The 57,143-nt window shown below is 62.1% G+C and carries 50 protein-coding genes and 2 tRNA genes (1 of these 52 running past the window's edge); 29 read left to right on the forward strand and 23 right to left on the reverse strand.

Annotated elements, in window-relative coordinates; translation table 11 throughout:
- The first annotated feature begins 60 nt into the window (after positions 1 to 60).
- The 5 genes from PAQ31011_RS25660 (at position 61) to PAQ31011_RS25680 (ending at position 5,715) form a co-directional block, all read left to right on the forward strand.
- A complete protein-coding gene (locus PAQ31011_RS25660; protein ID WP_150578456.1) occupies positions 61 to 2,517 on the forward strand; it encodes a DUF637 domain-containing protein in 2,457 nt (818 codons plus the stop codon).
- Positions 2,518 to 2,540: 23 nt separating this feature from the next.
- Entirely contained in the window at positions 2,541 to 3,317 is a 777-nt protein-coding gene (locus PAQ31011_RS25665; protein WP_150578457.1) for a hypothetical protein, read from the forward strand.
- 237 nt (positions 3,318 to 3,554) lie between these two features.
- Complete coding sequence (locus PAQ31011_RS25670) at positions 3,555 to 4,586, forward strand: hypothetical protein (protein WP_150578458.1); 1,032 nt, start codon at positions 3,555 to 3,557, stop codon at positions 4,584 to 4,586.
- An 11-nt stretch (positions 4,587 to 4,597) separates the two neighbouring features.
- The gene (locus PAQ31011_RS25675; protein ID WP_343031686.1) at positions 4,598 to 5,215 is read left to right on the forward strand and encodes an Imm52 family immunity protein; all 618 of its coding nucleotides are present in this window, start codon (positions 4,598 to 4,600) and stop codon (positions 5,213 to 5,215) included.
- Positions 5,216 to 5,280: 65 nt separating this feature from the next.
- Positions 5,281 to 5,715, forward strand: a complete 435-nt coding sequence (locus tag PAQ31011_RS25680) for a hypothetical protein (RefSeq protein WP_150578460.1) — start codon at positions 5,281 to 5,283, stop codon at positions 5,713 to 5,715.
- A 374-nt stretch (positions 5,716 to 6,089) separates the two neighbouring features.
- On the opposite strand, the gene PAQ31011_RS25685 is transcribed toward PAQ31011_RS25680, so the two are convergent.
- Both PAQ31011_RS25685 and PAQ31011_RS25690 read right to left on the reverse strand, forming a co-directional pair.
- On the reverse strand, positions 6,090 to 6,530 hold the full coding sequence (locus PAQ31011_RS25685) for a hypothetical protein (RefSeq protein ID WP_150578461.1): 441 nt from the start codon (positions 6,528 to 6,530) through the stop codon (positions 6,090 to 6,092).
- A 123-nt stretch (positions 6,531 to 6,653) separates the two neighbouring features.
- Complete coding sequence (locus PAQ31011_RS25690; RefSeq protein ID WP_150578462.1) at positions 6,654 to 7,526, reverse strand: LysR family transcriptional regulator; 873 nt, start codon at positions 7,524 to 7,526, stop codon at positions 6,654 to 6,656.
- 200 nt (positions 7,527 to 7,726) lie between these two features.
- Here PAQ31011_RS25690 and PAQ31011_RS25695 point away from each other — a divergent pair, with 200 nt between their 5' ends.
- The 9 genes from PAQ31011_RS25695 to PAQ31011_RS25735 all read left to right on the forward strand — a co-directional run bounded on the left by PAQ31011_RS25695 (position 7,727) and on the right by PAQ31011_RS25735 (position 17,718).
- Positions 7,727 to 9,061, forward strand: a complete 1,335-nt coding sequence (locus PAQ31011_RS25695; protein WP_150578463.1) for an MFS transporter — start codon at positions 7,727 to 7,729, stop codon at positions 9,059 to 9,061.
- 155 nt (positions 9,062 to 9,216) lie between these two features.
- On the forward strand, positions 9,217 to 10,407 hold the full coding sequence (locus PAQ31011_RS25700) for a M20 aminoacylase family protein (RefSeq protein WP_150578464.1): 1,191 nt from the start codon (positions 9,217 to 9,219) through the stop codon (positions 10,405 to 10,407).
- A 6-nt stretch (positions 10,408 to 10,413) separates the two neighbouring features.
- Positions 10,414 to 11,508 carry a M14 family metallopeptidase gene (locus tag PAQ31011_RS25705; protein WP_150578465.1) on the forward strand — a complete coding sequence of 365 codons (1,095 nt, stop codon included), beginning with the start codon at positions 10,414 to 10,416 and terminating at the stop codon, positions 11,506 to 11,508.
- A 274-nt stretch (positions 11,509 to 11,782) separates the two neighbouring features.
- Positions 11,783 to 12,121: a hypothetical protein gene (locus tag PAQ31011_RS25710; RefSeq protein WP_150578466.1), complete on the forward strand. Its 339-nt coding sequence runs from the start codon at positions 11,783 to 11,785 to the stop codon at positions 12,119 to 12,121.
- Positions 12,122 to 12,234: 113 nt separating this feature from the next.
- A complete protein-coding gene (locus PAQ31011_RS25715) occupies positions 12,235 to 13,077 on the forward strand; it encodes a MurR/RpiR family transcriptional regulator (RefSeq protein WP_246179791.1) in 843 nt (280 codons plus the stop codon).
- Positions 13,078 to 13,293: 216 nt separating this feature from the next.
- Positions 13,294 to 14,769, forward strand: a complete 1,476-nt coding sequence (locus PAQ31011_RS25720; RefSeq protein WP_150578468.1) for an MFS transporter — start codon at positions 13,294 to 13,296, stop codon at positions 14,767 to 14,769.
- A gap of 23 nt (positions 14,770 to 14,792) precedes the next feature.
- Entirely contained in the window at positions 14,793 to 15,470 is a 678-nt protein-coding gene (locus PAQ31011_RS25725; RefSeq protein ID WP_150578469.1) for an aspartate/glutamate racemase family protein, read from the forward strand.
- Positions 15,471 to 15,538: 68 nt separating this feature from the next.
- Positions 15,539 to 16,897, forward strand: coding sequence for an MFS transporter (locus PAQ31011_RS25730; RefSeq protein WP_150578470.1), 1,359 nt, complete (start codon positions 15,539 to 15,541; stop codon positions 16,895 to 16,897).
- 281 nt (positions 16,898 to 17,178) lie between these two features.
- The gene (locus tag PAQ31011_RS25735; protein WP_150578471.1) at positions 17,179 to 17,718 is read left to right on the forward strand and encodes a hypothetical protein; all 540 of its coding nucleotides are present in this window, start codon (positions 17,179 to 17,181) and stop codon (positions 17,716 to 17,718) included.
- Positions 17,719 to 17,820: 102 nt separating this feature from the next.
- On the opposite strand, the gene yiaY is transcribed toward PAQ31011_RS25735, so the two are convergent.
- Positions 17,821 to 18,969 (reverse strand): L-threonine dehydrogenase, encoded by a 1,149-nt coding sequence (gene yiaY, locus PAQ31011_RS25740; RefSeq protein ID WP_150578472.1) that lies wholly within the window; start codon positions 18,967 to 18,969, stop codon positions 17,821 to 17,823.
- Between the two features lie 160 nt (positions 18,970 to 19,129).
- On the reverse strand, positions 19,130 to 20,650 hold the full coding sequence (exaC, locus tag PAQ31011_RS25745; RefSeq protein WP_150578473.1) for an acetaldehyde dehydrogenase ExaC: 1,521 nt from the start codon (positions 20,648 to 20,650) through the stop codon (positions 19,130 to 19,132).
- Positions 20,651 to 20,975: 325 nt separating this feature from the next.
- Here exaC and PAQ31011_RS25750 point away from each other — a divergent pair, with 325 nt between their 5' ends.
- Complete coding sequence (locus PAQ31011_RS25750) at positions 20,976 to 22,922, forward strand: sigma-54-dependent Fis family transcriptional regulator (protein WP_150578474.1); 1,947 nt, start codon at positions 20,976 to 20,978, stop codon at positions 22,920 to 22,922.
- Between the two features lie 50 nt (positions 22,923 to 22,972).
- Here PAQ31011_RS25750 and PAQ31011_RS25755 read toward each other — a convergent pair whose 3' ends face one another.
- From PAQ31011_RS25755 to PAQ31011_RS25775, 5 genes are all read right to left on the reverse strand, one after another.
- Positions 22,973 to 23,437, reverse strand: a complete 465-nt coding sequence (locus PAQ31011_RS25755) for a CreA family protein (protein ID WP_150578475.1) — start codon at positions 23,435 to 23,437, stop codon at positions 22,973 to 22,975.
- A gap of 173 nt (positions 23,438 to 23,610) precedes the next feature.
- Positions 23,611 to 25,008, reverse strand: a complete 1,398-nt coding sequence (locus tag PAQ31011_RS25760; RefSeq protein WP_246179793.1) for a CsgG/HfaB family protein — start codon at positions 25,006 to 25,008, stop codon at positions 23,611 to 23,613.
- 63 nt (positions 25,009 to 25,071) lie between these two features.
- Positions 25,072 to 25,722 (reverse strand): hypothetical protein, encoded by a 651-nt coding sequence (locus PAQ31011_RS25765; protein WP_150578477.1) that lies wholly within the window; start codon positions 25,720 to 25,722, stop codon positions 25,072 to 25,074.
- Between the two features lie 115 nt (positions 25,723 to 25,837).
- Positions 25,838 to 26,968, reverse strand: coding sequence for a hypothetical protein (locus PAQ31011_RS25770; RefSeq protein WP_246179795.1), 1,131 nt, complete (start codon positions 26,966 to 26,968; stop codon positions 25,838 to 25,840).
- On the reverse strand, positions 26,968 to 28,161 hold the full coding sequence (locus PAQ31011_RS25775; RefSeq protein WP_150578479.1) for a hypothetical protein: 1,194 nt from the start codon (positions 28,159 to 28,161) through the stop codon (positions 26,968 to 26,970). The genes PAQ31011_RS25770 and PAQ31011_RS25775 overlap by 1 nt, the downstream gene beginning before the upstream one ends.
- Before the next feature lie 223 nt (positions 28,162 to 28,384).
- Here PAQ31011_RS25775 and PAQ31011_RS25780 point away from each other — a divergent pair.
- From PAQ31011_RS25780 to PAQ31011_RS25790, 3 genes are all read left to right on the forward strand, one after another.
- Positions 28,385 to 28,460 (forward strand) — tRNA-Ala (locus PAQ31011_RS25780).
- 17 nt (positions 28,461 to 28,477) lie between these two features.
- Positions 28,478 to 28,553: transfer RNA gene (locus tag PAQ31011_RS25785), tRNA-Glu, on the forward strand.
- A gap of 132 nt (positions 28,554 to 28,685) precedes the next feature.
- Positions 28,686 to 28,910: a hypothetical protein gene (locus tag PAQ31011_RS25790; RefSeq protein WP_039393487.1), complete on the forward strand. Its 225-nt coding sequence runs from the start codon at positions 28,686 to 28,688 to the stop codon at positions 28,908 to 28,910.
- Positions 28,911 to 28,929: 19 nt separating this feature from the next.
- Here PAQ31011_RS25790 and PAQ31011_RS25795 read toward each other — a convergent pair whose 3' ends face one another.
- From PAQ31011_RS25795 to PAQ31011_RS25805, 3 genes are read right to left on the reverse strand one after another with little or no spacing between them, the layout of a single operon-like run.
- The gene (locus PAQ31011_RS25795; protein ID WP_150578480.1) at positions 28,930 to 30,120 is read right to left on the reverse strand and encodes an acyltransferase family protein; all 1,191 of its coding nucleotides are present in this window, start codon (positions 30,118 to 30,120) and stop codon (positions 28,930 to 28,932) included.
- Positions 30,121 to 30,133: 13 nt separating this feature from the next.
- Complete coding sequence (locus PAQ31011_RS25800; RefSeq protein WP_150578481.1) at positions 30,134 to 31,123, reverse strand: DUF6492 family protein; 990 nt, start codon at positions 31,121 to 31,123, stop codon at positions 30,134 to 30,136.
- 18 nt (positions 31,124 to 31,141) lie between these two features.
- A complete protein-coding gene (locus PAQ31011_RS25805; RefSeq protein ID WP_174990269.1) occupies positions 31,142 to 33,253 on the reverse strand; it encodes a GumC family protein in 2,112 nt (703 codons plus the stop codon).
- 256 nt (positions 33,254 to 33,509) lie between these two features.
- On the opposite strand from PAQ31011_RS25805, the gene PAQ31011_RS25810 reads away from it, so the two are divergent.
- The 4 genes from PAQ31011_RS25810 (at position 33,510) to PAQ31011_RS25825 (ending at position 38,677) form a co-directional block, all read left to right on the forward strand.
- Positions 33,510 to 34,226, forward strand: a complete 717-nt coding sequence (locus PAQ31011_RS25810) for a polysaccharide biosynthesis/export family protein (RefSeq protein WP_150578483.1) — start codon at positions 33,510 to 33,512, stop codon at positions 34,224 to 34,226.
- 125 nt (positions 34,227 to 34,351) lie between these two features.
- Positions 34,352 to 35,641: a hypothetical protein gene (locus PAQ31011_RS25815; protein WP_150578484.1), complete on the forward strand. Its 1,290-nt coding sequence runs from the start codon at positions 34,352 to 34,354 to the stop codon at positions 35,639 to 35,641.
- Positions 35,619 to 37,313 (forward strand): glycoside hydrolase family 44 protein, encoded by a 1,695-nt coding sequence (locus PAQ31011_RS25820; protein ID WP_246179796.1) that lies wholly within the window; start codon positions 35,619 to 35,621, stop codon positions 37,311 to 37,313. Before PAQ31011_RS25815 ends, PAQ31011_RS25820 begins: the two co-directional genes overlap by 23 nt.
- Positions 37,314 to 37,378: 65 nt before the next feature.
- Complete coding sequence (locus PAQ31011_RS25825) at positions 37,379 to 38,677, forward strand: lipopolysaccharide biosynthesis protein (protein WP_150578485.1); 1,299 nt, start codon at positions 37,379 to 37,381, stop codon at positions 38,675 to 38,677.
- 66 nt (positions 38,678 to 38,743) lie between these two features.
- Here the strand turns inward: PAQ31011_RS25825 and PAQ31011_RS25830 are convergent, their stop codons facing one another.
- Together PAQ31011_RS25830 and PAQ31011_RS25835 are read right to left on the reverse strand one after the other, a co-directional pair.
- The gene (locus PAQ31011_RS25830) at positions 38,744 to 39,676 is read right to left on the reverse strand and encodes an NAD-dependent epimerase/dehydratase family protein (RefSeq protein WP_150578486.1); all 933 of its coding nucleotides are present in this window, start codon (positions 39,674 to 39,676) and stop codon (positions 38,744 to 38,746) included.
- Positions 39,677 to 39,689: 13 nt separating this feature from the next.
- Complete coding sequence (locus tag PAQ31011_RS25835) at positions 39,690 to 41,411, reverse strand: FAD-dependent oxidoreductase (protein WP_150578487.1); 1,722 nt, start codon at positions 41,409 to 41,411, stop codon at positions 39,690 to 39,692.
- 138 nt (positions 41,412 to 41,549) lie between these two features.
- Here PAQ31011_RS25835 and PAQ31011_RS25840 point away from each other — a divergent pair, with 138 nt between their 5' ends.
- Positions 41,550 to 42,365, forward strand: a complete 816-nt coding sequence (locus PAQ31011_RS25840; RefSeq protein WP_150578488.1) for a WecB/TagA/CpsF family glycosyltransferase — start codon at positions 41,550 to 41,552, stop codon at positions 42,363 to 42,365.
- Positions 42,366 to 42,393: 28 nt separating this feature from the next.
- Here PAQ31011_RS25840 and PAQ31011_RS25845 read toward each other — a convergent pair whose 3' ends face one another.
- Together PAQ31011_RS25845 and PAQ31011_RS25850 are read right to left on the reverse strand one after the other, a co-directional pair.
- The gene (locus PAQ31011_RS25845) at positions 42,394 to 43,809 is read right to left on the reverse strand and encodes an undecaprenyl-phosphate glucose phosphotransferase (RefSeq protein WP_246179797.1); all 1,416 of its coding nucleotides are present in this window, start codon (positions 43,807 to 43,809) and stop codon (positions 42,394 to 42,396) included.
- 276 nt (positions 43,810 to 44,085) lie between these two features.
- Positions 44,086 to 44,601, reverse strand: a complete 516-nt coding sequence (locus PAQ31011_RS25850) for a glycine zipper 2TM domain-containing protein (RefSeq protein WP_150578489.1) — start codon at positions 44,599 to 44,601, stop codon at positions 44,086 to 44,088.
- Between the two features lie 466 nt (positions 44,602 to 45,067).
- Between PAQ31011_RS25850 and PAQ31011_RS25855 the strand changes: the two genes are divergently transcribed.
- The gene (locus PAQ31011_RS25855; RefSeq protein ID WP_150578490.1) at positions 45,068 to 46,546 is read left to right on the forward strand and encodes an MFS transporter; all 1,479 of its coding nucleotides are present in this window, start codon (positions 45,068 to 45,070) and stop codon (positions 46,544 to 46,546) included.
- A 196-nt stretch (positions 46,547 to 46,742) separates the two neighbouring features.
- Here the strand turns inward: PAQ31011_RS25855 and PAQ31011_RS25860 are convergent, their stop codons facing one another.
- Positions 46,743 to 47,219: a CBS domain-containing protein gene (locus PAQ31011_RS25860; protein WP_150578491.1), complete on the reverse strand. Its 477-nt coding sequence runs from the start codon at positions 47,217 to 47,219 to the stop codon at positions 46,743 to 46,745.
- A gap of 566 nt (positions 47,220 to 47,785) precedes the next feature.
- On the opposite strand from PAQ31011_RS25860, the gene infA reads away from it, so the two are divergent.
- The gene (gene infA, locus PAQ31011_RS25865; protein WP_039393473.1) at positions 47,786 to 48,007 is read left to right on the forward strand and encodes a translation initiation factor IF-1; all 222 of its coding nucleotides are present in this window, start codon (positions 47,786 to 47,788) and stop codon (positions 48,005 to 48,007) included.
- Here infA and PAQ31011_RS25870 read toward each other — a convergent pair.
- The 4 genes from PAQ31011_RS25870 to PAQ31011_RS25885 all read right to left on the reverse strand — a co-directional run bounded on the left by PAQ31011_RS25870 (position 48,004) and on the right by PAQ31011_RS25885 (position 50,566).
- Positions 48,004 to 48,456, reverse strand: a complete 453-nt coding sequence (locus PAQ31011_RS25870; protein WP_150578492.1) for a GNAT family N-acetyltransferase — start codon at positions 48,454 to 48,456, stop codon at positions 48,004 to 48,006. The genes infA and PAQ31011_RS25870 overlap by 4 nt on opposite strands.
- A gap of 52 nt (positions 48,457 to 48,508) precedes the next feature.
- The gene (locus PAQ31011_RS25875; protein WP_150578493.1) at positions 48,509 to 48,808 is read right to left on the reverse strand and encodes an acylphosphatase; all 300 of its coding nucleotides are present in this window, start codon (positions 48,806 to 48,808) and stop codon (positions 48,509 to 48,511) included.
- A gap of 14 nt (positions 48,809 to 48,822) precedes the next feature.
- Positions 48,823 to 49,935 carry a metallophosphoesterase gene (locus PAQ31011_RS25880; RefSeq protein WP_150578511.1) on the reverse strand — a complete coding sequence of 371 codons (1,113 nt, stop codon included), beginning with the start codon at positions 49,933 to 49,935 and terminating at the stop codon, positions 48,823 to 48,825.
- Between the two features lie 235 nt (positions 49,936 to 50,170).
- Positions 50,171 to 50,566 carry a nucleotide pyrophosphohydrolase gene (locus PAQ31011_RS25885; protein WP_150578494.1) on the reverse strand — a complete coding sequence of 132 codons (396 nt, stop codon included), beginning with the start codon at positions 50,564 to 50,566 and terminating at the stop codon, positions 50,171 to 50,173.
- Between the two features lie 112 nt (positions 50,567 to 50,678).
- Between PAQ31011_RS25885 and PAQ31011_RS25890 the strand changes: the two genes are divergently transcribed.
- The 4 genes from PAQ31011_RS25890 (at position 50,679) to PAQ31011_RS25905 (ending at position 55,048) form a co-directional block, all read left to right on the forward strand.
- Positions 50,679 to 51,086, forward strand: a complete 408-nt coding sequence (locus PAQ31011_RS25890) for a 2Fe-2S iron-sulfur cluster-binding protein (protein WP_343031687.1) — start codon at positions 50,679 to 50,681, stop codon at positions 51,084 to 51,086.
- A 66-nt stretch (positions 51,087 to 51,152) separates the two neighbouring features.
- Positions 51,153 to 52,820, forward strand: a complete 1,668-nt coding sequence (gene ettA / locus PAQ31011_RS25895; RefSeq protein ID WP_039393466.1) for an energy-dependent translational throttle protein EttA — start codon at positions 51,153 to 51,155, stop codon at positions 52,818 to 52,820.
- A 177-nt stretch (positions 52,821 to 52,997) separates the two neighbouring features.
- A complete protein-coding gene (locus PAQ31011_RS25900) occupies positions 52,998 to 53,783 on the forward strand; it encodes a 3-hydroxybutyrate dehydrogenase (RefSeq protein ID WP_150578513.1) in 786 nt (261 codons plus the stop codon).
- Positions 53,784 to 53,866: 83 nt separating this feature from the next.
- Complete coding sequence (locus PAQ31011_RS25905; RefSeq protein WP_150578495.1) at positions 53,867 to 55,048, forward strand: DUF3734 domain-containing protein; 1,182 nt, start codon at positions 53,867 to 53,869, stop codon at positions 55,046 to 55,048.
- Positions 55,049 to 55,190: 142 nt separating this feature from the next.
- Here PAQ31011_RS25905 and PAQ31011_RS25910 read toward each other — a convergent pair whose 3' ends face one another.
- Together PAQ31011_RS25910 and PAQ31011_RS25915 are read right to left on the reverse strand one after the other, a co-directional pair.
- The gene (locus PAQ31011_RS25910) at positions 55,191 to 57,107 is read right to left on the reverse strand and encodes a chemotaxis protein CheW (RefSeq protein ID WP_150578496.1); all 1,917 of its coding nucleotides are present in this window, start codon (positions 57,105 to 57,107) and stop codon (positions 55,191 to 55,193) included.
- Positions 57,104 to 57,143, reverse strand: the 3' end of a protein-coding gene (locus PAQ31011_RS25915) for a chemotaxis protein CheD (protein WP_150578497.1). It continues 488 nt past the right edge of the window; only the last 40 of its 528 coding nucleotides appear in the window; its start codon lies beyond the right edge, outside the window — the gene reads right to left on this strand; the stop codon is at positions 57,104 to 57,106. The genes PAQ31011_RS25910 and PAQ31011_RS25915 overlap by 4 nt, the downstream gene beginning before the upstream one ends.

Consider the following 57,143-nt stretch of genomic DNA (forward strand, 5'->3'; position numbering starts at 1 on the left):
ACGACGACGTTCTACTTCTCGCCGCAACAAGAGTCCATTCAGCTTCAGCAAGCCGCCCTGATGCAAACGGGCAAGGCGAGCTTCATCAATGGGTTGTCGACGGACAGCACGTCGCAGTTGAGCGTCAACGACCAACAGAAGCTGGTGCTGTACGGCAACGCCGTCGAGTACGCGAAGACGAACAACATCCAGTTGGGTCAGGCCCTGACACCTGAGCAGATCGCAGGGTTGTCGCAACCGATGCTGTGGTACGTCGAGCAGACGGTGCCTGAGCCGGGATGCTCGGCAACGGGCAATGCGAAATGCCCGACCGTGACCGCGCTGATGCCGCAGGTCTATCTGCCGGAGAACTTCACAGCGCTGTCCGCAGGCGGCCAGATTCTGGCGAGCAATGACCTGTCGTTGAACTTCGGCAGCACGGCGACGGGCGGCAGCATCCTCAACACAGGCTCAATCACCTCAGGCGGGACGCTGACGGTGAACACAGGCACGCTGACAAACCGCGCAAACGTGGTGGACGTCGGTGAAATCTGGAGCTACATCAAGGACGCGGGCTACCTGAAGACCACCGGCACGATGGTGCAGCCGGGCGGCTTCATGAGCGCAGCAGCGGGCGGCCTGACGCTCAACGTCGACCAGTTCAACCAGATCGGCGGCGCGCTTCAACTTCTAGACCCGAACGGCCAGGTGGATCAAGCCGCAACGCAAGCGTTCATTGCGGGCGTCGCGGCACAACTGGGCGACAACTTCGTCCAGCAGACGCTGCAAAACGACCTGCACACGGACTTTGTGAAGCAGGGCGGGAATTTCGGGATTCAGCAGGTTGGGATGATCGTCGCGGCGGTGGCGATGTCGGCTGTGTTGGGACCGATGTTCTCGGCGATGGTGGGTAACTTCGCGGGCGCGACGGCGGGCACGGCGACGATGATGGCCGCAGCGGGCACGACGGCCGAGGGCATAGCGATTGGCGCAGGGCTGGGCAATATTGCGCTGAGCGCAGGCCTTACCGCGATGACGAGTTCGGCGTTCACGCAGTTGGCGACGACGGGATCGATCAACTTCGGTTCGGTGGTAACAAGCGGACTCGCGAGTGCGATTACGGCGGGGTTGCTCAACGGCATTACGTACTCGGGTGACGGACTAGGTTTCACCACGCTGGGCGGATCAAGCAACAGTCTGAGCAGCCTGGCGGGTGTGAATCCGAGCTACGTCGGTGGGACGGCAGCCAATGCCGCAGCAACGACGGCAGAGAAGTTGCTGACGCAAGGGGCGGCGATTCTCGGTCAGTCAGTCATTCAAGCTGGCGTGCAGTCGGCAATTCAAGGAGGGAGTTTCCTTGAGGCGCTGAAGAACAGCGGGATCAATAATCTCGGGGCTGCACTGGCGTTCCAGATTGGCGAGTTGAACGGGGCAGGAAAATTCGGTGAGGGGTTGCCTGGTGATCTCGCATACGTGGCGACGCACGCCGCTCTCGGGTGCGCGGGGGCGGCGGCATCGGGAAGCGATTGTGCGGGGGGCGCGATTGGCGCGAGTATCAGTGCGGCATTGGTGCCGGATCTGGTAAATGCACTGGGGAGCGGCCAGCCGTTGGATGCAGCTCAACGTGCCGCACTGACTACGCTTGCTGGCCTCGCTGGTGCACTCGGGGCCGGTATGGCTGGCGCAGATGCAAATGCTGGGGCTTTCTGGGCTCAGAACGAAGCGACGAACAATGCTGAAAAGCATCCTGGCGCGGGCGGACTTGCTTCAAAGCTCCTAGGCGTTTTCGCGTCTCTATCGAATGCCCGTTCTGAACTTCGCGATTTGTTGGCGCGCCAGTTCCTGCTCGCACAGCGGCAGCAATCGGGCGAGAAGCCACCAGCAGATGCTAACCCGCTTGCGCAGGAAAACGATCGTACTCCCCCGGCGGCGGGGGGAAGAGCGGTGACTCCACCGCCGGCTGTATGTGTTCCTGCTCCAGGAGGTGGGGCGTGCGTTATCGCACCTCCGACTGTCGCCGGAGGTGCGCCGCCAAGCAACTGGACGTTATCAAGCGGCAACGGAGGAGATGAATCGACCGGTGGGCGTGAAGTGCCGGCATCGGGAAAAGGCGGAGCTAGCAACGGTACTACCGGAACGACGTCGGGCGATACAGGTGGGGCTGGAGGTACGTGGGGGCGAGAGCCTACTGAGCGAGGTGTTTATATCGAACGGCAGCTTTCGAAGACCGAATACAGTGAATCAGGTGGGTGGTTCCACGTTGGTGAGACCAATAACGGGTATTTTCCGCTCGTAGACTTCCAAAACGGAAATACGTTAGTAAGCTTGAAGTCGGTCGACACTAGGGGGAGCGGGTGGTTAAATCGAATGCAAGACGTCATTGACTCGCTAGGTTCGAGTGGCGCTACCGTCAATAACATTCCTGCGAACATGGTGCTCGACCTTCGGGTACAGCCAGACGGCGCGTCAGCCGCGCAATCGTTAGTCGCCTATGGTCAAAGCCGTGGGGTCGCAGTGATTATTAAGGTGTTTCAATAATGATTCGGTTGAGATCTCAAGTTATGAAGATCATCTTTTCTCTAACGGAGAAGGATGAGTTGCGTGGTAGCCATGAGCCACATGGGATTAGTTTTGTGCCACGGGAAGGACTCATGTCTCCGGGGCTTGCCATCAGCAAGTTGCAGGGCCCGGCAGACAAATTTGGGATGTCGAGGGTAGTCAAAACGTCGGATGATTCGGCTCCCGCATCGGTGGTTCTTCGACGCGCTGCCAATTCACGTCCATGGGGTGAATTGATTTCGCAGCAGCTTATATTCCAATATGGTGTTGCAGCATCGTTTGAACACTGTTTTGTTCAAATCGAGGAGAGGTACCCTGCGGCGGCTGGAGTATGGGAGGACTGGATTAATCCGTTCGTTTTAGAAGCAGGTTTTGTGCAAGGGTGGGTGTCCGATGTTGAATACACCCGATGGCAAAACGCTACCGATCCATTCGAGTATCAACTCGCTGGACGTGATTGCTCTCAACTCCCGAAAAAGTCGAACGGCTTACCCCCGCCTCTCTCGAAGGAAATTGTTGATATCTCTGTGAATCCTGGACGCTGGGTGCTTCGTGATGGCTACGTCGAAGCCGTTGCACCTAGAATGTGGTTAAGTGAGCTGTTCTGGATGAGGGTAGGCTTAGAGAAGAAAAAGCACTTCCAGCAGGAATATGCGGAATCCATCGAAGCACTGGAGGGCGGAATTTTGAAGTTGGTGTTACAGGATATTGATTTCGATTCCGAGGTGACTGCTGAAGAGCAGGGGCGCCTCCGGAGTGCCCTGTACGGTAATGTGTGACAGTCTTCCATTAATGCTCATAGCGACTCGCGTTGGCTAGATTTTCCGAGAGGTCACGCGCTAGGCTGGCTTGGGCGGTGTGAGTTCATGGCGCAGTGTCGAGGGTTGGGTAATCTCTCCGTCGAATGAATTGGTTTCGTGCGCCAACCGAGTCGAACAACTTGTCGGTTATCCCGCAAGGAGTTGCCTGAATGCCACCTTGAGGGCTCGGATTCGTCGGGGCAGTCCGATCGCTGAGTGATCAACCCGCCGACGCCAGTGGGCAACATCGCGGCGACGATTCAGGCCCCGAATCTGACGGTGACGTCGGGCGGTCAGATCGTCAACGTTGGTAACGTGGTTGGGCAGTCGGTGTCGCTTACGGGCACGAGTCTCGTGAACGGCATCACGACGGCGAACACGTACACCCCGCAAGTCGGCAACGCGCCGCGAGTGATCAGTCTGGCTCCGGCAAACGGCGGCTTGAATCTGACGATCCCGGCGAGCTTGGGCGGCGCGGGTTCGTCGATCCTGACGGGAGCCACCGGCCAGCAGAACGGCCCGAGCTACGTCGTCGGTGGACTGGGCGCAACGCTTGATCCAATCTCCCCGCAAGTGCTGATTTCCAACTTGCCTGCGTCGCTGCAACCGAGCACGACGACGTTCTACTTCTCACCGCAACAAGAGTCTATTCAGCTTCAGCAAGCCGCCCTGATGCAAACGGGCAAGGCGAGCTTCATCAATGGGTTGTCGACGGACAGCACGTCGCAGTTGAGCGTCAACGACCAACAGAAGCTGGTGCTGTACGGCAACGCCGTCGAGTACGCGAAGACGAACAACATCCAGTTAGGTCAGGCACTGACACCTGAGCAGATCGCAGGGTTGTCACAACCGATGCTGTGGTACGTGGAGCAGACGGTGCCGGAGCCGGGGTGCACAGCAACGGGCAATGCGAAATGCCCGACCGTGACCGCGCTGATGCCGCAGGTCTATCTGTCGGAGAACTTCACTGCGCTATCCGCAGGCGGACAGATTCTGGCGAGCAATGACCTGTCGCTGAGCTTCGGCAGCACGGCATATGAGCAGTTTGTCGCGAAGAATGGTCAGTTTCAACCGTGGTTTGAAGGGCAATATAGCCTGATTGATCAAGCGGAACGACAAGTCGTGGCCGCGAATGGTAGATCAGTCCAATGGAGCGTTGCTGAGCCAGCCGCTGCGAGAGCAATACAAGCGCTGCTAAGCGACCAAGGCATAAAGGGTATCTCCGTAATCTATGTAGCACCGAAATAAAGGATCAAGTCGTGGAGACAATATTGGCAGCGGCCTACTGGGGGCCACGAATGGAGTCGGCGGTAGAGTGCGCTAGCCGGGCTTCGGCATTTGTGAAAAACCTCTCGGACGTATCGGAGTTTTTCAGAGGGTGGCGATTGCCGGGGCACAGTCGAGCAGAAGCAACACGTAACCAACCCTTTTCGAGTGATGTGAGCAGCCTTGAAGCACTGTTCATCAAAGGGATGAATCGGAGGGATATTGACGACGAATTGATAGATGAGTTGGGTTTTCGCATTTCGGCATGGAATGGGATGGCCGGAGAGGAAACGTCATCGTTGACGATGAAGTGTGGAATGTATTCAAACGTCGCTGGCCTGTCGAATGCAGTAGTTCTAAAGATTCCTCCAAAATTCGATGTGAACTCGGTCGGAACGGTGGAGCAGCTTATTGACCTTTTGGTCCGAGCATGGAGTCCGGATTGGGCGGTAGTGGCTTCCCAATCCAGCATGATGGAGCGCGCGGATCAGGAAGGACCGTTCTTGGACAGAGCGCTGTACTTGTCATCGTCGTTTAAGCGCATAGACCCCCTGTTCGCGGGGGCGAAACAGAGCCCGCTGAACGATGGGGTTATTCTTGTTCCGCAGTGATGCGGGTTATCAAGCCTTCAGTCGAAAGCACTCAGATTTCATCCATAATTCGTAGAGGCAGCGAAGTGAAGTCTGCATATGCATTACTCAGAAAAGGGAAGATTTTTATCCAAGCCTACTCAAAGGCATCTACCGGCCTATGGATTGCCTCTGGGCCCGTCTACGTAGCCGAGGAAGGGGGGCTGGAGGAGGATCTCGGCCAGAAGGTTCGCGATGCGTTGGATGGTTCGATCGAAGGTGTGAGGCACCCCAGTCAAGACGAGTGGAAAGAAATTCAAGCGCCCATGCTTGAAGCGGCGGGTGTAAAGAGTTGGAAGACTCTCGGGAAAGGTGCTAAATCCGTAGGCTTGGAGAGCAACGGTGTCACCGTGAAAATGGTGCCGTCGTTCAATTATGAAAATGGTGGGGGTACGCCTTTAATAGAGAAGGCGATCGAACATGAAGTGATGAATTCCCATCTCGGAGTCGAGCTGATGCGTGCCTTTGCCTCGTGCACTTAGAGGTTGCAGTTCGAATAGCGAACCGCTGATGCCGCGAGAACGAAGTAAAGATGTAAAGAGCGGAAGGATGAAAGGCGAACTGACGTGAGCGGATCGCCGCCGACCTCTCTCACCTCCGCGCCGACCTGCCGCGCGATCGCTGCCACAATCCCGGCTTGTGCTGGCTTTGAGCTACGTCGTCGATGGACTGGGCGCGACGCGCGATCCCATCTCCCCGCAAGTTCTGATCTCGAACTTGCCCGCGTCGCTGCAACCGAGCACGACGACGTTCACCCTCTCGCTGAACCAAAAAACATAGGGTTACGTGCTCTCACGTAACCCTTTGTGCTTTCTGCCAGATGCACTACGAGATCCCGACCTAATCCCCCCGCACCTTATCGCTTATCCGCGTAGCACCTTGCTCGCAAATCGCTGTTATTGATGCTTCCGCAAGTGCCATTACCCTGCTTCGCGTAGCAGTAGGCGCGTTGATCGCTGTCGTTGATACTTCCGCAGGTGCCATTGCCCTTCTCTGCATAACACTGAGCTCGCAAGTCGCTGTTGTTGATACTTCCGCAGGTGCCATTGCCCTGCTTCGCGTAGCAGTAAGCGCGTTGATCGCTGTCGTTGATGCTTCCGCAGGTGCCATTGCCCTTCTCGACGTAACACTGTGCTCGCAAATCGCTGTTATTGATGCTCCCGCAAGTGCCATTGCCCTGCCTCGCGTAGCAGTACGCGCGCTGATCGCTATCGTTGATGCTTCCACAGGACTGCGCAAAGGCCGAACTCGATGCCCCAGTCATCAGCATCGCCAGACAGATCAGCAATTTCTTCATCGTCTTCATCCCAATTTGGATTGTTCAGTCGTTTTGTAAGCGTGACGCCCGGCGAAAATTCTATCAGTAGCGTGGAATCCTAAATATAAACGTATTCGGAGCATATTTGGTTGACGACACCACTCACCCCTGCGCCATCACCTGCTGCGCAATCGCCGCCGTAATCCCTGCCTTATCGTGACGCGTCCGTTCCAGTAGCCCGATGCTCCGTTGCTCCGTGACTCCGGGTAGAGGAATCACACGCAACGCATCTTCATGCGCCCAGCTCGCGCTTCTGAGCATCGGCACCACCGCCACACCGACCCGCTGACGCACCAGCGCCACGATCCCTTCGATGGACGACAGCTCCAAAAAATCACTGACCTTCACGTGCTGACGTCTTACAGCGCGATCAATCAACGCCCCTGTCCGCTGCGTCCGGTCAAACCGTAGAAACCGCTCCGTCTCCAGCAGCTTCGCCACAGACGACGACTTCAACGCCGATGACGCCAGCAGTACCAACGGCTCCCGATACAGCGGCGTCCACCGCACCCCTGCAGGACGTCTCCCTGACGGTTCCACCAGCACTGCGCAATCGATCTCCCCGGCGTCGAGCTTCGCGGTCAACTCAATCGACCGTGCCGTCTGAATCGATATCTCCAGATGCGGCTGCGCGTGCTTGATCTGCGACACAGCCCTCGCCAGCGCACTCACCGCCGACTCCACCGCACCAATCGTCACCGGTCCAGCCGTCGATTCGATGCCGGCGGCCAGTGTGCGCATCGTTTGGTACTGCGCCAGCAACTGCTCAGCGTGCGGCAGCAAAAGCCGTCCCATCGCGTTAAGCGCCACGGAGCGCCCCACGCGATCAAACAGCGGATGGTCGAATTCCTCCTCCAGCGCGCGCATCTGCATGCTGACCGCCGATTGGGTCATGGCGAGATGTTCGGCTGCCGAAGCGAACGAGCCGTATCTCGCGACCGCCGCAAACGTCCGCATAAATCGCAGGTTGCTCATGGATGACTCACGCTAAACATATGAATATTCGAAAGAAAGCCCCGAAGGGGTTCGCCAAAAACCACCATCAATTCATCAAAAAACTTGCGATGACGAATCACAAATTCTAGCTTTTATTGGTTTTTTGGCACAAGCAGAATGGGGCGAAGCGAGTGCGGTCGGCTTGCCACGAAAACACTTCATAGAAGAGGAGTATCCCCATGGAAGTTTCGGTCGGGCGCGACGGCGCCTCGAATACCGCGAATACTGCGCAATCCGAGCGATCGAGCAAACGTATCGACGTCAAGGTCATTGCGGTGTCCACCGTCGGCAATGCGCTCGAATGGTTCGACTTCACCGTCTTTACCTTCTTCGCCGCGAACATCGCGCGTCAGTTCTTCCCCAGCGATAACCCCACCGCCGCACTGCTCGCGGCATGGACGACGTTCGGCGTCGGCTTCCTGACGCGTCCGCTCGGTGGCATCGTGCTCGGCGCCTACGCCGACAAACACGGACGAAAGGCCGCGCTGCTCCTGACGATTACCGTCATGGCACTCGGTGTCGCCGTCATCGCCTTCGCACCGACGTACGCGCAGATCGGCATGGCCGCACCGGTACTCATGCTCATCGGCCGCTTCCTTCAGGGCTTCTCCGCAGGCGGCGAAGTGGGGAGTGCCACGGCATTCCTCGTCGAGCACGCACCGGTCGAGCGTCGTGGCGTGTACGGCAGCTTCCAGATGATTGCGCAGGCGTGCAGCATGCTGCTCGGTGCCATCGTGTCCGTCGGCATTACGCAAACCCTCACGCCGGAACAGATCGACGCGTTCGGCTGGCGCATTCCGTTCGTCATCGGTCTGCTCATCGTGCCGGTCGGTCTCTATGTGCGCTCGCGTCTGGATGAATCGCCCGTCTTCAAGGACGCCCGCAAGCAAGACGCCGAAAAGCGCTCGCCGTTCATCGAGTCGGTCACGCAGCACTGGCGTCAGGTGTTGGCGGGCTTCGGCCTCACGGTGTACGGCACGATCGGCACCTACATCTTCTACTACTACATGCCGAGCTACGCGACGAAGTCGCTGGGCATCCCGTTCAAGAGCAGCGTGATCGCGTCGTTGTGCGCGGCCGTCGCCTACATCGTGGGGACGTTTGCCTCGGGCCGCATCTCGGACGCCATCGGCCGCAAGAAGCCGATGACGGCCTCCGCACTCATCAGCCTGATCATCGCGTATCCGCTGTTCCTCGCCGTCAGCCACGTGCCGACGCTGCCGATGCTGATCTTCGTGCAATGCTGCCTGATGCTCTCGCTCGGGCTGTTCCAGGGATCGTATTGCGCCTTCGTGTGCGAACTGTTCCCGTCGCGCGTGCGTGCTACGTCGATGGCCATCGGCTACAACTTCGCCGTGATGATCTTCGGCGGCTTTGCCGGTGCCATCGCAACGTTGCTCATCGGCTGGACGGGCGACAAGCTCGCCGTCGTCTACTACGGTCTGTTCGGCGCCGCCGTGGGCCTCGTCACGATCCTGATGCTCAAGGACCGCTCGCGGCAACCTCTGCTCTAAGACACCAACGATCACGGTGCCCGGCGGCCATCTCGATGGCTCGCCGGCGCGCCACCGCACTGCCTCCCCAAACCTGCCCCTGTCCAATGCGCGCGACCTGCTGACATCGTCGGCGAGCGTCGCGCCTTTCGGGGCACTCTCAAGAGACGACTCCTATGTCCATCATTCCGGAAATCGCCGAACGCTCGGACGAACTGCAAGCTATCCGACGCGACATCCATGCCCACCCCGAACTGCGCTACGAAGAGGCGCGCACGTCGGACATCGTGGCGAAGCTGCTCGAATCGTGGGGTATCGAAGTCACGCGCGGGCTGGGTAAGACGGGCGTCGTCGGTGTGCTACGCAATGGCACAGGCAAGAAGGTCATCGGTCTGCGCGCGGACATGGATGCGCTGCCGATTCAGGAACTCAACACGTTCGAACACGCGTCGCAGTACGCGGGCAAGATGCACGCCTGCGGTCACGACGGCCACACCGCCATGCTGCTCGGCGCAGCGCAGCATCTGGCCGCACATCGCAATTTCGACGGCACCATCGTCTTCATCTTCCAACCGGCGGAAGAGGGCGGCGGTGGCGCGAAGGCGATGCTCGAAGACGGTCTGTTCGAGAAGTTTCCGGTCGACGCGGTTTTCGCGCTGCACAACTGGCCGGGACTCGCGGCGGGCAGCTTTGGCGCGCGCGTGGGTGCGACGCAGGCGTCGAGCAACGAATTCCGCATCATCGTCAAAGGGACGGGCGCGCACGCCGCCATGCCGCATGACGGTATCGATCCCGTCCTCACGGCCATGCAGATCGGCACCGGCCTGCAAAGCATCATGACGCGCAACAAGCGCCCCATCGACGCCGCCGTGCTCTCCATCACGCAGATGCAGGCAGGTGAGGCGATCAACGTCATTCCGAATACCGCGACGCTCGCGGGCACGGTGCGCACCTTCTCGCTCGAAGTGCTCGATCTGGTCGAAAAACGCATGCGCGAGTTCTGCGAATCGACGGCCGCCGCCTACGGCTGTACGGTCGAGTTCTCGTTCATCCGCAATTACCCGCCGACGGTCAACACCGCCGCTGAGACGCAGTTCGCACTCAATGTGATGAAGGAGATCGTGGGACGCGATCACGTCGTTGATCCCATCGATCCGACGATGGGGGCCGAAGACTTTTCGTTTTTCCTGTTGGAGCGCCCGGGCTGCTACGCCTATATCGGCAACGGCACCGGCGACCATCGTGCGCATGGTCACGGTCTCGGTCCGTGCATGCTGCACAACACGAGCTACGACTTCAACGACGATGTCCTCACGCTCGGCTCGACCTATTGGGTGCGCCTGACCGAAGCCTTCCTGGCGGAGTAAGACGCGATGACCACGAGTCCGTTTTCCGCCAGCTATCTTCAGGCGCGCGAGCGTTTCGCGACAGCGGCCGGGCAGGCCGGTGTCGAGGTGACGAGCTATGTCATTCCCGACATCGTCGGCCGTCAGGGTGAGACGCTTGCGACGGACGTCGTGCGTCTCGGCGCGCCCGATGCGCGACGCTTGCTCATCCTCACCTCCGGTACGCATGGCGTTGAGGGGTTCTGCGGCAGCGCCGCGCAGATCGCGCTGCTGGGCGACGAAGGACTGAAGTCGCGCCTCGCGGCGGCGGACGTCGCTATTCTCGTCGTCCACGCGATCAATCCGTATGGCTTCTCGTGGCTGTCCCGCACCAACGAGGACAACGTCGATCTGAATCGAAACAGCATCGACTTCACGCAGCCGCTGCCCGTCAACGCGGCTTACGCCGATCTGCATGATTTGCTCGTACCGCCCGAGTGGCCGCCGTCCAACGATAACGTGCGGGCCATCGCCGACTACATCGCGACGCACGGCGAAGCGGCGTATCAGCGCGCGCTGACGATCGGACAGTACGCGTTCGCCGACGGCCTGTTCTACGGCGGACGCGAACCGGTGTGGAGCACACGGCTGATGCGCACGCTGATCGAGACGCACGGCTCGCGTTGCGAGGCCATCGGTTGGATCGACTTCCATACCGGTCTCGGTCCGCCGGGTCATGGCGAGAAGATCTGCGTAGGCGGCCTCGACGCCGCAGAGTTAGCGCGCGCCCGCGCGTGGTGGGGTGCCGATCTGGCAAGCCCCATCGACGGAACGACGGTGGCGTCGAACGTCGGTGGTCCGTTGCTCGACACGCTGCGCAACACGGCGAAGCACGCGCAGGTGACCGCCATCGCCATCGAATACGGGACGGTGCCGCTCATCGACATGCTGCACATGCTGCGGGCGGATTCGTGGCTGAGACGTCACCCCGAAGCGACGGATGCGCAAGCGTCGGCCATCCGCGCCGCGGTGCAAGCGGCTTTCTGCTTCGAGGACGGCGTATGGCATGGCCAGATTCTCGGGCAGGCACGCGTGGCCATCTTGCAGGCGATAACGGGGTTGGGGCGGGGCGGAACGACGTAAGAGACGCCGCGCGCCTGGCCTTGGCAAGTCATAGCCGATAACTGATAGCTGTGAGCGCACTTTCGTCAATAAGATCGACGGTCTAACGGATTTGGCAGCCGACTACACGTAGCTGGCTGTCTTCCGTAACTGCCGTCCCGGTCGATTGATCGAAGAGCGTTAAATCATAGAGTGATCGGTTAGTAATGCTATTTACAGGGTCAGTCCCCGACTTCTACGGACGCTACCAGATCGAATTCAGAGGTGTTCAGCCAATCAGAGGATTGGGGCAACGATGAAAGCATCCCAAAAACGTAATCCATGGTGGCGTCTGTTGAAGCTGCTTGTCATCACTTGTGTCTTGTTGCTGGTCACGATCTGGTGCATAGCCGTCTACATTCGTTATCCCGGTAAAAGTGGATCGTGTCCTGATCTGACAGCCTCCGAATTGAATGTATTTCTAACGCGCTACTTCAACAGGAAACGCGATACATCGTTCACGGTACTTCCGGGAGCGTTCGAAAGCGGCAGCGTTGACGATAGGATCTGGATGGTGCCGGTTGTGCACGAAGGTAAGGACTATTTCGCGATGGTCGACTGCCACGGAGGCATCGAACTTTCCGGGCGTCGATAGCACGCTCTCGGTGCGCAATTTCCCGATTCCCCCAATTCGAGCGACAATAGCCGACCGCAATCGCCTGCCTCAACCAAGCAAACGCACTGCTCAAAACGTCCATGGCATCCCACGTGAAAAAGTCTTTCGTCGGCCGGATTCGCGATCAGCTCGATCAGCTCTCGCCATCAGAGCGGCGTCTGGCCGAATTCGCGCTCGATCTGCCGGGCGATCTCGCGGGGTATTCGGCGTCCGAGCTGGCCACCCTGGCTCAGGTGTCGAACGCCACCGTTACGCGCTTCGTGCGACGTTTGGGCTACGAGTCGTTCGACGACGCACGCAAACACGTCCGTTCAGAGCAACGCGCTGGCTCGCCACTCGCCATGGCCGCCACCGCGCACGCGACCGAAGCGGTGGCCGACGACGTCGTCGGCGCGCATCGTCAGCAAAGCCTCGCCAACATCGACGCGACCTACCGCCGTCTCTCGTCTACCGAAATCGAGCAGATCGCTACCGCGATTCTGTCGGCGCGCAAGGTCTGGGTCGTGGGCTTTCGCTCCAGCCTGCCGCTCGCGATGTACTTCCGCTGGCAGTTGCTGCAAATCGTCCCCAGCGCACAAGTCATTCCCGGTGCAGGCGAGACGCTCGGCGAACATCTCGCAGGCATCGGCGCGGACGACATCGTGATCGTCTTCGCACTGCGACGTCGCGTCCGCCAGATGCCGACGGTCGTCGCGCAGCTCGCAAAGGCGTGCCCGAATCTCGTCTACATCACCGAACGCAATGCCGCGACGAAGACGCCCGCGAAGTGGTCGTTGCAGTGCGACGTGCAAGGCCCCGGCGTGCTCGATAACCACACGGCCGTGATCGGCCTGTGCCACCTGATCGTCACGCAGGTGATGACGCTTGCGGGCAATCCGGGACGTCGTCACCTCGGCCTCGTGGAAGCGTTCCACGACGCACTCGACGAAATCTGACCGTCCGCCGTCCTCGGACGGCCCTCCACCGCAAACCTCCCCATCATTGGTATCTGCTGCCAAGGCGGTCTCTCGTCCGCGTCGTCAGGCTAAACCCTGATATGAAAAATAATTTTCAAAAACAAATAATCTGAAAAAATATTAACCGAGCAGGTTCATCAGAGGGCGAGGCAATTCGGTCGCATAGGCGCCATTCGAGGCGCAGGGAGTTTTACGATGGGCGCAGAAGTGGTCGTATCGTCGTCGGAACCGAGGTTGCAGCAGCTCGAACGGGCGCTCGACGACATTGGCGTGACGCCGTCACACAAGAAGATCCTCGCATTGATTCTGTTTGGGGTTCTGTTCGACGTCTTCGAGCAGAACGCCGTCGGCCTCGTCGGGCCGCTGCTGCGCGAGTACTGGGGCATCTCCGCCGCGCAGATCGGCTTTCTCAACACATTGACGTTCGGTGCGGCCGCCATCGGTCGGCTAGGCTCGGGCTACATCGCCGACCGCTTCGGGCGCCGCACGATGCTGAGCATCAATCTGATGCTGTTCACGCTCGGCGCATTGATCTGCGCCTTGGCGACGAACTACACGATGCTCGCCGCCGGGCGCTTCATCGTCGGCTTCGGCCTCGGTGGCGAGATCTCGATTGCCGTCACCATGCTCGCCGAGTTCTGCTCGTCGCGTTTCCGTGGCGTGGCCGTGGGCGCGATCAACGTCGCAGGCGGTGGGTTGGGCAACATGCTCGCACCGGCGTTCGGGCTAGCGGTGTTCGCTTTCTTTCCCGGACCGGACAGCTGGCGCTGGCTGTTCGGCTGTCTCGTGCTCCCGGCGTTCTTCGTGCTGCTCTATCGCCGCTTCATTCCGGAGACGCCGCGCTTTCTGCTCTCCAAAGGCCGGGTGGAAGACGCCAACCGCGTGCTCAACATTCTCGCTTCCGGCAAGCTGGGCAAGTCCGCCGGTGGCGCAACCAAGCGCTACCTGAGCGAAGCATCGAACGGCGCGCACCGCGCAGAGAAGGTGCGCTTGAGCGAAGTGTTCGTCGGACCGCTGGCGCGCCGCACGGTGGCCGTCGGCATCGCCGTGTGCATGACCTATGGCGCGCAGATTTCGGTGCTCACGCTGATGCCGACGATTCTGATGGCGCAGGGTTACACGCTGAGCAAGAGCTTCGTGTTCACCATCGTGATGCAGTCGGGCAGTCTGCTCGGCGCGATCACCGCGTCGTACTTCGGTTTCCGCTTTCCCCGCAAACGCGTGCTGACGCTGGGTGCTATCGCCGCGTGCGTGATCGGTCTGTGCTTCGGGTTTCTGTCGAAGTCGCAGCCGCTGATTCTCGCGTTCGGTGCGGCTTTCCAGTTCTGCGTGCTGCTGCTCAATACGTCCATCTGGATCTACGCGCCGGAACTCTATCCCACGCGAGTGCGCGCATTCGGCACGGCGTTCATTCTGGCGCTGGGCACGTTGGCCGGTGCGGCGATGCCGCTGGTGGCTGGCCGCGTATTCGACCAGTACGGCATTGGCGGCATGTTCGGGATGATGGCCGCGATGTACGCCGTGTTCGCCATCGCACTGACCTTTGCGCCGGAGACATTCGGCAAGCCCATCGACGGCCCCGACGCGCCCGGCGACACCGATCCGCAAGCGGCTGCAAAGACGGTTTCCGATGCGCCCGCATCCTCCGCATCCGCTTCGCATGCTTCCTGAATACCTGATTCGCCGAGATTGCTATGACTCACATCCTGCTCATTAACCCCAACACGTCGACGGCGACGACGCAAATGATGGTCGACATCGCCCGCACGTATTTCGCCAGCGTGATGACGTCGCCGCCGACGGTCGTTGGTGCGACGGTAACGCGCGGTGCACCGATGATCGTCGACGAGCAGGACCTCGCGGTCGCGGCCGACGCCGTGAACGATCCGCAGATCGTCGCACTTGCGGCGCAGGCGGATGGTGTGATTGTCGGCGCGTTCGGCGATCCGGGCATCGAGGCGCTGCGGGCACGTCTGGACGTGCCCGTGGTTGGGATCGGCTCGGCATCGGTGCGTGAAGCGGGTGAGGGTGGACGTCGGTTCGGTATCGCCACGACAACGCCGGAACTGGCCGACTCGATTGCGTCGAACGTCCGCAAGCTGGGCCTCGGCGCGAGCTTCACGGGGGCGCGTTTCACGACCGGCGATCCGCTTGCGCTCGGGGATGTGCCGTCGCAATTGGAAAGCAGTCTTGCCGGTGCCGTCGACGCGTGCATTCGGCTCGACGGCGCGCAAGCGGTGGTGATCGGAGGCGGCCCGCTGGGCGAGGCGGCGCAGGCACTCGGCGAGCGCTTCTCCTTGCCGGTGATCGGTCCTGTGCCCGCAGCGTGCCGTGCGTTGCTTCAGGCAATGCGTCTGGACGAAGCCGCCTGATTCGAGCCGTCCAAAGTCGTCGTTCGTCCCAACGTCAACGGTCAATACGAAACAAAGCAGGAGACGATATGAACCAACAGCCAACGTCGCGGACGAGCGACGGCACCAACGCGTTCGCCAAGCCGGACGACCGCATGCTCGATCCCATCTACCGGAAGATCATGTGGCGGATTATTCCGTTCATCTTCGTGCTGTGGATGCTCGCGTGGATCGACCGCGTGAACGTCGGCTTCGCGAAGTTGCAGATGCAGCAGGATCTCGGCTTCAGCGAGACGGTTTACGGCATCGGTGCGGGGATTTTCTTCCTCGGATACTTCTTCCTGGAAATCCCGAGCAACTGGCTGCTGTTGCGGATCGGCGCGCGACGCACGCTCGCACGCATCACATTGGGCTGGGGGACGATCTGCGTGCTCATGATGTTCACGCATTCGCCCGCGTACTTCTACGTCATGCGCTTTCTGCTCGGCGCGTTCGAAGCGGGCTTCCAGCCTGGCGTGTTGCTGTATCTGACGTTCTGGTTCCCGGCGCACCGACGCGCGAAGGCGTTTGCGTGGTTTATCTCTGCGTCGGCGGTGTCGTCGGTCGTGGGCGCACCGCTGGCAGGCGCGATCCTGAACGGCATGCATGGCGTGAACGGCTGGGCGGGTTGGCAATGGCTGTTCCTGCTCGAAGGCGTGCCGACGGTGCTCGCGGGCGTGCTGGCCGTGTGGTTCCTCGTCGACAAGCCGGAGCATGCCAGTTGGCTGTCGGAGCATGAGAAACGCCTGCTGCAAGCCGATCTGGACAACGACCGCAAGGGCGCGGGTCAGCGCGAGCATAGCTTCATGCTCGCCGTGCGCAGCCCGAAGCTGTGGCTGCTCACCGGCATCTACTTCGGCATCGTGGCCGCGAACGCGACGCTCTCGTTCTTCGCACCGACCATCGTGCGTGCGTTGGGGCCGACGAATCCGTTGCACATCGGGTTGCTCGTCGGTGTGATGTACGTCTTCGGCGCGATCTTCCAGATTGCCATTGGCTACAGCGCCGACAAGCGTCGCGAAGCACGCATGCATTGCGCGATTCCCGTTTTCATCGGCGCATGCGGACTGGCAGGCGTCGGCGTGTTTGCGGGAAGCAACGGTGTGGCGGCGTTCCTGTGTCTTGTGATCGCCGTGTCGGGCACGATGGGCGCGATTCCGGTGTTCTGGCAGTTGCCGAACGCCTATCTCGCAGGCGGCGCTGCCGCGATGGGTGTGGCGTTCATCAACTCGGTGGCAAACCTTGCCGGGTTCGGCTCACCGTATCTGCTGGGTATCGTGAAGGATGCAACGGGCAGCTTCAACGGCGGCCTCTGGATCGTGGCAGCGCTCGAAGCGTTCGTCGCCATTCTGATCTGGTGGCGGATGAATCGCCGTGAGCGGGTGCCGGGGGTGCCTGCGGCGGCGTGAGGATTCGCCGGAAGACGATAAGGGCTACGTAATTTCACGTAGCCCTTTGTTTTTGCGGTGTCGTCGAAGGCTCAGCGGAGAAGACGTCAATAAAAAACGCGAAAGCGAAAATTCCGTCGCTAACCTAAAGAAATCGAAGTAAGCATCCGTAATGCTCTATTCCGACTGGTTCTCGCTGGTTGGGAATCCGAGACGCTTTTGACAATAGAATGCGGATCGCACTGAAGACCCGCACCGTCCCGGATCATTTATCAGATGCTTACATAACTGGGGTTAGAAGAATGAGCGTACGTAAAGTCCTTCACGCAGGTATCGCAATGCTGGTGCTTGCGCTGACGGGGTGTGCATCAACATCATCGACGCTGGATACTTCCCATGGGGTCGATCCCGCCTTGGCGGCAACGCTCAAACAGGGCATTGCATTGCCGACCATGGATTTGAATGGCCATGAAGTCAGCGCGGATGTGAAGTCGGAAATTCTGGACGCTTTCAAGTTGCAGGTCGAGAAGAACGGCATGGCGATATCGCCGAGTGGCGTCCCGGTCAAGATTACCGTTGAGGAATACAGCGCGCGTTCGACCGCTGCCCGTCTGGTGTTCGGTTATTTGTCGGGGAGCGATCATATCAAGGCTCGTGTCGACGTTTCCGGCAAAACCTATTCGGTTGAGGACACGGCCCGGACATCCATCAATGGCATCGGTCTGATTGCAGAAAACGTGGGTTCCGAAGCAGCGAATGGGTTGGCCAGACTTGCAGAGGTTCAGGTGAACACGATTCAAATCCAACGCGTCCAGCCACCGCCTGGGATGACCACGCGCTAATACGTGCCGGAGATGTCGGCAGCGTAGTTCAAAGTCGTTGTCAGCACGTAAGTTCGTCATTAAAGAAAATGCGCCGTCCACTCGTGGAACGGCGCATTTTTTTCAGAACGCCCGGCGGAAGATCTCTTCGATCTGGGCTTGCTCGGCCCGGCGCGGGTTAGTAAAGCCACACGCGTCCTGCATGGCGTTCGCGGCGAGCGTGGGGACATCCTCTACCTTGGCGCCCAACTCCGCCAGCCCCGACGGAATGCCGATGTCCTTCGATAACCGGCGAATCGCAGCGATGGCGACCTTTGCACCTTCTTCGTCGCTCAGCCCTTCCACCTTCTCGCCCATCGCCTGCGCGATGTCTTTCAGACGCGCGGCGCTGGTGCTCGCGTTGAACTCTTCCACGTGCGGCAGCAGGACGGCGTTGCACACGCCGTGCGGCAGATCGTAGAACCCGCCCAACTGGTGCGCCATCGCGTGCACATAACCGAGCGATGCGTTGTTGAATGCCATCCCCGCCAGAAACTGCGCATACGCCATGTTCTCGCGCGCCGTCATGTCGTCACCATGCGACACCGCACGACGCAGGTTCTGCGAGATCAGCGTGACGGCCTTGAGCGCGCACGCGTCGGTGATCGGTGTGGCAGCGGTCGACACGTAGGCTTCGGTGGCGTGCGTCAGGGCGTCCATGCCGGTCGCGGCCGTCAAACCCTTAGGCATCGCTGCCATCAGCGCCGGATCGTTGACGGACAGCAGCGGTGTGACGTTGCGGTCGACGATGGCCATCTTCACATGACGCTTTTCGTCCGTGATGATGCAAAAGCGCGTCATCTCGCTTGCCGTGCCAGCCGTCGTGTTGATCGCGACGAGCGGCAATTGCGGCTTCTTCGACTGATCGACGCCCTCATACTCCGAGATGTGACCGCCGTTCGTCGCACACAGTGCAATCCCTTTCGCGCAGTCGTGCGGTGAGCCGCCACCCAGCGAAATCACGAAGTCGCACTGGTTCTGTTTGAGGATCGCCAGACCCGCTTCGACGTTGCTCACGGTCGGGTTCGGTTTCGCGCCGTCGAAGACGACCGATTGAATGTCCTGCTGCGTCAGCAGCTTCGCCACCTTCTCGGCGACGCCCGCTTTCGCGAGACAGGCATCGGTCACGATCAGGGCGCGGCGGAAATGGTATTGGCGCAGGGCGGCAATCGCTTCGTCGAGGCTGCCCACGCCCATCATGTTGACGGCGGGAATGAAGAAAGTCGTGCTCATCGTCATGCTCCTTATCTGTTCTGTGAGGGGTACTCCCCGCGCACCAACGGCGCGACGGGGTGTCCAGAATCATCTTTTGCATGCATCAAAGACAGCATCGCACTCGCTGCGCGATGCGTCTTTGATCTACTGCAAGGTCACATACGACTAGAGGGATTGCTCAGAAGAAGCCGAGCGGATTGACGTCGTAACTCACGAGCAGATTCTTCGTCTGCTGGTAGTGGTCGAGCATCATTTTGTGCGTCTCGCGGCCGATGCCGGACTTCTTGTAGCCGCCGAACGCCGCGTGTGCCGGATACAGGTGATAGCAGTTCGTCCAGACTCGCCCCGCCTGAATGCCGCGACCCATGCGATAGGCGCGATTGATGTCGCGCGTCCACACACCCGCGCCCAGACCGAACTCGGTATCGTTGGCGATCGCGAGGGCCTCGGCTTCGTTCTTGAAGGTCGTCACGCCGACCACAGGCCCGAAGATTTCCTCCTGGAACACACGCATGCGGTTCTCGCCTTTGAGCAACGTCGGCTGTATGTAGAAGCCCGACGCCAGCGGGCCGTCGAGCATCTCGATGCCGCCCCCCGTCAGCACCTGTGCGCCTTCCTTGCGTGCCAGATCGAGATAGGTGAGGATCTTGTCGAACTGCTGTTGCGACGCCTGCGCCCCGACGGCCGTCTCGGTATCGAGCGGATCGCCCCGCTTGATGCGCTCGACCCGCTTCATCACCACTTCCATGAAGGGTTCGTAAATCGATTCCTGGACGAGCGCGCGCGACGGACATGTGCAGACCTCGCCCTGATTCAGGAAGCCCAGCACGAGGCCTTCCGCAGCCTTCTCGATGAATTCCGGCTCGCCGTACATGATGTCGTCGAAGAAGATGTTCGGCGACTTTCCGCCCAGCTCGACGGTGCTCGGAATCAGGTTGGCAGCGGCGCGCGTCAGGATGTGATTGCCGACGGGCGTCGACCCCGTGAAGGCGATCTTGGCGATGCGCTTGCTCGTTGCCAATGCTTCACCGGCTTCCTTTCCGAAGCCCTGCACGATGTTAAGGACGCCGGGCGGCAAGAGGTCGCCAACCAACTCGGCAAACAGCGTGATCGTCAGCGGCGTTTGTTCGGCGGGCTTGAGCACCACGCAATTGCCTGCCGCGAGCGCCGGGGCCAGCTTCCACGCGGCCATCAGCAACGGGAAATTCCACGGGATGATCTGACCGACCACGCCCAGCGGCTCATGGAAGTGGTACGCAGCCGTGTGCTCGTCGATCTCGGCGGCGGTGCCTTCCTGCGCGCGGATGCAACCGGCGAAGTATCGGAAGTGATCGACCGCCAGCGGCAAATCGGCGGCGAGCGTCTCGCGCACGGGTTTGCCGTTGTCCCACGTCTCCGCCACGGCGAAGCGCTCCAGTTGCGATTCGAGACGGTCGGCGATCTGCAACAGGATGCGCGAGCGCGCCTGTACGGAAGTCTTTCCCCACTTGGCCGCCGCCGCGTGCGCCGCGTCGAGCGCCAGTTCGATGTCTGCGCCGTTCGAGCGGGGGAATTCGCCGATGACCGCGCCGGTGACCGGCGACGTGTTGGTGAAGTACTGGCCCTCCACGGGTGGCACGAACTTGCCGCCGATGAAGTTTTCGTAGCGCGGTTGCAGGGACAGCAGGGCACCGGGCGTGCCGGGCGGGGCGTATTTCATGTTGTGTCTCCGGATATCGTTGTAGCGCGGACGTTGGCTGCGCAAGACGGTACTAAGCAAGTCGCGGGCCAGACATCCCAATTCGTGCAACGACGTGCCCTGGCGGCGCGCAGGCCGGCGCGGTTTGTATCGATTCCGTGACACCTGTGTCCTGCGGCGTGGCACACGTTGTCTCAGGACTGTGACACCTCCGTCGGCGTCAGAACCTGCATCAATCGCTTTGCGTCTTCCGATTGACACAGCGCATTGCAATCGCTTCGCGCATGGGGGATGCTTCGGGAACGATACGAGATCGTCAGATCATCCGGCACGGGGGAGACAACCAATGCCAGCCAGTACGCAAGCCGCACACGCACGCCGTGTGCTGAATGTCGCGCAGGGTCATTTGCCATCGGGTTCGGTGGCGACCGACCCGAACATCGCCAGTTCGTGGCGGCGCTGTCTCGACACGCATGCGCTCGACCCGGGCGCGCGCATGGCACCGCGTGTGCTCGAATCCTCACAGTTGCGCGAACGCCGTAGTGCGATGGAGCGCTTGCGCAATGTCTCCATGCCCGTGCTGGAACGTTTGCAACGTCAGTTGATGAACCCGCGTCAGGCTGTGTTGCTCACGGCTCCGGACGGTGTGATCGTCGACTCGCGGCTGCACGACGGCACGCGCGACGACTTCCATCGCGCCGGGCTGTGGCCGGGCGCTGACTGGAGCGAATCGTGCGAGGGCACGAACGGTATCGGGACATGTGCCGTCGAGCGCGCGCCCGTCATCATCTGTCAGCAGGATCATTTTCGTGCACTGCATACGCCGCTCACTTGCACCGCGAGTCCGGTATTCGCACCGCAGGGCGATCTGCTGGCGGTGATCGATGTGTCGTCCACCAGTACGGATCTCACGCGTCAGAGTCAGTTTCATACGCTGGCGCTCGTCAACCTGTCGGCAAAGGTCGTCGAGAGCGAGTATTTCTTTCAGCACTATCGCGACGAATGGCTGCTGCAATGGCAGGAGCAGGCCGACCATCTCGGTGGGTTCGCGCAGGCGCTGCTCGCGTTTGACGATGCAGGGTGCGTGCTCGCCGCCAATCAAAGCGCATTGAACTGTCTAGGCGTGACGCGCGACGCGCTGGTCGGCACGCGCGTCGACCGATGGTTCGTGCAGACGCTCGACACCCTGCTCGCGCAGGCGCATCCGTCGCCGAGCACCTGCTGGCCGTTGCACGCCAATACCGGTGCGAATGCCGGCGAGTCGTTGCTGGCGATGCTGCGTGCGCCCGCGCGTGCACTCCGGCGTGCGCCCAGTGTGTCGCGCGCTGTGCCGGAAGTCGTGACGGAGCCGTTCTCCGATCCTACGCTGGCGCGCGCGTTCTCAAGGGCATGCCGCGTCTTCGCGCACGACGTGCCCGTGCTGATTCGCGGCGAAACGGGAAGCGGCAAAGAAGTGTTCGCGCGTGCGGTGCACGCGGCGAGTGCGCGTTCGGGCGGGCCGTTCGTCGCACTCAATTGCGCGGCGATTCCCGAGTCGTTGATCGAAAGCGAATTGTTCGGCTACGTGGGCGGCAGCTTCACCGGTGCGCGCAAGGAAGGGATGACGGGCAAGCTGTGGCAGGCGAACGGCGGCACGTTGTTTCTCGACGAGATCGGCGATATGCCGTTCGCGATGCAAACGCGTTTGCTGCGGGTGCTGGAGGACCGGATGGTGTCGCCGCTGGGCGGTGGCGAACCGGTCCCGCTGGACATTCGTGTGTTGAGCGCCACGCATCGCGATCTCTCCGAACGTATCGACGAACGATTGTTTCGCGAGGATCTGTTCTATCGCCTGAGCGGGCTCGAAGTCACCGTGCCGCCGCTGCGCGAGCGCGAGGACAAGGTCGAGTTGATCCGGCGCTTGCTGTCACAGGCTGGGCAGAGGGAATCCAGGGGCCATTGTCCCGCCATGCATGTGACGCCCGCCGCGCTCGATCGGTTGTGTCATCACGCGTGGCCGGGGAATGTGCGTCAGCTGCGCAGTGTTATCCGGACGCTGGTGGCGCTCAGCGAGAACGGCATCGTCACGATCGACGATTTGCCGGACGAACTGCGCGAAGCGGATGTTGCGAAGACAGCTGTGACACTGTCCGATGCATCGAATGAGGCGCCTTTGGAAGCGGCGGAGCGTCAGGCACTGCGCGCGGCGCTCGACGCTTGTCAGGGACAGGTGAGCGCAGCCGCGCGACGGCTGGGTGTGAGCCGCAACACGCTGTATCGCAAGCTCAGGCGCTTCGGGTTGCTGCGTGGGTGACGTCAAGTGGCATGGCGTCGACATTAATATCAACGCCTGCCCCACGCGCATCACTTCATCGGGATCAGCGTTGCACGATCCACCGGCACAGCGGTGACGCTGTTTTGCGGTGAGCCGTCGATGAGTTTGTCTGAGTAAGTGAGGTAGACGAGCGTATTGCGCGCCTTGTCGACCATGCGCACGATGCGCAACTTCTTGAAGAGCGGGGACAGCCCTTCGGAGAAGACTTCTTCTTCCTTGGGGAGCGGGCCGGTGAAGGAGATCGGACCGACCGGGCGGCATGCAATCGATGCTTCGGCTTTGTCCTCGGCGAGTCCGACCATGCCTTTAAGGCCGCCGGTCTTCGCACGCGAGACATAGCACGTCACGCCTTTTACCTTAGGATCGTCGTACGCGTCGACGACGATCTTGTGATCCGGCCCGAGGAATTTGAATGCGGTGCTGACATCGCCGATCTTCTCGGCATGGGCCCAACTCGCGGCGAGCATCAGCGCCAGCGCGACTGCTTTCTTCATGAGAGTGTGTCCCGTCAAAACTGCGGAAGCGGCGACGATCGCCAGCCCTACGCGTTGCGGATTCTACTCGCGTCGCGTGACCGGCGGCCATCGCCGCTTCAGCCCTTACGGGAACCGCTCATATGCCGTCGTCGCGCGCCGTCACACCGGACAGACGAGACGACCATGGCGACTTACCACTTGTCGTCTTGCGCAGGCGCTGCCTGTGCGCCTGCCGACGGCGTGGACTTCTTCTTCGTCGTCGGACCGGCCGATGCGACGGCCTGCGTTCCGGCTTGCGCAGCAGCTTGCTGCGACGCCTGTGCGGGACGTCCCGCCAACTCGCCACGCACCTGAAGACCGGCAATCGGCAGCGTATCGAGGTTCAGACCGGGGCGTACGTTGTCCAGATGGCCGTACGACAGGTTCTGCGTCACGCGTTCCACGATCAGTTCGCAGCACGGGTTCTCGGTGCGGCCGAGGCTTTGCCCCGTCTGCGGATCCTTGAACTCGTTGCCCATCGCCACGACCGCGTAACGGCCGCCTTCGCGCAGCGCCTGACCGCCCTGGCTGACGACGACGTTGGTGCCGTCGCGGGCGAGCACCGTGATCGGGAACGTCGATTGCAGAATTGCGCTCACGATCGCCTTGCTGGCCTGGTCCGTCATCTCGGTGAGAATGCGTTGGCTGTCGACACCGTTGCTCAGCGTGGTCGGTGCGGTTGCGGGCAGTGCGTTGCTCAGCGAACCGGCCGCCGTGACCTGACGCGTCGCCACGTTCACCATCTTCTGCGAGAGTGCCCAGCCGCCCGAATAGCTCACGAGCTGACGATCGCTCGTGCGCAACTGGCGGGCCATACGCGTGTAGTTGAACGCGCTTACGCGTGCACTCCACACCAGATCGGCGCTGGCGGCCTGCGAGAGTTTCGTCAGTTCGGCGCTCGGCGCCTGACCGGACGCGATGATGTCCAGTTCATGCGCGATCTCCGGGCTCATCTCGCGATCGAGCACGGCGAAGCGTCCGGTCTGCACGAGCGCGTCGCTCACGCGTTGACGCAGCACGGTCGCCACTTCGCTCGACGGCACAGTGATGTCGCCCATCGGCAGGCGATCCTGCGCGAACAGCACCGGACCGACGACGACCTTCAGCTTCTGCATGTCGGCAGACGGCTTGAACTTCGCGATATCGGCTTCGATGGTGGCCTTGAAGCGCTTGTTGAGCACGCCCGGCTCATCGAGGCTGAGCACGCGCAGGTGCTGAATCACGCCGCCCGAACGTTGCGCGACGACTTCGGCAAAGGCATTCGCACGCAGCGACGCCGAATCCTGACCGAGGCTGACGTCGAGGCCGTACTTGGCGACCACACTCTGCGCCTGCACGACCGCGCCGTTGACCTGCAACAGCGCGAGCTTCATGGCTTCCGTCGTGGCTTCGCCGGCGGTGTCACCGAAGCCCGAGGCCGTCACCTTTTCGGACTCGACCTTGCCGACGTCCGGCACCGGGGCGGCCGCGGAGGGTGCCGAAGCAGGGGCTTGCGCCTGGGAAGTATCAGCCGACTTTTCGGAGCAGCCGGCCATAAAAAAGAGGGCCACCAGGGCCCCCGTGAGCGATTTACGCGTCATGTCGTTGTTATGTTTGGTGTCGGCTTGCCGTGATTACAGAGCGGCGAGGGCCTTCGTGGCGTCCGACGGCACTTCGATGCCGTTGGTGCGCGCGAAGTCGATGGCGTTCTTGAGCGCCTTGCCGGCTTCCGTCACCGAGCCCGGGAAGTTCGACACGACGTAGGCTGCGCCGCCCAGCGACGTCAGCGCCATCGGCGATGCGCTCTTCATGTTCGTGCCCATCGACGTGACGTCGTTACGCATGCCGGCGTAGTGCACCATGCCCAGCGCGAGGTGGCCGAGGCCCTGTGCGAAGGTCTTCTTCGAAGCGTCGTCGAGCACCGGCTTCTCCTTGAGCTTCGCTGCAATCGCGCCGCTCGTGTCGCCCACGGCGTTCACGGCCTTCGATGCCGAATCCTTGTCTTGCGTCGAGCCCGACGACAGTTGCGCCACGACAGCGGCAGCCTGCTCGGCTTGCGTCTTCAGACCCAGCGCTTCGCCCATCTTGGCGTTTGCGTTGAGCACGTCGACGTTGGCGGCAACGTAGTTCTTCACGAGCGCAGCTTGCTGGCCGCTCAGGTCCACCGAGCTGTCCGACTTGCTACCGCCGCCGACCAGGCTGGTCAAGCCGCCGAGCTGGGCGTACGACGCGCCCGAAACACCAACGAATGCAGCTGCAACGGCGCAGGCAATGATCTTCTTCATGAACGTCTTCTCCACGGAGGGGATAAGTGATACGGGGTGAAATGAGGTCAATGCGTCAGTCGGCCGACTTGGTCGACTGACGCATTCGACTGAAGTATTGGACTGAGGTATTCGTTTAACGCAGGCTGAGATTGGTGATCTGGCTGGTCAGCTCGCGCGAGGCGTTGTTGGCCGCGAGACGCAGCGCATTGGTGCGCGCTTCTTCTTCCGTCGGGCCGGTGCCGGCGTACTGCACGGGGCCGACCGACGCAACGGTGTCAGGGATGGTCTGACCGATGTCGAGCAGCTTCGCGTTGACCGTCACGGCCACGCGCATCAGGCCGGAGTTCGGATCGCGGTCGGCGAGGCCGACGTCGAGCGTGCCCAGCGCGATGTAAGACATCTTGGCCACGCGCATGCCATTGACCATCGACGCGAGCGTTGCAGGTTTCAGATCCATGCCGCTCTTGTAGTCGTTCTCGATGTTGGCAACCTTGAACTGTCCGCCGGTGTACGGCTCGACCAGTGCCGCCTCGTTGACCTTGAAGCCTGCCTTCGCGAACGTCGACGTGAAGACTTGCGACAGGTTGGCGCTCGGAATGAGACGGTAGGTCGAGTCGGTGGCGCGACGCGTGGTGCTGCCGCCGGTTTCAACCGATGCCGAGCTATGGACGGACGCTGCGACCTTCGTCTTCGTCGACGCATTCGTGCCGATCTGACCGCCGCGGATGTTCTCGCCTTCGATGCCTTGCTCGGAAGCGTCGACCTGCGCATTCACATCCGCCTTACGGTCGATGCGCTTGTACACGCGGTCGTCGTAGGCGCGCGAGGTGCCGACTTCACGCGACACGAAGATGAACGCGAGCGGCGAGCGTGCGGCCGGGCCGCCCTTGACGACGGCGGAGTTCGACTTCACGGCGTTGCGCAGGTTGGCGACGTTGAGCGAGACGCGCACGGCCACCGTGTATTGCTTCTTGTCCGAGTTCTCGTCTTCCGCGAGGATCGTCGAGTCGAGAATGTAGCGATCCGGCTCGGCGAGAATCTTCTGGCGAATCGCGTCGAAGTTCTCCGACTCGGCTTCGCCGGCTTCGGCGTAGTAGAACTCCACAGCCTTCAGCTGCGCGGCCGACAGGGCGCGCGCCTTGTCGTCACGCGAGATCGACCAGCCCTCGTAGGTCACGGTCGCCTTGCCGCGGGCTTGCTGCACCTGGGCCATCGCGCTCGATGCGAACAGCGCCGCAGCGAACACCAGCATCAGTTTCTTCATCACTTGCATAGCTTCATCAATCCCATCGTCTTGTCGATTTGCGACGAAATGTCCGACGCCGAAGCGGCAGACTTCACCCATGACGTGTCCTGACCGGCCACCGATTCGGCCAGCTTCACGAACAGTCCGTTGACGGAGTCGTAATACGCGGGGAAGTCGTCCACCCACGTTTGCGACGCCGGTACTGGCTTCACCTCGCCGTTCTTGAGCGACGTGTTGAGATAGGCCGCGCCGGTCAGCGGCTCGCGAATGGCGATATCCGCATAGCTGCCGTAGATGTAGGCGGTGCCCACGGCGTTTTCGCTGTACTTGATCTTCTTGAAGTTCTTCAGCGAGACGTCGATTTCGTAATCGGGCTGCGGCAGCTTCAGGTTGTAGATGGTGCCGTCCATGATCTGCATCGACATCACGTTGCCGATCGCGTAGCCCTTCGAGTACGGCACGACCGGCACGCCGATGCGTGTGGAGATGGCTTCGCTGACCATGTCCGCTACCCAGGTCTGGGCGGCGGCAGGCGTTACTTTCAGATAGTCGGGCAGGAACGCGGCGGCTTCGGGCGTCACGTCGACGTGAGTGACTTGCAGGTAGCGCGGCGCCTGATCGGGCAACTGTGCTTCAGCCACGGACGACGCGAAGCGTGCGTACAGTCCGGGCTTGCCGTTCGCGCCGTCGTACACCATGCGCACCCGGTCGAGGACCTCGGCACGCGTGGGCTCATGGTCGAGGTTGTCGACGTAGCCGAAGCTGACCGGATAGGAGCGCAGCACCGTCATCGACTTGAAGTCGAAGAACAGCACCTGACCGCGCAACAGCACGAAGAGTTTGCGAATCGCACCGAAGCGCTCGACGGAGACCGTTTCGGTATTGACGACCAGCGACACGACGAGCGCCTGATCGCGCCCCTTGATCTGGTCGATCGGCCCCGTAGTCAGCTTGAAGTGCTGCGCAGGATTCTGATTCACGGCGGCCAGCAGACGCTTATAGGGCGAGTCGCCCGTCGCCTTCAGACTGGCTTCGTAAGCACGCGAATAGGGAAATCGTTTGTCGATGCTGGCGGCATCGCCGCCGTAGGCTGCGCCCGCAAAGGTGACGGTCTTGTCCGTCGTCTGGGCCAGAGCGTGCCCGGCAAACATCATCGAGAATGCCGTCGAAATAGCGACAGCAAGACGGAAGAGAAACCCGCCGACTTTCATATTGTTATGCTCCCCGTTACGCGTCCGCAACTAGCGGACGCGAGATCGCGGAATACTGGATGACTAACGATTCTCAGTCAATCAATTGCATCGTGATCCTATCTAAATTGATAGGTATTTCGTGTGATGGAATGTATGGGAGATGTAGGCGGGTTGTCAGGGGTGGTTACCGAGGGGAGTTGCGGGTTTTCCCCAAATGCGCTATAGTCACGCCTCTTCGCACGGGGGTATAGCTCAGCTGGGAGAGCGCTTGCATGGCATGCAAGAGGTCAGCGGTTCGATCCCGCTTACCTCCACCAAACGAATGACGATTTTTGTCCCCTTCGTCTAGAGGCCTAGGACATCACCCTTTCACGGTGAGTACAGGGGTTCGAATCCCCTAGGGGACGCCATCTAGCGGCAACGGTGTGTCAGTGACACGTCGAAGTCGACCGGCGTCAGATTCGCACAGCGTCGGTCATGAAAAACAGAAAGCCGGGTGTCTTCACGACATCCGGCTTTTTTGCGTACCTTTGGAGTTTTCGATGAGCAAACCCGCGCTCACCCTCAAGTTCAAGTGCACCAAGTGCGCCAAACCCGTCACGCTGTACTTGCAGAAGACGACCGCCTGCTCGCACATCACGCCCTATCAGGGCTGGTGCAAGTGCGGCCAGTTGATGCGCCACGCCACGGGTGACAAGGACGCTGTTGCGTCGTTCGTCGACTCGATGGACCCGCTCTGGTCGCATCACCACCATCACCATCATTGAGCGTTAGCGGGTTGGCGGGTTAGCGGGCGGCGTTCGTCGCCGAGCGCCCGCCGATCCACGCCAGACGCCGCCGAAGGAACGTCTGCGCCGGTGCTTCGAACACGCGAAACACCCCACGCGCGAGCGAGAACACCACGATCAGATACGCCGCCAGGAACCACGGGCTCATGGCGAGCGTCGCGCTCGACATCCCGAGACTGTGCAAGACGATCACCGTCGTCAGTTGCAGCGGGAAGTGGATGAGGTAGCTGGAGTAGGTCGTATTGCCCAGATCGGCGATGGGCCGCGCCAGCCGCTCAGGAATCCACGGCTCGATCGCATGCAGCAGAACAATCGAGACCGGGGCGATCACCGTGGCCGCCAGATATTTCGTCCCGCCGAAGACCACGCAGAACGCGATCAGCGCCACATAAGCCAGACAGCACAGCATGACCGTCGCACGACGGTGCTGCTCGATCACGTCGCGCAAGCGCTCGTAGACCAGATGCACTGCGCCGCCCATGAAGAAATAGAAGGCGCAGAAGACGATGTTCGATTCGCTGCCCTTGATTTGCAGATGGATCAGCCATCCGCCCGCTGCCGCCGACGCACACATCAGCAGCAACGTCCACACCAGCCCGATGCGGCAGAACCGCGCCAGCAGGAAGAACAGCACGTAAATCACGATTTCCGTCGACACACTCCACACCGGGCCGTTGAAGGAGTCGGTGTACGGCGTGAGCCAGCCGGACGCGAAGATCACGTTGACGAAGAAGTCGTACGGCGTGTTGTACGGATAGATGAAGAACGCGGCGTTCTCCCGCACGTAAACTGCCTGCAACAGCGCCACTGCGATGAGCGTGACGATATGCAGCGGATAGAGCCGGGAGAAGCGATTCAGGAAGAACAGACCGCCGGAGACCTTGCCCGCGACGATCTTCGACAAATAGCGATTGAAGAAGATGAAGCCGGAGATCGTCCAGAAGACGTTCACGCCGAGCCATCCGAAATCGTAGAACGGATGCAGCAGCGAGTAGAGCGGCTGGGCGCTGCGCACGACGTCGATGGACGCCGTTTCCGGGCGGAAGAAGAAGTGCTGGTAATGCCAGATCAGCACCGCGAACGCGCTGAAGAAACGCAGAATCTCGATGCCGACCATCCGGCCTTTGGTGCTGCTCACTGCCGCGTTCACTGCACTGTCCACGCCATTACCCGTCTTGCGACTGCCCATCAAACTACCCCGGTCACTTGATACCCGTTCCGTTGCCCAGCAGCTTCTGAACCATCTTCAGTCCCTTGCGAACTACGGCGGAGTATAGCTCGGCACCCTTGAGCACCGGATCGACGTGACGGTCGTACGGCTGAATCTTGATGGGGAAATACGGCGAGAGCTTCGCCACCACCTGATCGAGCGGGATCTTCGTGTTGCTCTGAACCACGGCGAACAGGCCGTCGCTCTCGGGCGCGAAGTAGTGGGCGGCGTCCCACTCCTGCATCTTGTCGGCGAACCACACGCTCTCGTCGGCGTGCAGCGTGCGCTGCGGCGGTACGGCCTGCGTGTGGTACTTGTCGAGCAGCCCGGCACGCTCGGCGTTGAGCCAGTACAGCGTGTATTCCGTCCAGTCGATGGCGTAGTTCGCGAGCAGCACGCGCTTCCAGTCGGTACCGTTCACCGCTTCGAGCCGCTCCTGCAACGACACGCACAGCGAGCGCGAGAGCGTGGCGGGCGTCCACCACACGCCTTCGCGATCCAGATGCGGGTCGACGTCGAGCAGCTTGGCCGACGCCTCCCAGTAGTACGGCTCGACGCTGCGCCCCTTGAGGTGCGTAATCGCGCGACCGTCGGAGATCAGCGAGTCGTAGTCGAAGTGATGCGTGGCGAAGCAGTCCGGATCGAAGATCAGGAAGTATTCCGTCTCGATCCACTCCGGCGCGTTGATCTTGATGATCTGCTGACGGTGCCAGTTGCGAATCTGGTGACGCTGCGAGAACTCGTTGAACGCGCCCATGTACAGCGATTCGTCGATCACTTCGATGGGGAAGTCGGACCACGCTTTCGCGTAGCCGCGCACTTCCTCCACTTCGTCGTGCGGCACGATGATCACGAAACGATGGAACAGCGACGGCGTCGTGAAGTGACGCAACGACGAGAACAGGATGTCGCACCGGCCGATGTTGTCGGCGTAGTGTCGTCCTCGTGTCTTGATCGGCAGAATCGCGCTGATTTGTTGCATGGTGGGCTGAACCGACGACTAGAAGAACCGGTAGATGAAGCTCGGAATATAACCGCGACGATGCGTGAGTGCCACGCCGATCAAACGTCCGCCGGCGTCTTCGACCTGCGCCTTGAGCCCGGCGATGACTGGCTTGCGCGTGGCTTCCGCGCGCACGACCAGCACCGTAGCGTCGGCCAGGGGGGCGTTCTCGATGCCGGTGAACGACTGGCTCGACGGCGGCGCATGGACCACGATGTAGTCGTGCGATTCGCGCAGGGCGTCGAACAGGCGCGTGACCAGTTGCCACGACGACGGCACCGCGCCACTGTGAGGCTGTGCCACGACAATATTGTGACGGTCGACACGCGTGAACGTCAGATCGGTCAGCGCGTTCGATTCGTCCGTGCCGGTCGCTTTGACCGCGTCGACGTTGGCCGTGCCGCTGCCGCCGTTCGACGGCCACTCCAGCAGACCTTGCGCATTCGGCTTGCCGTACATCGGCGAATCCGGCGTGGAGGCGATGTCGAGAATCAGAATCGGTTTGCCGGAGCGATGTTCGAGTTCGCTGGTCAGGCCCTGAATGACGGACGAGAGGCCGTCGTTCTTGCCGGTGGACAGCGCCATGACGACCTTGGCAGTCCCGTCCGAACTGCTGTTGATCGCGGCAATCATGCGGCCATAAGCCAGATGCGCTGGCCGCGCATAAGCGGGTTCCACGTTCGCGCCAGCACCTGCCGCCGCCCCGCGGCCACTGCCCAGCAACACCGGCGCGTTCACCACCGGCAGCAGCAGGGCGCGCTCGACTTGTTCGGGGCTGAGGAACGTCTCGCGCAGGCTCGACAGGATCAGCACCGTCAGGGCAGAGATCAGCAAACCTGCGGCAATCGCCGCAGCGACGATCAGACTGGCCGAGACGCTGCGTTGCGACGGCGGGAACGGTGCCTGAATCACACGCACGTTGGTGCCGTTGATCTGGCTGACCTGACCTTGCTGCACGCGGGCGAGTTCGACCTGACGCGAGCGTTCCTTGAAGCTGTCGGCAAGAATGTCGCGGCGCGCCTGCAACTGGCTCAACTGGCTCGACACGTCGCTCATGCCTTGCAGCTTGTCGCGCGTTTCCTTGATCTGGGCTTCGAGCGCGGTCTGCTGTGCGACGCCACCGGCAATGCTGGCATTGAGCACGGCCAGACGTTCCTGCACGACGTCGAAGTAGTTGTTATGCCCCATGCGCGTCGCCGTCATCATTTCCTGACGTTGCTTCGCAATGTTCGCGCGCATATCGGCGATCTGCTTGTCGAGCTGCACGACGAACGGCGACGTCGCCATGTAGCGCGACGCGAAGTCCGCACGCTTGTTCTCGAGTTCGCTCAGCGAGCCTTGCAGAATGTTGATCGCGCGGCTGGTTTCGGAGTCGTCCGTGTAGATCGGAATCGTGTTGCGGACATCCTTCGTCGACGACTGCAACGACTTCAGTTCGCTGCGGTCCTGCGCGAGCTTCGCATCGGTTTCGAGCTTGCGCTGTACCAGTTGCGATTCGAGCTGCACGGCGCGCGACGTCTGATCGTCGATTTTGACGATGCCGTGTTTCTTCTGGAACGCGAGCAGATCGGCGTCGGCCTTATCGAGTTGCTTGCCCACGTCGTCACGCTGGCTGACCAGCAGATTGACGCGGCCTTGCGTGAAGATCGACGCGCGCTGACGGAAGTACTTGTCGAGCAGGCGTGCCAGCGCATCGGCGGCGGCCTTCGGGTCCGTATCCGAATACGTCAGCGTGATCGTGTTGGCGAGATCGTTCTGCTCGATGTGCAGACGCTTCTCGAAGTTCTGCAATTCGCGGTCGATGTCGCTGGCCGTTGCACCCGGTCCGAGCTTCGAGAGAATGACATCGCGATGCAGCTCCGGACTCGACAGAATCTGCGCTTCCACGCCGTTCAGCTGTCCCGGCGGCGGTTGCAGCGAGACACCACCGTTCGGATTGTTGGTCTGGTCGTAATACCCCGCGTTGAGCACGAGCAGCGTGGCTTGTGCGCGATACGGAATCGGCACGAAGAGCGCAACGAGCACACCGAGCGCCACGATAGCGAGGAACACCGTCGTCGCGATCTTGCGGTAGTAGAAAAGTGTGTTGAGGTAATCCCGGATCGTCACGTCGACGACCGCGGCGTGCCGGTCAGGCCTTGTTCTAGTCGTAATTGCCATAGGGATGCAAGAAGCGGAAAGGTTGCCCGGCCATAGTTGATGGTTTCAAGGCGCATATCTTACGCAAGAAAGTCCCCGTAAAGTCCCCCTAAAACCGCCATTATCCTAAATCCGACGCTGATTTATCGTGCTTGGCGAGACGGCAGAAGTGCACTAGAGTACGGTCCAAACCGTGAAACCACCTCGGCCTCGTGCCATCTGTCCCATGAATATGCTCCGCCCGGCCTGCGTACTGGCGCTGATGACGCTGACGGCCTGCTCCCACACCTGGGTCGATACGAAATACCAACAGCCTGATCGCTTCGCGACGTGGGTCGATGCCACGCCGACGCAGTACAAGTTGTTGCCCGGCGACGACATTTCCGTCGTGCTGCCCTTCAACATCGAACTCAACTACAAGGGCCGCGTGGCCCCTGACGGCACCGTCGCCATGCCGTTCGCCGGCAATCTGCCTGCGGCCGGCCAGACGCTCGCGCAGTTCGGCGAGACGGTCAACCGGGCGCTTGCGAACAACCACATGACGGCCAACGCGATGGCGATGGTCGCTGTTACGCAAACCGCTGCGCACGTCTTCGTCGGCGGTGAAGTCGGCAAGCCGGGCGAACTCGCACTCACGCCGGGCATGAGCGTGATGCAGGCGATCATCACCGCGCAAGGTTTGCTCGATACCGCACGTACCGGCGAAGTCGTGCTCATTCGCCGCAGCCCGGACGGTCGTCCGATGTTGCGCACCGTCGACATCAAGACCCTCACGCAGCAAGGCGATCCGGCGCAAGACATCGTTCTGCAATCGAACGACACTATCTTTGTGCCGAAGTCGTCCATCGCCGAAGTGGATCTGTGGGTCGACCAGTACATCAACAAGGCACTGCCGTTCAACAAGAACGTGAACTACGACATCAACGGCGCTCGCAGCTTCTGATCGCCTGACGTCGGCCGTCGCGCGATGTTCGCGACGGCCGACGTTCTCAAGTTCACAGTGCAAACCCGTCAAGTCTACTTACCGATTTCAACCGCTTCGTGACAGCCGCGCAGCCCTCTCTCGAAATGAAGTCCACCGTGCCCGATACGACCGACGATCTGCCGGACGTCTTCTCGGGTGGCTTGCCGCGCACGTTCGTCGTCGGCATTCTCGTGGCGCTGCTTCCGCTGTTCGGCCAGACGTTCCACTACATCACGGCGCTGTATCCGCTGTGGGCGCTCTCCAAAGCGTTCCCGATTCTGACGCTGCCGCTCGTGCTGCGACTCGGCAGTCAGCCGCGTTTTCCGATCACGCGCCAGGTGTTGCTGAGCTTCGCATGGCTCGTGATGGTGCCGAGCTTCGCGGCGGTGATCTATTTTCACGAAAGCTTCTTCACCAGCGTGACGGCGCAGGTGAAGCTGTTGCCGATTCTGTATTTCTTTTCCTTTCTCGCGCTGCTGCTCATGCTCAAGCCCACGCTGCATGAGCTGGGACGCAGTTTCGTGATTCTCGGCGCGGTCATCGTCGGCGCGCTGATTCTCATGTGGCTGCTGGTGCCTGCGGACTGGTACAAGGAAACCTACGTTTTCGGACAAGCGCCGTTCTTCACGAGCGACAGTCGCGGGCATCGCATCCGGATGTCGATGTACTTCCCGTTCATCCTGTTGTTTTTCTGCTATCGCCGTGCGTTCTTCGAGCGCAACGTCGGCTACCTGATCAGTGTCTTGATCGGGCTGGCGGTGGCGTTGCTGATCGTGAAGTCACGCGCGCTCGCCATCGGCATCATGGGCGTGCTCGTCATCAATACGTTCGTATGGGCGCGCCCGCGTGCGCGTATCGGGCTGATGCTCGTGGCCCCGATTGTGCTGGTGGGCGTGTTCTCGATGGGGTATCTCGCAACGATCTTCAGCGCCAATGCGGAAACCGGCTTCGATACGCGTCGTATCTCGGCGCTGCTGGCGACGCGCTTTCTCGGCAACGATTCGTTCCGCTGGCTCTTTGGCGTGGGCACGATCAGCCCGGCGAGCGGCGACACGCTGACCACGTATTTCCACCACTTCTTCTTTCTGGCCGACATTACGTGGCTCGGGATCGTGTTCGAGTACGGCCTGATCGGCGCGTTCGTCATTCTGTGTTTCCAGTTGCGCGGACTGTTCTTCTACCGGCGCTTGCGCGCGGAAGTCGAGGACGATTTCCTTGGCGCGCTGTACGACTATCTGGTCTTCGTGCTGCTGGTGTCTTTCTTCTATCCGCCAACGCTCGCCCCGGGTGAGACCGCCGTGATTCTGGCGATCTTCGTCTATGTGTGGCGTGTTGGCGGCTTCGACCGTCGTGCCGTCCCACGGAGTCTCCATGCGCGTGTTGCCGCGCCGTAGTGCGTCTTTCAAACCTTCTTCGTATTCCCGCGTCATTCCCCGTCTGATTCAGCTTGCGGCTGCGGGCGTGATGCTGTCGTCTGCCGCGTGCACCAAGGCCACGCCCGGTGGCCCGCTTCCCGTTGAAATTGCCGTGGATGCGGCGGCGAACCGGCACCCGATCAGTCCGCTGATCTACGGCATCAACTTCGGTACGACGACGATGTTGCAGGATCTGCGCGCGCCGCTGAACCGTTCGGGCGGCAACAGTGCGTCGGCGTACAACTGGCGGCTCGACGCGCGTAACGCCGGTCGCGACTGGTATTACGAGAGCCTGCCCGTCAATCCGGCGGACATCAACGATCAGTTCGGCGACCGTTTCGTGGCGCTCACGCAGGCCGCCGGTGCGCAGCCGATCATCACCATCTCCATGCTCGGCCGCGTGGCCACGCTGTCGCGCTCACGCGACCGGCTGGCGAGCTTCTCCATCGCCAAGTACGGCCCGCAGCAGAATCACGACGTGGACGGCATGACCGACGCGGGTAACGGCATTCTGCGCGACGGCACACTCGTCAAGAACGATCCGGACGACGCCACCGTGCCCGACGATCCCGCGAGTCAGCAAGCCCGTGTGACGGCGCTGGTGCAGCAGTTCGGCCCGGCGCGCGCGGGCGGCGTGAAGTACTACGCGATGGATAACGAGCCGAGTCTGTGGCAGTTGATCCACAACAACTCGCATCCGACGGGCGCGCACGCCAGCGAGATCGCCGCCAAGGTGATCGCGTATTCGCGCGCGGTGAAGACAGCGGACCCGAGTGCCAAGGTGCTCGCGCCGGAAGAGTGGGGCTGGAACGGCTATCTGTACAGCGGCTTCGATCAGCAGCATTCGGTCACGCACGGTTACGCGCAAGCGCCGGACCGGCTGAACGAGACGGGCGGCATGCCGTACATCCCATGGCTGCTCACACAGTGGAAAAAGGCCGGTCGTCCGGTCGACATCTTCAGTCTGCACTTCTACCCGCAGAGCAAAGAGTACGAGGAGCCGGCCGACGGCAACTCGACCGAGATCGCGCTCATGCGCAACCGGTCGACGCGCAATCTGTGGGATCCGAATTACAAGGATCCGACGTGGATCAACAGCGTGGTCGCGCTGATTCCGATGATGCGTCAGTGGGTGGACACGTATTACTACCCCGGCACGCCCATCGCGCTCACGGAGTACAACTGGGGCGCGGACACCCGTATGAACGGGGCGACGGCGCAGGCCGACATCCTCGGTATCTTCGGACGTGAAAAGCTGGACATGGCGACGCGATGGGGCACGCTCGATCCGTCGATGCCGGTCTACAAGGCGATCAAGCTGTATCGCAATTACGACGGCCACGGCGGCGAATTCGGCTCGACCAGCGTGTCGGCCACCGTCCCTGATCCCGATACGGTATCGGCGTTCGCGGCGGTGCGTCCGAAAGACGGTGCGCTGACCGTGGTCGTCATCAACAAACAACTCGACCGTGCGGCGCAGACCAACGTCTCGCTCGCCAATTTCGCTGCGTCGGGTACGGGCGAAGTCTGGCAACTGGCGGACAACAAGCTGACGCGGCAGCCGGACGTCACCTATGCCGGCAGCGCGCTGCGCGCCGATCTGCCGCCGCAGAGCATTTTGCTGTTCGTGCTGCATAAAGCGAAGAACTGAGCCGGTGAACTGAGATGCCAGACACGCCCAACAGGTCCGCGCCGTCTACGAAATCCGGGGCTTCGATGCTGCGCGGCAGTGTGATCAGCCTCGGCGTGCGGCTACTGGATTTGCCGAGCCGCTACGGTTTTCACTTGCTGATTGCGGCGGCGTTGGGCGTTGTCGAGACCGGTAACTTCTACATCGTCTTCAGCACGATGGTCGCGCTCGCAGGTTTCGGGCGTCTCGGGATGGATCAGGCGCTCACGCGACAGTTGGCGATGGACATTGCGTCTGGTGAGTCCGCCGCCGTGCGTCCGACGATCCGGCGTGCGCTGACGCATGTGTTCATTGCGTCGGCCGCCGTCTCGGTGCTGCTCGCTGGCGGGGCGGCGCTCTTCGCCAACGACATCCTGAAGAAGCCGGAGCTTGTCCTGCCGCTCATGCTGGGCGCGCTGTCGTTTATCCCGCAGAACATGGGCGCGGCGGTTGCCGGTGCGCTTGCCGGATTGCAGCGCGTGGGCTTCAGTCAGATGATCTACTCGTGGCTGTGGCCGGCGGTGTTCTGCGTGGCGGCGATTCCGCTGGTGGCAACGGGCAAGCTGACGGTCGTCAACACGCTGATCCTTACGGCCGCAAGTTTCACGGTGGCGGCGTTGGTGGGCGCAGTGCTGCTTCGCCGCTTCCTGCGCGACGTGCCCGCAGGTGAGCCGCATGGCGCGATTCCTGGCTTGCTCAAGCCGGGCCTGTCGCTCTTCTCGCTCGAACTCACCAAGCTGCTGATCACGTCGGCACCGGCCATTGTGCTGGGGATTGTGGCGTTGTCGCGCGAGACGGGGTTGTTTGCGTTGGCGTGGCGTCTGGCGCTGGTCGTCAACATTCTGATCAGCGGCGTGACCGGGATGGCTGCGCCGCGATTTGCGAGTCTTTACGCGCGTCAGGATCTGCCGGGACTGGAGCGCAGTGCGGCGCAGGCGATTGGGCTAGTGTTGTTTCTGGCGCTGCCGGTCACGCTCGGCATGCTCGTTGTTCCGCAGTTCCTGCTGGGACTGTTCGGGCACGGGTTCGACGATGGCGCGAGCGCCTTGCGCGTGCTCGCGCTCGGTCAGATCGCCGCCGCGTGTTTCACCGCGATGCCCGAATTGCTCGGCATGACGGCACATACGCGTGCGCTGATGCGCATCAACGTGGTGTCGGTCGTGGTGCTGCTCGTGGGGCTGGCGGTGCTCACGCCGATGGGCGGCAGTGTCGGCGCGTCGGTTGCAGCGTCGCTGGCGATTGCCGTGAACGGTGCCGCCGCCGCGTGGGCCGCACACCGCCTGCTCGGTGTGTCGCCGTTCGCGACGCTCTGGCAGTGGACGGCGGGGCGGCTCTCGCGTCGTTGATCGCGGCGTCGATCGCGTCGTCGATTTGATGGGGCGCAGCGGCCCCGTTGCGTCGAAGCGACCGTCTTACCGGTCGCGGGCGGCTTCCGCCTGAACCGCGTCGCGCCAGGGCGTCCACGACAGCTCGAACGTCTTTTCCGCGCGGCTACCGTCCAGCACGATGTCCTGTTGCCACAGCCGCGCGAGCGACGGCGGCAACGGCGCAGGCAATCCCTTCACACCGATCTTTCGTCCCGCGATCTCGGCGATCTTGAGCGCCGGGGCGACGAGCTTCGTTTCGATCTTCAGACGTCGGCCACCGATGCGCTTCACGGGCGTCGCGCCCAGCGCCATCGCGTAAGCGGTGAAGTATTCGTTCCAGCGCGGCGAACCGGTCATGGCGAGGTTGTAGGCGTGACCGCCTGCTGCCGGATTGCGCAGCGCGTTCAGCGCGACCTTCACGACATCGTCCACGTGTACGAGATTGCTGTGTGCGTCACCAGCGGCACCGAGGTCGCCGAGGCGACCGGCACGCAGCAGTTCGGCAATGCGGGCAGACCATTGCGGGCTGCCGCCGCCATACACACATCCCGGGCGCAACAACGTCACCGTCGACAGACCGGCCAGCGCCTGCTCGGCTTCCACCTTGGCCATGCCGTAGGGACTCGCACCTGCGAGGGCGGCGGACTCGTCGACATGCCCTTCGGCAATGCCATACACCGCCATCGAGCTGAAGTAGACGACGGGCAGCGGCGTGCTGCGTGCGTCCAGTGCCTGACGCAACGCGCGCGCGTTCGCCACGATCGTTTCCGGCGACCCGGCAACGCAGTTCACCAGACCGTCGACGTCGGCGAGCGCTTCGCCAAGCGAGGCGGCAGACAGGGCGTCGACCACGCGCATGCCCGAGCCCGGACGGCGCGACGCGGCGACAGGCGCCGCCCAGTCGCTGGCGGCGAGCGCGTCCACGATGTGACGGCCAATGAACCCGGTCGCGCCGGTAACAAGAATGCGAGCTTTCATAGGGCGGACGGAATCAGTGAGCGGTGGAGGGTGTCGAGGTGACGGGAACGGGCAGGGCGGTCACATTCGCCTGCCGCTGCAAATGATCTGCGAGGCGCAGCGCGAGCGCCACGATGCTCAGCGTGGGGTTGGCCTGGCCGGACGTCGGGAAGACCGCTGCGCCCGCGATAAACACGTTGTCGGCCTCATGCAGACGACCATTGGCATCGACCACGCTCGTGCGCGGATCGTCGCCCATGCGGGCGGTGCCGATGTGATGGCCGCCGTAAGCGCCATAGCGCGTCATCTCGCCTTCGACTTCGGCGGGATCGTACGAAAAGCTGCCGACGCCGGTGCGTTCGATTTCCTGCGCGAGCGCGGCCAGCGAGCGCGTCACGGTGGCTACGTCCTGCTGCGTGTAGCGCCAGTCGATGTGAATACGCCGCATGCCCAGCGCGTCCCGTTCGTCACCGACCGTGACCCGGCTGTCTTCACAGGGCGCTTGCTCGGCGTGGAAGTCGAGACTGAAGCGAAGGTTGGCCGGACGCACGATCACCGACGGGAACTTGCGCGTGGCGAGCGTGCGGTGCGTGAGCCAATGCGTGAGGAAGCGCACGGTGTTGGGCACATCCGTGATGACGTTGCGCGCGTGGGCCAGCCAGTTGCCAACGCCACCCGGTGCATCTCCGTAAAGCCGCTTCGCATACTCGTAGGGCACGATGGGCCGTGCGAGATAGAGCGCCGAGAGAATGCCGTTGCCGTGCCCTGCGTCCGGAATGCGCGGGTGATGCAGACGGGCGATGAAGTTGCCTGCGTGGAGGTCGTGCTGCGCTTGCGGGCGCAATGCCAGACGTCGACGGCAATAGATGCCTTCGTCCGAGACGTCGTAGCCGTGCCACACGGAACTCGCGCCCGACAGATCGATTGTGCCTATGGTCCCGGCGATATGGCTCATGTAGTAGCGACCGACGACGTCGTGCGCGTTCCCCAATCCATTGCCGCTGACGCCCGGACTGTTCAGCAGCAGACGAGGTACCTCCAGCCCGCCCGTCGCCAGCACATACGCGCGGGCCGCGACCGTGAAGGCTTTACCGTCGAGCGTCTTCACCTGTGCGGGGCCGACGAGGCGGGTTGCGTCGTTCTGCGCATCGCTGCGCTGGGGCAGATGACAGAGATTAGCGTGCTGCACCACACGCACTCGACCTTTGGCGAGACGGTTGCGGTAACGCGCGCCGAAGTCAGTCGGACAACTAAATCTCTCCAGCGTGTTCGTCGAGAAGACGTCGCTATTGAAGTTGCCGATCATCGGGCGCGACGGATGGCCGGCGCGTGGGAACGCCTGCTCGGCGGTATACGCGAACTCACCCGCTTCGCAAAGCGCGTTGGCTTGTCCGTACCACGGCATCAGCGCGTCGAGCCCGATGGGCCAGCCGCTGTGCGGCATGTAGTCGCGCGCTTCGAAGTCGATGGCGTCGAGCGGCATGCAGCGTCCGCCCCACAGCGTGGTCGAGCCGCCGAAGCGGCGCACGCGATAGCTGTCCGCAGGCGGATGCAGGCGCGCGTCGGCGACGGTGCCCGTGTAAAGCTGCTGTACGGCGGGCTCGGGGGCGTCGCCACCACTCTCGAGCAGGATCACGTCGAGGCCGCTGGCTTCGAGCACCAGCGCGAGCGTGATGCCGGCCGCGCCCGCACCTGCGATGCACAAGTCGGCTTGCAGTTCGGTACCGGCAGGAATGTCGTTGGCGTCGAGGATCATCGTGTGTTCAAAATACGCGACGTGTTGTGAAAAGTGTCACTGACGTGCGCGAAGTGCGCTGCTACTATCGTGCCTGCTCTCGAATGCGTGCGGACGTCGCACGTCAAAAAAGCAGGGATACCAGGGGTACGAAACGTTATGAGCCGCGACACCGATCTGCAAGCTGCACCGGCATCTTCCGTACGCGAAGTCTTCGAGCCTAACGTCGCACTGTTCGGTCTGAACATTGCTGCCGTACCGTTCGAGACCGCCGTCGAAGTGCTCACGCAAACCGCCATGCTTCGCGATGGCCGCTCGCGCATCGTCGTCACGCCGAACGTCGACCACATTGTGCGTCTCGACACGCAACCGGAATTCAAACGCGAATACCGCAACGCCGACTTTCTCTTTGCCGATGGCATGCCCATCATCTGGGCAAGCCGCTTGTTCGGCAAACCGCTACCGGGGCGCGTGACCGGTGCCGATCTGCTGCCCGCGCTGTGCGATAACGCACGTGCGGCGGGCCGTAAAGCGGTCTTCGTCGGCGGACGTCCCGGACAGGAAGCCCAACTGACGGAAGGTTTGTCGCGACGCTTTCCCGGACTCGACTTCACGCTGCTGATTCCGTCGATGACGTTCGATCCGACCGGTGCCGAGGGCCAGGACATCGCACAGCGCGTTCGTGCCCTCGCGCCCGATCTCATCTTCGTCTGCCTCGGCATGCCGAAGCAGGAGCGCTGGGCGATGGCATACGCCGACACGATGCCCGGCGGTCTGATGCTCTGCGTCGGGGCCGCCATCGAGTTCGCCGCCGGCATGCAAAAGCGTGCGCCGAAATGGATGCAGCGCACCGGTTCGGAATGGATGTATCGCATCTTGCAAAACCCCGGCCGTATGTGGCGTCGCTATCTCGTCGACGACCGCCGTTTCATCGGCATCTGCTGGCGTCAGTGGCGCGAACTCGGACGCGAGTGACCTGTCTCGGGCCACGCGCCCGTTCGACTTAGATTGCGTTGTGCCCCGTCACCATGACGGGAATCGTCTTGAGCAGAATCTTGATGTCCAGCCACAACGACCAGTGCGTGATGTAGTAACGGTCGTATTCCACGCGCCGCTGCATCTTGTCCGGCGTATCGGTTTCTCCGCGCAGACCATTGATCTGCGCCCATCCCGTGATCCCCGGTTTGACGCTGTGACGCAGCATGTAGCCGGGAATCACGCGCCGGTACATTTCGTTATGTTCTTCCGCATGCGGACGCGGCCCCACGAGACTCATCGAACCGGCGAGCACGTCGAAGAGCTGCGGCAACTCGTCGAGCGACGTGCGGCGCAGATGCTTGCCGATCGCCGTAATACGACTATCGCCTGCATGGGCCTGACGCAGCCCACCCGTAGCGGCGGCCGCGGCATCTTCGGGCTGTAACACACGCATCGAACGGAACTTATGAATGACGATCGGCTCGCCGCGCTCGCCGTAGCGACGCTGGCGGAAGAGGATCGGGCCGGGTGAGTCGAGTCGTACCGCGATGGCCACCGCCAACATCACCGGGCTGAGCAGCAGCAGGATCACCGATGCGCCGACCAGATCGATGCCGCGCTTGATCATGCGCAGCAGGCCCTGCACGGTGACGTCGTGCAGGGCGAGCAGCGGCACGCCTGCGATGTCGGTGCTCGACATCGGCAGATCGCCGGGGAAACTGAACTCCGGCAGCAGGTAGATGGCCGCCGTCGAATCGTACAGTCGGTTGACGATCTCGCTGGTGAGCCCCTTGTTGTCCTGCTGGCCGATGGCGATGAAGACGATCTCGTACTCGTTGGCCTGAATGCGCGCGGCGGCGTCGGCGTAGCGGCCGAGGTAGGGCGGGAGGACTTCGCCGTCGTCCGGCGTGACGGGCGCTTCGCTGTAATAGCCCGCGACCTGAATGCCGAGGATCGGCGAGCGTTGCAGACGCAGGTTCAGTTTGCGTGCTTCAGGCCCGAGTCCGAAGAAGGCCGCGCGGCGCTGATTGCCGGGCGCATTGTTGATGCTGTGTGCCATGCCGCGCAGTACGGCAAGCCCGATCATCTGCAACGGCAGCGCGAGGAGCAGCCACTGGGCCACCATCATGCGCACGTCTTCGGTGCTTTCGTACGTCAGGAACAGCAACACGATGGCGGTGACCAGCACGCGGCACCAGCGCATGGCACCGCGTCCGAGCATCCACCCGAGATTGCGGGCGCTGGCGAGCAAATGGAAACGCGCGAAGACGATGAACGCCGCTGCGCCCAAGGTGCAGACGAGTGTTAGCCCGTAGGGGGTATAGGGGTTGTGTCCGTTCAGTCGCAGGACGGTGAAAAAGGCGCCTGCATTGAGCACTGCGCTGAAGCCGCCGACCATCGCCATGAAGAGCCGATGGTGGTAAGTCGTCTGAGTCGACATGACGAAATTCGAAGGGTAGCGGTAACTGACGGACTCGACAAAGATCCGGAACGGCGGGGGCCCTCCGATGGTCGCACCGATTGCGCGCGTATCTTAGCAGGTCATATTCGCTTTGCGTGTGACGTGAAACGGCCGACCAATAGCGCGCGCTGACCGTCAATTATGGTGGGCCGCCGTCCCCCGGGCGTCCCCCGTCTCCTTGAATGTCGGGCTAGAAAACAACAACGCCCGCCGGGCGCAAACCCGGCGGGCGTTGTTGCTTGCAGCGAATGTCGCTTAGTACGGGTACACCGTATCGTTCGACACTGCGGCGCGCTGGCCTTGCTGCACGCGCAGCGGCGGCGCTTGCGTGACGGTTGCCACTCGGCCGTCGTCCAGACGCACGGTGATGCGATACAGCACGTTCGGCTCGCCCATGCTGTTCTCGATGCGGTTGCCGGCGATACCGCCGATGGCCGCGCCGGCGATGGTCGTGGCCGTGCGACCGCGTCCGCCGCCCATCGTGTTGCCCAGCAGGCCGCCGGCGGCCGCACCCAGGACCGTGCCGAGAATGTTCGGGCTGTTGTTAGGCCCGTTCAGTTGCTCGATGGATTGCACCGTGCCGTAAAGCGCACCTTGTTGTTGAGGCGGCTGTTGATATCCCTGCTGATACCCCTGTTGATAGCCGGGCTGCTGATAGCCCTGCTGGTAACCCTGTTGCTGATAGCCATATTGCGGGCCCGGAGCCACGCAACCGGCGAGAATGACGGCGGCCAGTGCCGCGCTGATTCCCGTAAGTACTTTGATCTTCATTTTTCGTCCTCGTGAGCGTGAGGTATGGGTGCTTGGTAGGGGCATGTGACTGCCCAGTAGTGCCCGGTAGTGCGCATCTGTTGCGACCACGATGCGGAATGTAGGGTTCCGCAGACCTTTTTGCTGTAAGAAAAGGTAAGCGACTGTAAAGACTGTGCATCCGCCCGGAAGCAGCGTGGCGAGCGGGTTTGCCGCCGTCTCATGACCTGCGCACGACGATTCGAAGTGTTCCTCGATGATATTCCCATCTGGCGAGACGTGGTGTCATGCTCTGCAAACGCTTAACTCATGAGTGGGAATCGCTCGAAATTTGGGATGGTTGCGTGGATTTTTGGCGCTAAATGAGCGAATTTTGACGTGTGGCGCGGGAATCGTCTAAGCATATAACGAGAAAACACTTGGGTTGCATCAGTACCAAGCGGTAACATCGCGACCTTTCGTATTCCGCTTTCTCTGGTTCAGTCCCATGTCAGTCGACGTTTCTTTGTCTCCCGCCGCGCCTGCGCAGGCGAGTTCTGCGGCATCTTCCGCCGCGCGTGCCGGTGCCCCGGCCGTTATCCGTTCGGCCGCCGATGTCGCGCAACTCGTCAACGAAGGCGGTGCGCGCGTCTCCAATGCTCGCTGGATCGTGGCGATTGCGCTTGGGGGTGTCTTCCTTGATGCCTACGATCTCGGCGCGCTCGCCTTCGGGTTGAAGGACGTTGCCCGCGAATTTCAACTGACCCCGGCTGGCACGGGCATGGTGGCGTCGGCCATCACGTTCGGGGCCATCGTCGGCGCGTTCCTCGGTGGGTACTTCACCGACCGGATCGGCCGTTACCGTGTGTTCATGGCCGACATGCTGTGCTTCGTCATTGCCGCCATCGCCTGTGCGCTGGCGCCGAACGAGTACGTGCTCGCCGGTGCGCGCTTCGTGATGGGGCTGGGCGTCGGTATCGATTTACCCGTCGCCATGGCGTTCCTTGCCGAGTTCTCGAAACTCAAGGGACGTGGCAACAAGGCGGCGCGGGTGGCGATGTGGTGTCCCACCTGGTACGCGGCAATTTGCGGATCGTATTTGCTGGTGCTGCTGTGCTACTCGGTGTTGCCCGCGTCGCATAGCGCGCTGCTGTGGCGGATCATCCTCGGCTTCGGTGCGATTCCTGCGCTGGCCATCATTGCCGTGCGTAGCCGCTACATGAGCGAGTCGCCGGTGTGGGCCGCGAATCAGGGCGACCTCGAAGGCGCGGCGAAGATTCTCAAGCGTTCGTACGGGATCGATGCCGTTGTGGCGAAGGACGCGGAACGTGTGGCGCAGAAGCGTCCGGCTGCGTGGAGCAACTACGGCAAGCTGCTGAAAGGCGTGTACCTGCGTCGTACGACGCTCGCGACCATCATCGCGGTGGCGTCGTCGTTCGCGTATAACGCGGTGGCGTTCGGGCTGCCGGTGATCATCGCCAGCTTCCTCGCGCAGTCGATGCTCACGACGATTCTGATGTCGCTCGCGCTGAACTTGTTGTTCGCGTTCACGGGCGGGCTGCTGGGCGTGCGTCTGGTGCCGAAGGTCGGTGCGTGGAAGCTGACGGTCGTGGGTTATGCATTCCAGTTGACGGCCCTCGTGGGTCTGGCGCTCGTGGGCAAGCCGGGCAATGCCGGTGAAGTGGCATGGGCGCTCGGTTTCCTCGCGCTGTTCCTGCTGGGGCAGGGCTTCGGCCCGGGGGCGCATTCGATGACGTTCGCATCACTGAGCTATCCGACGTCGTTGCGTGGCGTGGGCGTGGGCTTCAACCAGACGTTGATGCGCGCCAGCTCGACCGTCTCGCTGTTCCTGTTCCCGGTGCTGGCGGCGGCGCTGGCCACCAAGGTGTTCTGGGTGATCGCCATCGCTCCGGCCATCGGGTTGCTGGCGTTGCTGGCGATTCGCTGGGAGCCGTCGAATTACGACGTCGATGCAGAAGACTTCTGAGCGCTGACGGTTTAGCGCGACGAACGGTACATGCAGAATGTGCGGAACGCCACGGTAGCGTAAAGGCTAGCGTGGCGTTTTTCTATGTCGTCGACAAAAAAGCGGCGCTTCGCGTGAAGCGCCGTGCCCCTGATTACGCTGTCGGCGTTAATTCTGATGAGCGGGACCGGATCGATGCCGCCTGGAATTCAACGGTTCAACTCGGACGCGATGACGAGGTCCCGACCAGGGCCGCGCTGCCGCCCATGATGTAGTTTTCCAGCTGATCGATAGTGAACTGCTGTTCGGTAATGATGGCTTTGACCAGATCGCCGATGGACAGCAGGCCGACCAGCTCGCCGTCTTTCATGACAGGCAGGTGACGAATGCGATGCTGCGTCATCAGCGTCATGCACTCTTCGTTGGTCTGTTCGGGGCTCACGTAGCGCACCGCGGAGGTCATCACGTCGCGCACGGGCGTGTTGACGGAGGTTCGTCCCATCAGCGCGACTTTGCGGGCGTAATCGCGCTCGGTAAAGATGCCGACGATGGCGCGGTCGTCCTCGCTGACCAGTACCGCGCCAATGCGGGCTTCGGCCATCAGGGTCAGGGCATCGAGTACCGAATCGGACGGCCGCACTTTATATACCGTGTCGACCGATTTGGATTTCAGGATCTGAGCGACTGTTTTCATGGTCATTCTCCTGCGGGCTACGGGTACTTACAGCATAGATGAGTGCGCGCTGCGCGTCACATCCGCGTTGACCCCGAGGGAAATCGGGCCGCCGGCGGGCCTCATTGGTGCATTGCGCCACAATTAGGCGACAAAAGCGTTCAAAAGGGCTTGTGCGGGCCATTTTTTCCACACGGGCGACGGAGAAAGGCGTATCCTTCCGGGATCGGCGAAAATTCGCCGATCATCGCCTGACGATCGCGAAATGCTTTATCGGCGCCGCTGACAGCCATGTCCTGCGAGCCGGATCACTCGCTGTGCCGATGACGCAGACCGAACCGGTCTTCGCCCTCCCGACACGCACTGCTCGTCTTTGTGGCACTGCCGCAATGTGCCTTGTTCCTTCGAACCATCGCCGCTTTCGGTGCACCGTTTGCCTTCATGGCCGGTCGACCGGGTAGGCTCCTTTTGGCGTTCGATGTGCACCCCCGCTAGTTTTCAGGGTGCGGGGACGGTATTGGCGAACGAACTTACAGTAACACCGGTGCTGCGCCCCTCGCGAGCGGCACCCTCAAGAGGACACGATATTGGCCAAGGAAGAACTGATCGAATTCAGCGGACACGTTTCGGATGTGCTGCCGGATAATCGCTTTCGCGTCACGCTCGAAAACGGCGTGGAAGTGGTGGCATATGCGAGCGGCCGCATGCAAAAGAACCGCATCCGTATTCTCGCGGGTGACCGCGTGACGTTGGAAATGTCGCCCTATGACCTGAGCAAGGGCCGCATCAACTACCGTCACAAGAATTAAGTCAGCGACGACGTCTGGCTTTTGCGCGCCAATCTTTGCCCGTCGCGGGCATAGCCATGGCGCGCATAGAAGCGATGCGCGGCGACCCGATGGTCGCTGCTCGTCACTTCGAATTTCTCGCATCCTTGCTCGTTGAACCACGCGTGAGCGGCCGCCATCAGCGCGTGCCCGACGCCCGAGCCTCTCGCACTTTCCTCCACCACCAGCGCCGTAATGCGCCCCAGACGCCCCGCCAGATGAAACATGGTGAGCGCGTGCAATCCGATACATCCCACAATCTGTGCGTTTTCGTCCACGGCGACGAAGGCCGCGTCATCGCCGCCGGCATTCGATAGCGCGATGTTGCGACGAACGATGTCGAGCGGTGTTTCGTAGCCCAACTGCGCGAGCAGCGCGACGATGCGGGGTGCGTCTTCGGCGATGGCGCGACGTGTGCTGGGCGTGGGCATTGGCATCGGGAGCAGGGTTGGAACGGACCAGCGCTTGCGCGCGGGTCTCAGATCAAAGTTGTTCGAACCGGTCGAAACGACGGCCGGTGTACTCCACTTCGCTTTCGAACTCCATGACGTGCGCGCCGGGCGGTCCGCGCCGCATCCATTCGAGCATCTTGTCGACCTGGTCGGGCGTGCCTTGCACCACGGCGAGAATGTCGCCCTCGGGCAGCGCCTGCACCCATCCGCGAACGCCGATCAGATGCCCTTCGCGCACGGCCGCATGACGGTACCCCACGCCCTGAATCTTGCCGCGCAGCCGCACAGCCACGGTTTCCAGCGAAGCGCTGGCGGACGAAAAAGACTTCATCGCATCAAATCCCGTTAAACCTTGCCCGGCACGAGCCGGATGCGCGTGATTTCCGACGGCGCGCCGAAGCGCTTCGGCGGTCCCCAATAGCCTGTTCCCCGGCTCACATAGATGGCGAGACGGCCAAGGCGATGCAGGCCGTGCACGAACGGTTGTTGCAGCGGCACGAAGTACATCCATGGCCAGAATTGTCCGCCGTGCGTGTGTCCGGAGAGTTGCAGATCGAAGCCGGCTTCCTGCGCGGCGGGGGCGCTGCGCGGTTGATGCGCGAGCAGCACGCGCGGCACGCCTTCGGGCGCGCCCGCGATGGCCGCCTGCGGATCGCTGCGCTTTTCCGGATCGAACTGATGGGCGGTGAAGTCCGTCACGCCGGCCACCGTCAGCGCTGCGCCTTCATGGTCAAGCACCACATGCTCGTTTTCGAGGACGGTCAGGCCGATGCGTCGCAGTTCCGCGACCCATGCCGGCGCGCCCGAGTAGTACTCGTGGTTGCCCGTGCAGACGTAGGTGCCGTGGCGCGAGGTCAGTTGTCCGAGCGGTGCGATATGGTCGCGCAGTGCGGGCACGCCGCCGTCCACCAGATCGCCGGTGATGGCGACGAGATCCGGCTTGAGCGCGTTCGACGCTTCGACGATCGCTTCGATATAGCGGCGTCGAATCGTCGAACTCACGTGAATGTCGCTCAGCTGCACGATGGTGAAGCCCTTAAGCTCGGACGGTAGGTCGGCGATGGGAATGTCGATCTCGACCACGCGGGCGAGGCGTCGCGCGTTGTAGAAGCCCAGCACCGTCGACGCGGCCGTCAGTATCAGCACGATGACCGCCGAACGGGTGACGAGCTGCGCGTCGAGTACCGAGAAGGCCATCGCGACACCGAGTACCACGTCGCGCAGCAGCGTCAGCACGAAGAGCGACGAGAAGATGCCGATGGCGGTCATGCCCGTCCATGTCAGCAGCGTGGCGAGCGGTTCCTTCTGGATGGCGCGGCTCATCAGCCCGAGCGGAATCAACACGGTCGAGACGGCGAGCCACAACCCGCCCAACACCTTCCAGCCCATGGCCACCGGCAGGGGTGTCAGCAGACGCCAGCCGATGTACGCATGCAACAGCGCAATGATGGCGAGCATCAACCAGCGCGGGCGTGCGGGGAGTGTGCGCTTCGACGACTTGCCGTGCGTGTGGCTCGCGCCGGGCGGCACATCTGACGTTTGGGACGTCTGGGAAGTCTGAGAGGATTGGGACATAGCGTTGTCGGATCGAAATTCGGGGGAGGCGGACTCTGGCCGTTATGCGGGCGTGCGGCCCGATTGCAAGGGGCGGACACTCAATTCAGAGACTCGGCACGATTTCCGCCTCGCGCGATCACGCCTTCGTTGCCGGGTACTTTTGCGCGTTCAGGACAAGTTTGTCGGCGACCGCGCGATTCAGGTCGATGCCAAGCACCATCGTCAGACGCACCAGATACATGGTGATGTCAGCCAGTTCCTGCTCGACATGCCGCGCTTCACTCGACTGCATGACGGCATTGGCCTGCGCCTCGGTGTGCCACTGGAAGATCTCGACGAGTTCAGCCACTTCGACCGACAGCGCCATCGCGAGGTTCTTGGGCGAATGGTACTGATGCCAGTCGCGGGCATCGGCGAATGCTTGCAGCTCGGCCCGCAGCCCCGTGGTGTCGATGAGGCGGCCGGTGGGACTCACAGGAGCATCGGCAGCATGCGCGGTGTCGGCGGTGTCGGTTTTCTGAGCGTCGGACATGAGATTCGAGAGGCGAAAGTGGGTTATGGTAGCGCGTTGCTGCAAGATTCGCCGCGTAGCACGTCCGTCGCTTTCGAGCGCCCCCGACCGCTCACCGTAGCCGCTTCCGTCCTTGAATCGCGCCATCTCCGCTACCCCTGACACGGGATCGTCTCCTGCCGATGGGCACAACCACGACGCCCGCGACGCAAAGCGCGTCAAGCCCGTCAAGCCCGTCAAGACGTACCGCGTCACACTCATGCCCTCAGGCTGGCAGTTCGACGCGCCGGTCGACATGCCGATCCTGCTCGCAGCGCAGGCGGCGGGCATCAAGCTGCCGAGCCTGTGTCGCAACGGCACGTGTCGTGCTTGTTTATGCCAAGCGCAGACCGGTGGCGTGGGGGCACCTGTGACGTACCGGATCGAGTGGCCCGGTCTGTCGCGCGACGAGAAGATGCAAGGGTGGCTGCTGCCGTGCTGCGCGTACGCCAGCGCCGACCTCGTGATCGACGCGTCCGATGCCGTGCGTGCTGCGCTTTGATAAACTTGCCGCTATCTGGCGCTCGCGCGTGAGCCGTCATAACCGTTTCAGGATCAGGAAAGCCGAATGGCACAGTACGTATTCAGCATGAACCGCGTGGGCAAGATTGTTCCGCCCAAGCGTCACATCCTCAAGGACATCTCCCTGTCGTTCTTCCCGGGTGCCAAGATCGGCGTGCTGGGCCTGAACGGTTCGGGCAAATCGACGCTGCTCAAGATCATGGCCGGCGTCGACAAGGAGATCGAGGGTGAAGCGATCCCGATGGCCAACCTGAACATCGGTTATCTGCCGCAGGAGCCGCAACTCGATCCCGAGCAGACCGTGCGCGAAGCCGTCGAAGGCGGCATGGGCGAGATCATGGAAGCCCGCACGAAGCTCGACGAAATCTACGCCGCATACGCCGAGCCGGATGCCGACTTCGACGCGCTGGCCGCCGAGCAGGCCAAGTACGAAGCGATCCTCGCGGCGAGCGACGGCAACAATATCGAGCAGACGCTGGAAGTCGCTGCCGACGCGCTGCGTCTGCCGGCATGGGACGCCAAGATCGGCGTGCTCTCCGGCGGTGAAAAGCGCCGCGTGGCGCTGGCCCGTCTGCTGCTCTCGAAGCCGGACATGCTCTTGCTCGACGAACCGACCAACCACCTGGACGCCGAATCCGTCGACTGGCTCGAACAGTTCCTCACGCGATTCCCGGGCACGGTCGTCGCCGTCACCCACGATCGTTACTTCCTCGACAACGCGGCCGAGTGGATTCTCGAACTCGACCGGGGTCACGGCATTCCGTGGAAGGGCAACTACAGCTCCTGGCTCGACCAGAAGGAACAACGCCTGAAGCAGGAAGAGTCGAGCGAATCGGCGCGTCAGAAGGCGCTCAAGAAGGAATTGGAGTGGGTGCGTCAGAACCCGAAGGGCCGTCAGGCGAAGTCGAAGGCGCGTCTTGCCCGTTTCGACGAGCTGAACAGCCAGGAATACCAGAAGCGCAACGAAACCCAGGAAATCTTCATCCCGGTGGGTGAGCGTCTGGGTAACGAAGTGGTCGAGTTCAAGAACGTGTCGAAGGCTTTCGGCGACCGTCTGCTGATCGACGATCTGAGCTTCCAGGTGCCGCCGGGCGCCATCGTCGGCATCATTGGCCCGAACGGTGCCGGTAAGTCGACTTTCTTCAAGATGCTTACGGGTCGTGAGCAGCCGGACAGCGGCGAGATCAAGGTCGGTCCGACCGTCAAGATGGCGTACGTCGACCAGAGCCGCGATGCGCTGGACGGCACGAAGACCGTGTTCGAAGAGATTTCGGGCGGTGCCGACGTGCTGACGGTGGGCAAGTACGAAACGCCGTCGCGTGCCTACATCGGCCGCTTCAACTTCAAGGGCTCGGACCAGCAGAAGCAGGTCGGTTCGCTCTCCGGCGGTGAGCGTGGCCGCCTGCACATGGCCAAGACGCTGATCTCCGGCGGCAATGTGTTGCTGCTCGATGAACCGTCGAACGATCTGGACGTCGAAACCTTGCGTGCACTCGAGGACGCGCTGCTCGAGTTCGCCGGTTGTGTGATGGTCATCTCGCACGATCGCTGGTTCCTCGATCGTATCGCCACGCACATTCTGGCCTTCGAAGGCGACTCGCATGTCGAGTTCTTCCCGGGCAATTATCAGGAGTACGAGGCCGACAAGAAGAAGCGCCTCGGCGAGGAGGCAGCAAAACCGAAGCGAATCCGCTACAAGCCGATCGCGCGGTAATGCAGGAAAAGGCGCCGCAAGGCGCCTTTTCTGTTTGTGCGGCGGCCGGACTCGCCCATCGATGCGGGGACGTCCGCCATCAGCCAGTGTTCGACGAGCCATGCGCACGTGTCACATCGTGCCACGTTGCATGGTCCGCCATTTTGACGAATCAGGAGTGTGCAAATGAGCCAGTCGGTGAATCAGTTGAATGGGAAAGTCGCGGTGGTGACGGGTGCCGCCAGCGGCATCGGTAAGGAGATTGCGCTGACACTGGCGCGTGCCGGTGCGGCCATCGCGATTGCGGATCTGAACCAGCAGGGTGCGGACGCCGTTGCCGAAGAGATCAAGGCGGCCGGTGGCCGCGCCATCGGGGTGGCGATGGACGTCACCAACGAAGAGGCGGTGAATAGCGGCATCGACAAGGTCGCCGAGACGTTCGGTTCCATCGACATCCTGATCTCGAACGCGGGTATTCAGATCGTCAATCCGATCGAGAACTACGCGTTCTCGGATTGGAAGAAGATGCAGGCGATTCACGTCGACGGCGCGTTTCTGACGACCAAGGCGGCGCTCAAGCACATGTACAAGGACGATCGCGGTGGCATCGTCATCTACATGGGTTCGGTGCACTCGCATGAGGCGTCGCCGCTGAAGTCGGCGTACGTGGCGGCCAAGCATGCATTGCTCGGCCTCGCTCGCGTGCTGGCGAAGGAAGGCGCGAAGCATAACGTGCGCTCGCACGTCATCTGCCCGGGCTTCGTGCGTACGCCGCTCGTCGACAAGCAGATTCCGGAGCAGGCCAAGGAGCTTGGCATTTCGGAAGACGAAGTCATCAAGAAGGTGATGCTCGGCGGCACCGTCGACGGTGTGTTCACCACGGTGGACGACGTCGCCCAGACCGCGCTGTTCCTCGCGACGTTCCCGAGCGCCGCGTTCACCGGACAGTCGTTCGTCGTGAGCCACGGCTGGTTCATGCAGTAAGCGCACGTGGCAGTTCGCCGCCCCGGCAGCGACGTTGCCGGGGCGGTGTTCATCATCAGGTACCCAGCATCAGGAGAACGGTCATGACGGCCAATCCGCCCAAAGTCCCCAAACGCGCCATCGATCTGCCGCCGTATGAGACGGTGGCACTCGTCTTGCAGGGTGGCGGGGCGCTAGGGGCCTATCAGGCGGGCGTGTACGCCGGTCTGTACGAGTCGGGCATCGAGCCGAACTGGATCGCCGGCATCTCCATCGGCGCGCTTAACACGGCGATCATTGCGGGCAATGCGCCGGAGCGTCGTGTCGAGCAACTCGAAGCGTTCTGGCGGACGATTTGCGAGCCTGCGGTCTTCCCGCCGCTGCCCGCGCCGTTCGAAGCCGCGATCCTCAACGGACCGGAGTCCGGACGCATCGCTTACAGCGCCTGGCAGGCGTGGCGCGCGATGGCCGAGGGGCAGAAAGGCTTCTTCACGCCGCGCTGGCCGCAGCCGTTGCCGACCGCCATGGGCGACCCGGCGCACGCCAGTTACTACGACACGTCGGCATTGCGTGGGACGCTGGAGCGATTCGCTGACTTCGACCGGATCAATGCGCGCGAGATTCGCGTGTCGGTGGGGGCGGTCAACGTGCATACCGGCAACTTCGTGTATTTCGACAACACGCGCGAGACGTTGCGGGCGGAGCACTTCATGGCATCGGGCGCGTTGCCGCCGGGATTCCCCGCCGTGGAGATCGACGGGCAGTATTTCTGGGATGGTGGCCTCGTATCGAACACACCGCTCTCGGAGGTGCTGGGCACGTCGCCGCGCCGCGACACGCTCGCGTTTCAGGTCGATCTGTGGAGTGCGCGGGGGCCGTTGCCCGACAATCTGAACGACGTGGCGGGTCGACAGAAGGACATTCAGTTCTCGAGCCGGACGCGTCTGGTGACGGACAACTTGCAGCGTGCGCAGCACTATCGACGCGTGTTGCGCGAGGTGCTCGATCGTGTGCCTGCGGATGTGCGTGCGCGTGATCCGTGGTGCCATGCGGCGGAAGAGATCGCGTGCAGCAAGCGCTACAACGTCGTGCAGCTGATCTATCGCAACAAGGAATACGAGGGGCACTACAAGGACTATCAATTCGGGCTGTCAACGATGCTCGATCACTGGGCCAGCGGTCTGGACGACGTTCGCCGCACGTTGGCACATCCGGATTGGCTAGCGATACCGGATGACGCCCGAGGCTTCGTCACGCACGATATTCATCGTCATGAAGTGATCTGAGGCGATGCATACCACCCCTGCGGCGTGCCCCCCGACACGCCGCAGGGCCCTGCGCCGGCGCTCGCGAATCCGCCGGTTCTACTTCAGTACTGCATCCCACACGCGCCACTTCCTCACCCCTGAACCGCCTTGTTGCCCGCACTCATTGCGCCAACGCCGTCTCCAGACGCATCTTGAGCGGCTGAAGATCGAGCAGCATCGCCGTGCGTGCGGTGCCGTCCGCCGTGGGTAGCTCCACCGCCTCGCGCATGTCGTTGCGCATCTCGTGGGTCGCGCGTCCGAGCAGCATTGCCGGGACCGGCAGCTTATCCGCTTCGTCCAGCGTGACGATGTTCTCGATGGCGTCCACCAGCAGACCGAATTTGTCCTTGCCGTGTTCGATGACCAGAATCTTGCGCGCCTGCGCGTCGTCCTGCATCGGCATGCCGTACAGCGCGCGCAGATCGACGATGGTCACCAGCTCGCGCCGCAAATTGAGCATGCCGCGCACGAACGACGGTGCGCCCGGTGCGGGCATCACATCCGGCGAGTCGTGGATGATCTCGCGCAACTGGTCGAGACGCACCGCGAGCATGTGCTGCAAACGGAAGGAGACATACGCGTGACGCGTCCCACGCGACGACTTCGCACCACGCCACGCCGCCTCGCCGACCTTCGCCCGTTGCGCCGGGTCCGTCTCGCGATACAACTCGCGATGCCCGCGTGTCAGTTCCAGCACCTGTGAATGCGTGAAGAGTTCGTCGGCGTTGAGTAGCACGATGTCGTTCGACGTGACGGTCGCACCGCCCACACCTCCCGCATCCACCGGCTCGCGCGGAATGCATCCCGCGAAGAGCTGCGCGTGCGAGGCGCTGAACGACGGCATCGCCAGCAACTCGTCGGCGTAATAGGTGACGATGCTGTCCACTGCGTCGACCAGCAAGCCGAAGTGCACGTCTTCCTGCTTGACGATCAGAATGCGCCGCGGATCGGACGCCGTTCCCGCAATCTCCGGCTCCGGACGGCTCGCCTGCAACCCCAGAAAATGCGCGAAGTCGATGACGGGCACCACCGTGCCGCGCAGGTTCAGCATGCCGACGCAGAAAACGCTCGCCAGCGCCGAGTTTTGCAGATCGGGGATGCGGATGATCTCGCGGATCGCGCTCATCGGCAGCGCCAGACGTGAGTGCTCGACGGTGAACGACACGCATTGCAGCCGTTGCCGCTGCTGGCGGCGCTGCGGCGCGCTGAGCGCCTGACGCGCGAGCAACTGCGGCATGTTCTCGATGCGCACGAGCGCAGCCGGTGCGAGGATCTGCAAAATGCGGTCGCCGCCATCGAGCTTGATGGCCCCGGACACCACCTGCGGCGCAACGTGCGACGGATCGTATTCGAATCCCGTGCGTTGCGACGCCCGCACACGCAGAATCTCACTCGTGCTGTCGAACAGCAGACCAACGCGAATGCCCTCGACGTCGACGATGGCGATCTTCTCGGTCACTGGCGTTGCATTCGCCGACCCGCCCGCTCCGACATTCGCCTCGCCCGCAATCGCCAGCAACGGCTTCAGATCGACGATGGGGATGAGCGTGCCGCGCAGGTTGAACAACCCGAGCAGGAAAGCGGGTGAGAGCGGTACCGGCGTAATGCGCTCGGGGAAATTCACGACTTCCTGCAACGCGGCAATCGGCAGTGCGAATTCGACGTCGCCCAGATGAAACGAGCCGAACACCTCGATGTCGTCGGGGGCGGCGTTGCGCGCTTTCGTTGGCGTCGCCAATGCCAGCGATGCCACCGATGCCGCCGGCGTCGTCAGCGTTGCTTCGGCAGGCGCAAGCCATGACGATTCGACGTCCATCGCCGCATCGTCGGCCGACGGCACCGGCGACGACGACGGCGCGTGCAACGCTTCGCGTACGTGGGTCGTCACGCCCGGTAGCGGTCCGTAACCGCATCCGTCACCCCTGAAGCCCTGATAGCCCTGAAAGTTCAGATAGGGCGACACCGTCGGCGGCAGGACGGTCGTGCCCGCGACGGCGTTGCGCTGGAGAAACGGGAATCCCGGTGTCCGTGCATTCATGATTCACGTCCCACGAGTCTGAGAGCGGGGCGACGC

The organism is Pandoraea aquatica, assembly GCF_902459565.1.
Classification (GTDB): Bacteria; Pseudomonadota; Gammaproteobacteria; order Burkholderiales; family Burkholderiaceae; genus Pandoraea; species Pandoraea aquatica.

Bases quoted from the DNA above. Each gene is read 5' to 3' on its own strand.
- PAQ31011_RS25660 (WP_150578456.1), top strand. From the start codon at position 61: ATGCAAACGGGCAAGGCGAGCTTCATCAATGGGTTGTCGACGGACAGC.
- PAQ31011_RS25665 (WP_150578457.1), top strand. From the start codon at position 2,541: ATGAAGATCATCTTTTCTCTAACGGAGAAGGATGAGTTGCGTGGTAGC.
- PAQ31011_RS25685 (WP_150578461.1), bottom strand. From the start codon at position 6,530: ATGAAGAAATTGCTGATCTGTCTGGCGATGCTGATGACTGGGGCATCG.
- PAQ31011_RS25690 (WP_150578462.1), bottom strand. From the start codon at position 7,526: ATGAGCAACCTGCGATTTATGCGGACGTTTGCGGCGGTCGCGAGATAC.
- PAQ31011_RS25695 (WP_150578463.1), top strand. From the start codon at position 7,727: ATGGAAGTTTCGGTCGGGCGCGACGGCGCCTCGAATACCGCGAATACT.
- PAQ31011_RS25700 (WP_150578464.1), top strand. From the start codon at position 9,217: ATGTCCATCATTCCGGAAATCGCCGAACGCTCGGACGAACTGCAAGCT.
- PAQ31011_RS25705 (WP_150578465.1), top strand. From the start codon at position 10,414: ATGACCACGAGTCCGTTTTCCGCCAGCTATCTTCAGGCGCGCGAGCGT.
- PAQ31011_RS25710 (WP_150578466.1), top strand. From the start codon at position 11,783: ATGAAAGCATCCCAAAAACGTAATCCATGGTGGCGTCTGTTGAAGCTG.
- PAQ31011_RS25720 (WP_150578468.1), top strand. From the start codon at position 13,294: ATGGGCGCAGAAGTGGTCGTATCGTCGTCGGAACCGAGGTTGCAGCAG.
- PAQ31011_RS25725 (WP_150578469.1), top strand. From the start codon at position 14,793: ATGACTCACATCCTGCTCATTAACCCCAACACGTCGACGGCGACGACG.
- PAQ31011_RS25730 (WP_150578470.1), top strand. From the start codon at position 15,539: ATGAACCAACAGCCAACGTCGCGGACGAGCGACGGCACCAACGCGTTC.
- PAQ31011_RS25735 (WP_150578471.1), top strand. From the start codon at position 17,179: ATGAGCGTACGTAAAGTCCTTCACGCAGGTATCGCAATGCTGGTGCTT.
- yiaY (WP_150578472.1), bottom strand. From the start codon at position 18,969: ATGAGCACGACTTTCTTCATTCCCGCCGTCAACATGATGGGCGTGGGC.
- exaC (WP_150578473.1), bottom strand. From the start codon at position 20,650: ATGAAATACGCCCCGCCCGGCACGCCCGGTGCCCTGCTGTCCCTGCAA.
- PAQ31011_RS25750 (WP_150578474.1), top strand. From the start codon at position 20,976: ATGCCAGCCAGTACGCAAGCCGCACACGCACGCCGTGTGCTGAATGTC.
- PAQ31011_RS25755 (WP_150578475.1), bottom strand. From the start codon at position 23,437: ATGAAGAAAGCAGTCGCGCTGGCGCTGATGCTCGCCGCGAGTTGGGCC.
- PAQ31011_RS25765 (WP_150578477.1), bottom strand. From the start codon at position 25,722: ATGAAGAAGATCATTGCCTGCGCCGTTGCAGCTGCATTCGTTGGTGTT.
- PAQ31011_RS25770 (WP_246179795.1), bottom strand. From the start codon at position 26,968: ATGAAGAAACTGATGCTGGTGTTCGCTGCGGCGCTGTTCGCATCGAGC.
- PAQ31011_RS25775 (WP_150578479.1), bottom strand. From the start codon at position 28,161: ATGAAAGTCGGCGGGTTTCTCTTCCGTCTTGCTGTCGCTATTTCGACG.
- PAQ31011_RS25790 (WP_039393487.1), top strand. From the start codon at position 28,686: ATGAGCAAACCCGCGCTCACCCTCAAGTTCAAGTGCACCAAGTGCGCC.
- PAQ31011_RS25795 (WP_150578480.1), bottom strand. From the start codon at position 30,120: ATGGGCAGTCGCAAGACGGGTAATGGCGTGGACAGTGCAGTGAACGCG.
- PAQ31011_RS25800 (WP_150578481.1), bottom strand. From the start codon at position 31,123: ATGCAACAAATCAGCGCGATTCTGCCGATCAAGACACGAGGACGACAC.
- PAQ31011_RS25810 (WP_150578483.1), top strand. From the start codon at position 33,510: ATGAATATGCTCCGCCCGGCCTGCGTACTGGCGCTGATGACGCTGACG.
- PAQ31011_RS25815 (WP_150578484.1), top strand. From the start codon at position 34,352: ATGAAGTCCACCGTGCCCGATACGACCGACGATCTGCCGGACGTCTTC.
- PAQ31011_RS25820 (WP_246179796.1), top strand. From the start codon at position 35,619: ATGCGCGTGTTGCCGCGCCGTAGTGCGTCTTTCAAACCTTCTTCGTAT.
- PAQ31011_RS25825 (WP_150578485.1), top strand. From the start codon at position 37,379: ATGCTGCGCGGCAGTGTGATCAGCCTCGGCGTGCGGCTACTGGATTTG.
- PAQ31011_RS25830 (WP_150578486.1), bottom strand. From the start codon at position 39,676: ATGAAAGCTCGCATTCTTGTTACCGGCGCGACCGGGTTCATTGGCCGT.
- PAQ31011_RS25835 (WP_150578487.1), bottom strand. From the start codon at position 41,411: ATGATCCTCGACGCCAACGACATTCCTGCCGGTACCGAACTGCAAGCC.
- PAQ31011_RS25840 (WP_150578488.1), top strand. From the start codon at position 41,550: ATGAGCCGCGACACCGATCTGCAAGCTGCACCGGCATCTTCCGTACGC.
- PAQ31011_RS25845 (WP_246179797.1), bottom strand. From the start codon at position 43,809: ATGTCGACTCAGACGACTTACCACCATCGGCTCTTCATGGCGATGGTC.
- PAQ31011_RS25850 (WP_150578489.1), bottom strand. From the start codon at position 44,601: ATGAAGATCAAAGTACTTACGGGAATCAGCGCGGCACTGGCCGCCGTC.
- PAQ31011_RS25855 (WP_150578490.1), top strand. From the start codon at position 45,068: ATGTCAGTCGACGTTTCTTTGTCTCCCGCCGCGCCTGCGCAGGCGAGT.
- PAQ31011_RS25860 (WP_150578491.1), bottom strand. From the start codon at position 47,219: ATGAAAACAGTCGCTCAGATCCTGAAATCCAAATCGGTCGACACGGTA.
- PAQ31011_RS25870 (WP_150578492.1), bottom strand. From the start codon at position 48,456: ATGCCCACGCCCAGCACACGTCGCGCCATCGCCGAAGACGCACCCCGC.
- PAQ31011_RS25875 (WP_150578493.1), bottom strand. From the start codon at position 48,808: ATGAAGTCTTTTTCGTCCGCCAGCGCTTCGCTGGAAACCGTGGCTGTG.
- PAQ31011_RS25880 (WP_150578511.1), bottom strand. From the start codon at position 49,935: ATGCTCGCCATCATTGCGCTGTTGCATGCGTACATCGGCTGGCGTCTG.
- PAQ31011_RS25885 (WP_150578494.1), bottom strand. From the start codon at position 50,566: ATGTCCGACGCTCAGAAAACCGACACCGCCGACACCGCGCATGCTGCC.
- ettA (WP_039393466.1), top strand. From the start codon at position 51,153: ATGGCACAGTACGTATTCAGCATGAACCGCGTGGGCAAGATTGTTCCG.
- PAQ31011_RS25905 (WP_150578495.1), top strand. From the start codon at position 53,867: ATGACGGCCAATCCGCCCAAAGTCCCCAAACGCGCCATCGATCTGCCG.
- PAQ31011_RS25910 (WP_150578496.1), bottom strand. From the start codon at position 57,107: ATGAATGCACGGACACCGGGATTCCCGTTTCTCCAGCGCAACGCCGTC.